Origin of the sequence: Pseudoalteromonas sp. CF6-2, from assembly GCF_021729425.1 — a bacterium.
GTDB classification, from domain to species: Bacteria; Pseudomonadota; Gammaproteobacteria; order Enterobacterales; family Alteromonadaceae; genus Pseudoalteromonas; species Pseudoalteromonas arabiensis.
The window spans coordinates 247843-305513 of record NZ_CP091442.1 but is presented as its reverse complement, the minus strand read 5'-3'; the positions used below and the strand labels follow the sequence as shown (position 1 = coordinate 305513).

Genomic DNA, 57671 nt, shown 5'->3' with positions numbered 1-57671 from the left:
CTGCGACTCTAACAAATTCGTTTGCTTCGCCACTTGTTCAAGTAACTGCTGATTTCCTTGTTGCGGATTACTCATAAATAGCCAAGCACATAATGCAATTGAGGCAGCCATCGCCCACATCCCTGAACCGAAAAACAGATGCGATTTCTGCACTTTTGGCATGCTGGATTCTCTGTCCCAGTGAGGAACTTTCATCGTTTCATATTCTCGGCTCTGCTGTTGCCACTTAATTGCATTGCTCATCATTAATGCATACTCAGCATTGGCTTGCAGCAATGTAATTTGCTCATCTGTCAGGCTTTCACCTTCTAGCCATGCGGTAAATAATGAATCTAAATTAGCCATCTACGGCCTCCAAATGCACTTTTAACTTGCCCAATGCACTGTATAGTCTTGATTTAACTGTATTAGTCGAAATACCTAATTGCTCAGCTATTTCTTCGAATGTACAGTGCTGAAAAAATTTTAACTCCACAACCAAACGTTGCTCCCAGGGTAAATTGTTCATCATCTCTTTGAGTTCATGATGCTGCTGGTATTGCAATTGATTAGTCTCTAATTCGCTATGCTCACAACTTTCTTCAGGCACACCGTCCAAGCTTTGATGCAGTTTACGGCGGCGATAATATTCAACACTACGGCGATGCACAATTTGATAAAGCCAAGTATTGAAGCTCGATTCACCACGAAAGCTCGGTAAGCTCTTATACACAGAAATAAACACTTCTTGCATCAAGTCCATTGCATCATCAGGATGACTTAACATCCGTAAGCAATAGTTATATACCTGTGTTTCGTGCTGTTTGACTAATTTCAACCACGCCCGTTTATTGCCCTGTTGCGCCTTGGCAATTAATGTTTCAAGTGATTGAAAAAACACACTAGCCTCGTCATCTGATCTGCCTTTAATGGTTTTGTTATTATGTTAGTCGAGGGAAGGGGAAAAATAGTTTGTTTAAATAATAAAAAAACCCCAAATTTTTTATTTGGGGTTCTTTATTTGGGGTTTTTTATTATTCGTTACATTGACCGTCTAAGCTACATTGCTTATTAAGAAATAACTCCAACTGTTGGCTAAAGAGTCTGAAATCCCTAATGCGACCTGTGGTTTTTCGCCACACAATGCCTATGTCTCGATAAGCATCAGCTTGTGAAGGTGTTGCGACCATCTCTTTTTTATCTAAAATGCCTGCGTTAATCGCCATTTGTGGTAAGAAGGTAACACCAAGTTGATGCTCTACCATACTCAGTAAAGTGTGTAAGCTTGCTGCCTCAAATGGGTTGATGCAACTTGAGCGATTTAAATGACACGCACTGAGTGCGTGCCCCGTCATACAGTGCTCACGTTCAAGTAAGAATACACTTGCATCGGGTAACAAGTTAAAATCTTCCACGCCTGCGGCGGGAGTATAATCTTTATGATGCACCAGACTAAAATGATCTTTGGCAAGCACTTGGGTATGAAATTTTTCAGTATCGTACGGCAAGGCGAGCAATGCCATATCAATTTGCCCGTGTTCTAACTTATCGAGTAATTTATCGCTGGTATCCTCAACCAAAATTAACTCTAACTCGGTAAAGGTTTGCTTGCAGAAATGATACAAAGGTGCAGCAATAAAACTGGCAATGGTAGGAATAACCCCTAATGTCAACGTGCCACTCAAGGGGGTTAAAAAGCTTTTAGTTAGCTCTTTTAAGCTCAGAGTATCATCAATGATTTTACGTGCTTTCTCGACGACCTCTTCACCGATTACTGTAAACATTAAACTGCGATTTTCTCGCTCAATTAACTGGCAACCTAGGGTTTCCTCTAAGTTTTGAATTGCACTACTTAATGTTGATTGGCCAATAAAACACGCGCTCGCAGCACGGCCAAAATGCTGATATTGATGGACTGCTAGTAAATACTGTAGTTGTTTAATACTTGGTAAGTTATTCATACTCTTTTTTACTACCTGCAAATAAAAAGACCCCAATACCTAGGGCATTGAGATCTTTTCAAGCTAAAAGTCTGTTAGTACTTTTTTATACCCCAAAGGCAGTTCTCAGTACGTAGAAAATAACAATAGCAAGGGCTGCGCCAACTGGCAATGTAATTACCCAAGAAACTACAATGTTTCTTACCACACCCATGTTAAGTGCCGCAATACCACGCGCCATACCAACACCTAATACCGCACCAACCAGTGTTTGCGTCGTCGAGATAGGCAAACCCGTACCTGAAGCGATAACAACTGTAGAAGCAGCAGCAAGCTCAGCAGCAAAACCACGGCTTGGTGTTAAGTGAGTAATACCTTCACCAATTGTTTTAATTACTTTCTTACCTAAAATAGCAAGACCAGCAACAATACCTAAGCCGCCTAGCGGTAGAATCCACCACGCAATCGATGCTTTCTTAGCAATTTCGCCATTGTGCTCAACAATGTTTACAACGGCAGCAAGTGGACCAATCGCGTTAGCTACGTCGTTTGAACCATGTGCGAATGCCATACAGCATGCTGTTAGTACCATCAGTACTGCGAACACTTTCTCAACATTGTTGAACTGCATTTTTTTATCCGCTTTAGGGTCGATTTTAAGACGCGAAATAGCAATCTTGCCGATAATACCAACCACGACCGCAATAGCGATTGAAAGGGCATAACCTTCAACTGAACCTAGGTTAATACCAATGTGCTTCAAGCCTTTCTTGATTGTCACAAGTGACATAATGAAGCCCGCAAGACCCATGTATACGGGCACATAACGTTTGGCATTTTTAAGTGGTGCATCGGTATCAAAGATGAGCTTTTGCGCACTCATGAAAATCAAGTATGCAATAAAGCCGGAAATTGCAGGCGTGACAATCCAGCTACCGACAATGCCCATCACCTTATTCCACTGAATTGCTTCGCTGCCTACCGCAACAAGCGCAAAGCCTATAATAGCACCGATAATTGAGTGAGTAGTCGACACCGGCCAGCCAAGGAAAGAGGCTATTAATAACCAACTACCAGCAGCAAATAATGCGGCTATCATACCAAGGATCATAAGCTCAGGTATGTCTGTAAATGGCGCAGCGTCGATGATACCTTTACGAATGGTAGATGTTACCTCACCACCGGCAAGATAAGCACCAGCGAATTCAAACACCATGGCAATGATGATTGCTTGTTTGATAGTAAGTGCTTTTGAACCTACTGATGTACCCATCGCATTAGCTACATCATTCGCGCCAATACCATAAGCCATGAAGAAACCGACTGCTGCGGCAATTAAAACTAAAAACGTGCCGTAATTTGCAATGATATCCATTGTGTGAAACCTTTAATTTTTCGTATTTGAACTGATTTTAAATTATCGAGCTAACATCAGCTCAAGACGAGAACCTACGCGCTCAGCAATATCAGCTAAGTCGCCAACCCATTCAATGATCTTGTATAAGAACATCGCATCAATAGGGTTAAGTTCATTTTCGATGGCGCGCAATTGACGGCGTATTTTAATTTGCATGTCATCCGTGTCTTGTTCAATTGCGTCCAACTCAACGAGCATTTTTTCAACTAAAGTAACTTCACGGCCTTTAAAGCCTGTTTCTAATAGCTCATCTAGCTCATTAATTGCTTTTGATGCCTGTTTAGTTGCATCAACACAGCGAACAACATAAGCAAGGAAATCTTCTTGAATTTCAGCAGGAATAGTCATTTCTCGACCAACGACACGCCCTGCAATATCTTTCGCTTTATTCGCTATTTTGTCTTGTTGAGTAACAAGTTCAAGTAAATCGGTACGCTCGACTGGCATAAATAAGCCACGCGGTAGTTGAAGGCGAATATCACGTTTCATGTCATCCGCTTCACGCTCTAAATTACGAATGTTTAGACGGATTTCTTCCGCTTCTTGCCACTCTTCTTTAAAAACGTGATTAAAGAAAGGTATCAAGGCCTTACTTGCTTGATGTACTTTCTTAATGTGATCTTCCATAGGCTTAATAGGAGATTTAGCAAATACCCCTAAAAATGCATTTGTAGGCATAACTGACCCTTTAATAAATTAGTATGCTTTGGCAGGTTCGAATTTTACAGCATTGTGTTCGATTGTGAACGCTTTTTCTGCCTTACATAACCAATAATAGACAAAGCGGCCACTGGGCCGCTCGGTTAAATATTGAAAAGTAGCGGATAATTTACAGCGACTTTTCTATATCCTCTTGAGATGTATGACGAATATCTTTGCCGTTAACAAAATAGATAATGTATTCAGCAATGTTTTGACAACGATCGCCAATACGCTCTAAAGAACGTACAGACCATACTAAATCCATAATTTTTGGGATTGAGCGTGGGTCTTCCATCATATATGTCATAATTTGACGTGTAATAGCTTCATATTCTCGGTCAACTTTGGCGTCTTCTTTGTGTACTTCAAACGCACATTGCACATCCATACGGGCAAATGCATCAAGTACATCATGAAGCATTTTTGAGACTAAACGACCCATATTTTCAATATTCACTAATAAGTCTTGCTGGTCTTTAGTGAATGAATCTAAAGCGACTTTTGCAATCCGTTCTGCTTCATCACCAATGCGTTCTAAATCAGCAATGGTTTTAGCAATGGCAATGACTAAGCGTAAATCACTGGCGGCTGGCTGACGACGAGCAATAATACGCGTGCACTCTTCATCAATGTTCACTTCCATCGCATTAACTTTATAGTCATTCTCACGCACTTTTTGCGCAAGTTCCGCATCACCATTGCTTACTGCATCCAATGCACTATTTAGTTGCTGCTCAACTAGACCACCCATGTTTAAAACATGGTTGCGCACATTCTCAAGCTCTTGATTAAAGCGACCTGAAATGTGTTTATTAATGTTATGTTCCATTGTCTACCTCTCTAAATTCGTTGACGTTCACTAAGCTAGGCAGTTGCTAGCCGTAACGGCCAGTGATGTAGTCTTCAGTTTTCTTCTTAGTTGGCGTCGTGAATAACGTGTTGGTATCTGAATACTCAATCAGCTCACCCATGTACATAAACGCTGTCTGATCAGATACACGTGCAGCTTGTTGCATGTTATGAGTAACAATAACAACGGTAAACTTGCTCTTTAAATCATTAATTAGCTCTTCGATCACTAACGTCGAAATTGGATCAAGTGCCGATGTTGGCTCGTCCAGCAGAAGTACTTCAGGTTCAATAGCGATTGAGCGAGCAATAACTAGACGTTGTTGCTGACCACCAGACAAACCAAATGCACTATCGTGTAAACGGTCTTTCACTTCGTCCCACAACGCTGCGCCGCGCAAAGATTGTTCAACCACTTCGTCCAATTTACGCTTTTCTTTGATACCTTGTAAGCGTAGGCCATAAACAACATTTTCGTAGATTGATTTTGGAAATGGATTCGGACGTTGGAAAACCATTCCGACATTTCTACGAAGCGCTGCAACATCTACGTTTTTGTCATAGATATTGTGGCCTTGAAGCAAAATTTCGCCTTCGATACGACAGCTATCAACCAAATCATTCATTCGGTTGATACAACGTAAAAGTGTTGATTTACCACAACCTGATGGTCCGATAAACGCGGTTACCTGACCTTTCGGAATGTTCATATTTACGCCACTTAGCGCTTGCTTATCACCGTAGTATAGATCTAAGTTTTTAATCTCTAATGCTTTTTGTTCAGCCGTTAGATTATCTAAATCTAGTTTTGCCGCGCTTTTTGCTTGGTTTACCTGTGGTGCAACTGTAATCATCTCTGTCTACCTATAAAAATTCTGTATTAATGCTCAAGAGCTCTAAACTTTTCGCGTAAATGGTTACGAATACCAATCGCAGTGATATTCAGGGCGATAATTACTGATACCAGTAAGAATGCCGTCGCATATACCAGCGGACGTGCCGCTTCTACGTTAGGGCTTTGGAAACCAACATCATAAATGTGGAAACCTAAGTGCATAAATTTTCTATCTAAATGTACATATGGGAAGTTACCGTCAAGTGGTAATGTTGGTGCCATCTTCACAACACCTACCAGCATGAGTGGTGCTACTTCGCCGGCCGCACGTGCAACCGCTAAGATTAAACCTGTCATAATCGCAGGGCTCGCCATTGGAATGATGATACGCCAAAGCGTCTCTGCTTTAGTTGCGCCAAGAGCCAATGAGCCATGTCGTACTGTACTAGGAATACGTGATAAACCTTCTTCTGTTGAAACAATAACAACAGGTAACGTTAAAATCGCTAAGGTTAATGCAGACCAAATTACACCCGGTGTACCAAATACAGGGCTTGGCGATGACTCTGGGTAAAATAGTTGGTCAATACTGCCACCTAACATGTATACGAAGAAGCCTAGACCAAACACACCGTAAACAATTGATGGTACACCCGCAAGGTTGATTACCGCGATACGGATCATCTTAGTTACTGCATTTTTCGCAGCGTATTCGTGTAAATAAATGGCAGCAACAACGCCAAATGGCGTCACAATAACAGCCATTAATAGTACCATAAAAACAGTACCGAAAATGGCAGGGAATACACCCCCTTCCGTGTTCGCTTCACGGGGGTCATCCGATACAAACTTACCTAGTTGCGCAAAGTAATGACCCAACTTAGCAAAGAAACCCATGTCATTCGGGAACCATACATCAAGCACCTGATAAAGAGGTAAAGTCACCACTTCACCACGCATGTCTTTAACTGTGACCTGATCACGCTTTGCTTCTTTACGTAGTGCAAATAATTGCTTTTCAAGTTCTGAATACTCAGCACGAAGTTCAGCACGTGCTTGTGCAAGCTCAGCGACACGCTCATCGGTAAGTTCATTATCAAGCTGGTATGCTTTTTCTTTTAAACGTAAACGCTCAAGTTCATAGTTAATGTGACCAATGTCGCCATTTTGTAGATCCAGTGCTTGGTCATTTAACTCAACTGCACGCTCCACAAGCTCATAAAGTACTTCAACTTTATTTTCAGTAATCACTTCACCATCTTTAAAAACCTGCTCTACATAACCGTAAAAATTACCATTTTTACTGCGTTCAAATACCGCTAATGCAGCAGGTGCAGTACGCGATTGAATATCCGTTTCCAATACCCAACGGAAATCCAGATCAACGTACTCACGGTTACCGGTTTTAATTAATAATCGCTCTAACTCGTCTTTTTCGTAATGAGATAAATCAACGCCCGTCGCTTCAATACGAGATTTTGGAACAAGTTCACGGTCATAAATTTCACCAATTACCGTTTGCTTGGCTACAGAACCCTGTAACTCAAGCTGCACAACTTCTGATGGCCAGAAAAAGCTTAAGCCTTTCCAAGCAATCATGGCTAATAAGCCAAGAACCGAGATTAAACTGATGCTTACCGCACCGCCGGTCATCCAAATCCAAGGAGAACCAGACTTAAACCACTGCTTTACCATGTCGTGTCTCTCCACCTACATTGAACTATATTTATCACGCAGCTGCTGACGTACAAACTCAGCCACTGTGTTGAAAATAAATGTGAATATGAATAATACAAACGCTGCTAAGAATAGGATTCGATAGTGCGAACTACCTACCTCAGATTCTGGCATTTCAACCGCTATGTTCGCTGCAAGGGTTCTCATCCCTTGGAAAATACTCCAATCCATAATTGGTGTATTACCTGTAGCCATCAGTACAATCATGGTCTCGCCTACCGCACGACCAAGTCCCATCATCACCGCCGAGAAAATACCAGGGCTTGCTGTTAATAACACAACACGAACAAGGGTTTGCCATTGCGTTGCACCTAATGCTAATGAACCGTTTGATAAGTGCTTAGGCACACTGAATACGGCATCTTCAGCGATAGAGAAAATAGTCGGAATGACAGCAAAGCCCATTGCGATCCCCACAACAAGTGAATTTCGTTGGTCGAATGTCATGCCTAATTCGTTAGTCAGAAATTGACGCACATTACCATCAAACATCCAAAGTTCGATTGTGCCGCTCATAGCAAATGATAACCAACCAATGAATAACACTACTGGAATCAATAAAATAGAGTGTGAACCTTCTGGAATGCGATGACGAATTGAGTTCGGTAACTTATTCCAACCAAAAGCAGTTAATAAAATCCCTAATGGTAAAAGAATTAATAAACCGATAATCGCTGGTAAGTGTTCTTCAATTAATGGTGCTAACCAAAGACCGGCTAAGAAACCAAGAATTACCGTTGGTAGTGCTTCCATGATTTCAACCGTCGGCTTAACCACTTTACGTAGTTCGCTCGACATAAAGTAGGCTGTGTAAATTGCCGCAGAAAGCGCAATTGGCACGGCAAACAGCATGGCGTATAACGCTGCCTTAATTGTACCAAATGAAATGGGTACCAATGAGAACTTAGACTCAAAGTCATCACTTGCAGAGGTCGACTGCCAAATATAACCAGGCTCAGGATAGCCTTCGTACCATACTTCTTGCCATAGTGCAGACCAAGTCACTTCAGGGTGTTCATTGTGGATTTCGACAACTTTTAATGCATCATCCGCTAAAATAAGCGCAGCATTTGAGCGTGGTGCAATTGCAAAGTTTTGAATTGGGCCATCACTGACTTTACCTTGCCACAGTTTTGCATCACTTGTGGTGTAATAAATACCTAACTCACCGTTAGCACCTGCGGTGAAGAAAGTACGACGATAAAATTCAGTGAAAATATTTAACTTAGATTGTTTACTGGTTTCAAAAGCACGAATCTTTTTAAATTCACGGCCATCTTCTGTATTTACTTCAAACCACTGTGAGACTTCGCCATTATCATTAGCAAGCATTAACGAGTTAGCACCAGCTAACAACTGAGTTGAAACAAGATTTGCGTTCTCTTCGTTTGCAGCAAGCAATTGGATTTGCTCAACCTCTGAAGGATAACGCGTATCGTAAACATAAATTTGATTTGCAGAACGAACGAATGTACGCGTTGTATCTGGCGAAATTAATAGCTCATCAACACGTCCTTCAATATCAAGCTCAGTGCGTTCAACAACCCACTCAACTTCGCCAGTGAACATATTTTCTTCACCCACAAAGCTGCTAAATAAAACGCGCTTGTCTGCAGTTAAAGCAACAACTGCGGTTTTATCTTCATAATGGCTAAATGCAAATTTAGTAATCGCTGCACCTTGGTCATCAACCTCAAGCGCCATATCACCCAACGGGTAATCTAAACGCGGTGTTAACTGGCGCTGATTATTTGGAAATGTGACTAGAAACTTTGGCGCAACAACAACCACAGAGCCATTTTCAAGACCGTAAGCGTATTGACCTTGAAACGGCGCTGAACTTGCAAAACTGCTCACATCGCTTGGTAATTCTGTATTAAGAGTGGTGATCTTCTTACCAAAGTGGTCTTTTTCAATATTATAAAAGTCCACATTACCTGTTTCACCTAATAAGAAAGCAACTTCGGTTTGCTCCTCCATGCCCACCCCTACAACTTGAGATGCATTCGTTAGCTTCACACTATTACGTGTTTCCACTTTTGCTGACTCAAAAATAGGCTGAACAACATAAAGAAGGTAAAAGAAAATAAGTAACAGCGCTATCAGCACCATTACACCGCCTGCGGAAATACCCCATTTGGCAAACCTGTCTTTAAATAGACGGCTTCTATCCGTATGAAAGGTCGGTTTACTCGGATTGGAAGTCATCAAAACACCCTTAAATCTTAACGTTGGGCGGATTATATTTCACCAAGATGACAGTATTGTTACAAACGTCATAATTGAGTGTAATAAACAACTTTATTTGGGGAGTTAACATCTTATTAAAGTTTGACTTAAATCGTGTCGTTAGAAAGTTCAATTTCTTTAACTAAGATTTTGTTATAACTAATCTTTTATAACTATATGAAAAAAATTGGACAAATACTCAAACAGCATCAATACTCAATATGACTTATTTTTCAATAATAAGAATCATTTTAACCAAAGCCTCCCTCCTTTTTCATTTTTTCAGAGGCATTTTATAGAGATTTAAGCATGAAGCAGTTAGTAATCACCATACTTGGTCCCGATAAACCGGGGCTCGTTGAAGATATTTCGGCCACAATTTTAAGCCATCACGGCAATTGGCTATCGAGTAATTTAAGTCATTTAGCAGGTCACTTTGCAGGCATTATCGAAGCTGCTGTACCAGAGGAACATTTACAAGAACTACAAGATGCTTTGCATGGCTTGCCGCACTTAGAAGTGCGAATAGAGCGTGGTTCAGATATTCTTCCAGAGGTCTCAACGGAGCAAATTAATTTCGTAATAACAGGCAACGATAGACCAGGAATCGTACAAGAACTCGCCAGTGTAATACGCCATAAAGGCGCAAATATTACACATCTGAACTCAAAACAGCAGAGCGCACCTAACTGGGGAGTCCCTATTTTTAGTGCTGTTGCAACGGTAGCATTGCCTGTAGGCATGAATAAAGATGAAGTAATAACAGCGCTTGAGTCAATTACCACTGACTTGATTGTTGATATTGAGGATGCTTAAACCAAGTACCACTTCTACAACTTAAGTTAGATTAAGCGTGTCACAAAACTGACACGCTTGTCATACTTGTGTCATCTGTATCCTCTATCTTTTATTTTAATAATAGATGTTTGAGAAATCAGATGAATGCCACCCCTTCCTCATCACCAGCAATGAGCTATTTCGCCAAAGAACTGAGCTGGCTATCTTTTAATGAGCGTGTGCTACAAGAAGCAAAAGATAAATCCAACCCAATTATTGAACGCATGCGCTTTTTAGGCATTTATTCAAATAACATGGATGAGTTTTTCAGAGTACGTGTTGCGGATGTGAAACGGCGAATTTTACTTAATAAAATTCCTGATGCGAACTTTGAAGAAGATGAGATTTTACTTCATCAGATCCAAAGCAAAGTGCTACAGCTTGGCAAAAAGTTTAATCAAATTCATAAAGATATTTTAAATGATTTAAATGAGCACAATATTCACGTTGAACTTCCTGAAACACTATCTGAATTTCACGTAACTTGGCTGAAAAAGTTTTTCCACGACAATGTGCTGCAGCATATATTGCCGATTTTGCTCTCTGAAAAGAAAGACTACTCAGACCAAATCAACGACACCATGACCTATTTGTTTGTCGAAATGACTAACCAAAAGAGTCATTACGCGATGCTAGAAGTTCCCACTGATCGTGTGTCTCGCTTTGTTATTTTGCCACCTGAGAAAACACGCCGCCATAAAACCATTGTGATGCTGGATGACATTATCGCTTATTTTATTCGCGACGTGTTTAGCAGCTTTTTTAGTTTTGATGATATTCAATGCTACGCCATAAAACTAACCCGCGATGCTGAATACAACTTAGATGATGAGCTTGAAGAAGGTTTACTCGACAAAATGTCGAAAGGCCTGAAACAACGAATTTCTGCCGAGCCTGTGCGCCTTGTTTATGACGAAAGTATGCCTGATGAAATGCTTAAAGTGATGAAAAAGCGCCTTAACATAAGCCAACATGATGCGCTGATCCCAGGTGGTCGATATCGTAACTTCCGTGATTTTATTGCCTTTCCTAATGTTGGCCGTCAGTATTTAGAAAACAAGCCCCTACCCGCATTACAAAGTACTGCTTTTAATAATCACTCGAGTGTGTTTGATGCCATCTCAGAGCAAGATATTTTACTGTATTACCCCTATCACACCTTTAATCATTTACTTGAGTTTGTGCGCCAAGCAGCCTTTGATCCAGATGTTACACAGATTAAGGTCAACATTTATCGTGTAGCCAGCCAGTCACGCCTTGTTTCTACACTAATAAATGCAGCAAAAAACGGTAAACACGTCACAGTAATGGTAGAGCTTAAGGCGCGCTTTGATGAGCAAAATAATATCGAATGGGCGAAAACCCTCAGTAATGCAGGTATTAAAGTTATCTTCGGTATTCCAGCTTTAAAAGTACACAGCAAATTGTGCGTCATTCATCGCAAAGAAAAACATAGCATCGTTAAATACGCGCACATTGGTACGGGTAACTTCCATGAAAAAACCGCAAAGATTTATACCGACTTTAGCTTGTTTACTAAGCATGAAGGTATAGCAGAAGAATCTGACAGCGTATTTAGATTTATTGAAAGTAGTTACAAACCATTCCAATTCGATCACTTGATGATTTCACCTGTCAATGCCAGAGAAACAATCACCTCATTGATCAATAAAGAAATAACTCATGCTGAGCAGGGTAAGACTGGCCGAATTACAGTAAAAATAAATAACCTTGTCGATAAAGAGCTCGTTGATCATCTTTATTTCGCGGCAAGGCGTGGGGTAAAGATACGCATTATTGTACGTGGCATGTGCTCTTTAGTTCCGTCATCACTTAGCGGCAATGATAATATTCGTATTATCAGTATTGTAGACCGCTTCTTAGAGCACCCTCGAGTAATGGTGTTTCACAATAATGGTAAGGAGAAAGTCTATATTTCCTCAGCCGATTGGATGACCCGTAACCTCGACCACCGTGTGGAAGTCGCCACACCTATTTATGATACAAAATTAAAGCAGCTCATTATTGATATTCTTGAACTACAGTTTAAAGATAGAACTAAAGCGCGCGTAATCGATAGCGAGCAAAAAAATAGTTATGTACGGCGTGGCAATCGTAAGAAAATTCGTTCACAAATAGCTATTTATGACCACCTTAAAAAATGGGAAAGTAACTATAATAATGAATGATTACCCCTCTATTGCTGCCGTTGACTTAGGCTCAAACAGCTTTCATTTAGTGGTGGCAAGAGAGGTCGACGGCTCTTTGCAAGTCTTACACAAAGAAAAGCAGCGCGTTTATTTAGCTGATGGCTTGGATGATAAAAACCATTTAAACCAAGCAGCTATTGAGCGTGCACTGGCAATTTTGAAACAATTCGCAGCCACTTTACAGGACTTTCCACTTGAGAATGTCAAAGTAGCCGCCACTTACACATTACGCCGCGCTAAAAATATTCATTCGTTCTTAACTCAAGCTAGTAAAGTGTTCCCTTACCCGATTGAAGTAATATCAGGGCAAGAAGAGGCACGCTTGATTTATCAAGGTGTCGCACATTACATCCATCACGATGAAAACCGCTTAGTTATTGACATAGGCGGCGGTAGTACCGAGCTTATCATTGGTAAACACTTCGAACACACTTTACTTGCTAGCCGCAACATGGGCTGTGTTAACTACACTAAGCAGTTTTTTTCAGACGGGCAAATTACCGCTAAACGCTTTGCCAAAGCTGAGGTTCGTGCCGAACAAGAACTTGAAGTGATCTTTGCTAACTACTTATCGGCTGGCTGGCAATCGGTGGTTGGCACATCGGGCACAATCAAATCAATCCTTGCTATGATCAATGCTAATGACGCAGCACAACAGCAAATTACCTTAGGAAGATTACTCGAATTGAAAACCCAGTTTATTGCTGCAAAACACATTCAAGCGCTGCAAATTGATGGTCTCACAGCTGAGCGACAAATCAGTATTTGTGGTGGTTTAGCGATATTAATCGCGGTATTCAGGCTATTTAAAATAAACACAATGCAATACAGCGAATTTTCTCTTCGTGAAGGCTTACTCCATGAAATGCAGCAAAAGCTCGCCCATAAAGATATTCGCACGAATACCATAGCGAACCTATCTGAGCGTAATGCCATAGATAAAGAACACGCTAATCGCGTATCGATAACCGCAAAATGGCTGTTTGAACAAGTCAAAGAAGCTTGGCAACTTACTGACTTTGACTATATAAACTTACTGGATTGGGCTGCACAACTACATGAAATTGGCTTGGGGGTTAATTCATCAGGGCTACATAAACACAGTGCCTACATCGTGGCGAACAGTCAGTTGCCGGGCTTTACGCAGCAGCAGCAAACTCTACTAAGTTGTATGATCCGTTTTTACCGTAAAAAAATTCGTTTAGAAGAGTTCCCAACACTACACACCATGCAACACTATGAAATATTACAGCTCATTGTGATTTTGCGCTTAGCAGTGCTACTGAATCAAAAGCGCATTACCGATCAAGGTTTTAAACTTGAAGTAGCAGCCAAGCAAAATAGCATGTTCTTAAAGTTCCACACCAACTGGCTTAAAGAACATACCTTGCTATTGGCTGACTTACAACAAGAGCAAAAATACCTTAAAAAGGTCGGCTTTTTACTCGATTTTCATTAAATATATACCCATATGACGGTTAGAACTTTACATATCCATATGACGGTTAGAACTTTGCATCATTTGTTTTAAACCTTGCTGTTCCAGCTCAAGTAAACGCTCAAGCTTCTCAATCGTTTCAGAGGTTTCAGCACGAGATACTAAATATTCATATAGATCAATAACCTTCTGGTGTTGTGAAGTTAAGTAGACTTGAATAGCTTTTTCATCTATTTGCTGATCAGTGCTAATATCTTTGAAAGTAATAAGTTCAGGATTTTCAGCAAAATACTCGTAGCAATACGTATCTAGGGTGTTTATTTCAGTAATCGCTTTAAAGCCAACCAAGTCTTCGGCAAGCTTTTTCTCATATTGCAGATAATAATCCACCAGCATTTGATTATGCTCGTCTAATAAATCTTTAACACTGTGAAAGTTCGCCGCCATCTGGGTGTGAAACATCACAGTCCAATCATAAACCTGTTGTATTGTTTTAACTTGCATGTGCATTCCTTACTAAAATCAATTTAATAAGACATTGCATAAATCACACCAGCAAAAAACTCAATTAATATCAGAACCTTAAACATAAAGGTATGTAACTTATAGTAAGAAGAACGTACAAGTTACACACCCACTGTAAAATTTATAGGTGTCGTTTACGCCATATAAAATAAAGCGCAGGCAAGACTAAAAGCGTTAACACAACAGCACTTAGCATACCACCGACCATAGGCGCGGCTATTCGGCTCATCACCTCGCTACCCGTTCCTGTACCATACAGCACTGGCAGTAAACCAATGATAATGGTTGCCACTGTCATCATCACAGGTCTAACCCGAAGGCCAGCACCATTGATAATTGCTTGGCGCAGCTCTGTCACCGTAAACTGTGCTGATTGCGCTTTGGCATCTTGATAAGCTTGATTGAGATAAACCAGCATGATTACGCCAATTTCAACGGCAACCCCCGCAAGCGCAATAAAGCCGACTCCAACAGCAACAGAGAAGTTAAAACCTTCCAGATACATCAGCCAAATACCGCCTATCATCGCAAGCGGTAAGGTCAGCATGATCATTGCCACCTCAGTAAAGCTTCTAAAATTGAGGTATAGCAGCACCACAATTATAGCTAAGGTTAATGGCAAGACGTAGCTAAGTTTGGCTTTTGCACGCTCCATATATTCGTATTGCCCTGCCCAAGTAATTGAATAACCGGCTGGCAGCTCGAGTTGCTGATGCAGTGCTTGTTGCGCACGCTCAACGTAACTGCCGATATCACTGCCTTCAATATCAATTAAGCTCCAGCCATTGATGCGCGCATTTTCACTTTTAATACCCGGCGGACCATCTTCAATAAAGACATGGGCTACGTCAGCCAATGCGATACGCTGTCCGTTTGGTGTCACTATCGGTAACAACTTAAGCTCTTCAGGCGAGTCGCGATAATCTTGCGGATAACGCAAGTTAACTGGGTAACGCTCTTGCCCTTCAACGGTTTCAGTCACATTCATACCACCGATAGCAGTGGCAACAACCTGTTGCACATCAGCAATGTTCAAACCATATCGCGCTGCTTTCTCACGGTTGATATCGACTTTGATGTAGCGACCACCGGCAACGCGCTCTGAGTAAACCGAAGCGGTACCCGGTAAATCTTTTAAGATGACTTCAATTTGCTCACCGATTTTTTGAATTTCGCTCAGCTTTGGCCCTGCCACTTTGATCCCCACAGGGGTTTTAATCCCAGTGGCAAGCATATCGATACGGGTTTTGATGGGCATAACCCACGCATTGGTGAGCCCTGGGAACTTAACCAGATTATCGAGCTCTTTTTTCAGTTTTTCGGTTGTCATACCCTCGCGCCACTGTGACTTTGGCTTTAACTGAATAAAGGTTTCGATCATGGTGAGCGGCGCGGGGTCTGTCGCAGTATCCGCACGACCTACCTTACCAAATACCGATTCGACCTCTGGCACACTGGCAATTAACTTATCGGTCTGCTGTAAGATTTCACGGGCCTTACCAATTGAAATACCTGGGTAGGTAGTTGGCATGTACATCAAGTCCCCCTCATCAAGAGGAGGAATAAACTCACTACCAATTTTATTAACTGGATAAAAACCGATAACAGCCAACACTAAGGCCAGTACCAGTGTTGTTTTCGGCGCTTTTAACACCGCATTTAACAAGGGTTTATACGCTGCCACCAATAAGCGGTTCACAGGGTTTTTCTGCTCAGAAATAACCTTACCGCGAATAAAGTAGCCCATTAATACCGGCACCAATGTAATCGCTAGACCAGCCGAGGCCGCCATGGCATAGGTTTTTGTGTAAGCCAGAGGCGAGAACATTCGCCCTTCTTGTGCTTCTAGAATAAACACGGGCATAAAGCTGACGGTGATAATTAATAAACTAAAGAATAATGCGGGCCCGACTTCTGCAACTGAGTCCATCACCACTTGCCAACGGTTTTCGTCGGTCAGCGGGGTTTTCTCCATATGCTTGTGCATATTTTCGATCATCACGATAGCACCGTCTGTCATTGCACCAATGGCAATTGCTATCCCGCCAAGCGACATGATATTGGCGTTTATACCTTGCCAATACATAACCACAAACGCCGTTAAAATGCCCATTGGCAGCGTGATAATGGCTACTATCGATGAGCGTATATGGAATAAAAACACCACACACACTAAGGCCACGACAATGAGTTCTTCAATTAACTTTGAGCTTAAGTTATCAAGTGCTTGGGTAATTAGGTTTGAACGGTCGTACACAGGGATGATTTCAACCCCCTCAGGCAGGCCTTTTTTTAGCGACTCTAGCTTTTCTTTCACTAGTTTGATGGTTGCTTCGGCGTTTTCGCCAAAGCGCATCACCACCACACCACCAGTTACTTCGCCTTCGCCGTTTAGTTCGGTAATACCACGGCGCATTTGCGGCCCAAGTTTTATATCGGCCACATCGCGTAATTGCAATGGCGTACCATTGGCATTAGTACCCAGCGGAATGGCCTCTAAATCGGCAACGCTTTTAACGTAACCGGTGCTAGAGACCATGTATTCGGCTTCAGCCATTTCGACGACAGATGCACCACGCTCTTGGTTACCTTGCTTAATCGCTGTTTGAATTAAACTCAGCGGAATACCATAAGCACGCAATTTATCTGGGTCGACATTAACCTGATACTGCTTAACCATACCGCCAACAGACGCCACTTCTGATACACCTGGTACCGTTTGCAGTTCAAACTTTAAAAACCAATCTTGCAGACTTCGTAGCTGGCTAATATCGTGCTTACCGGTTTTATCCACTAGCGCATACAGGTAAATCCAACCCACCCCTGTTGCATCAGGCCCAAGCTCGGGCCTTGCTGAATCAGGTAAGCGAGCACTTACTTGACTCAAATATTCTTGTACTCGGCTACGGGCCCAGTAAAGATCAGTGTCTTCATTAAAAATAACGTATACGTAAGAATCACCAAAAAACGAAAAACCCCTTACCGTTTCAGCCCCAGGCACCGACAACATCGCCGTGGTGATCGGAAACGTTACTTGGTCTTGCACCACTTGTGGCGCTTGTCCTGGGTAAGACGTTTTTACAATAACCTGTACATCAGATAAGTCAGGCAAGGCATCAACTGGGGTATTTTTTAAAGAAAAAATTCCAAAGCCCGCCAACATTAAAGACAGCAGTAATACAAAGAAGCGATTACCGACTGACCAACGGATCACGGCAGCTATCATTGCATTTCTCCTTGCATAGGGTGGCTTAGGGTCATGATGTCAAAAATCACAAACTCACCGTCCACTAACTTAAAGGTAAAATGCACTTCATCATCGCTTTGCAAACTAGACATATCGATACGCGGCGAAAAATGAAACTCCATGGTTGCGGCATCGCGGCCCCACTTAGGGATAGCCTCACGACTAATCACCGCAGTTCTGGCTTCGCGGTCAATGCTGTTGATAACCCCGTTCACCATTGCGCTATCACTATCAGGCTCTTGCATACGCATAAAGTCAGAGCTTTTGCTTGATTCTGAGTCTATTAAGAACTGTGCTGAAACCACTACGTTATCGTCTTTCAATAAGCCCGATAAAATTTCGACGTCATGATTATCACTGCGACCTAGTGTCACAGCGACTGACTTAAAGCGCCCTTCGCCTAAATCAATCACGACACGGTCCTGGCTACCCGTACGGATCACCGCTTCTTTTGCGATGACTAATTGCGGCTCAGTTGGCTTGGTGGTAATACTCACTTCAGCAAACATATTCGGTTTTAGTAAGCCATCTTGGTTGGCAAAACGTAAGCGCACACGCAGGGTACGGTTTTTCTCATCAAGGGTTGGGTAAATATAATCGACCTTACCCTGCCAGCGTTGCCCTGGTAAGTAATCGAGTGTCATAGTCACTGGCAAGCCTTTATGAATAAGCCCTGCTTGACGCTCAAAAACTTCAGCTTCAACCCATACTTCTTCTAAGTGAGCAATACTCATCATGGTTGTGCCTGGTTTCACATAAAAACCTTCGCGGATATTTAGCTCATCCAATACGCCACTTTGCTTGGCATAAAAGGTAATGTTTTGCCTAACCTTTTGGCTTTGCTCTAATCGTGCAATAAAATCGTCTGAAACATTCAGTGATGCCAAACGCGCTTTTGCAGCACGAATAAGCACCGTGTTGTTACGTTTAAGGGCAAGCAGTAGTTCTTCTTGTGCATTCACAAGTTGTGGAGAATACAAGGTATAAAGAGGCTCGCCTTGCTTAACTTGGTCACCCGCAGCTTTGACATATAAGGTTTCTATCCAGCCTTCAACACGAGGATGAATATGCACGAGTTGGTCTTGGTCGTATTGCACATAGCCAACCGTATCAACGGTAGTTTGTAATGATTTAAAACGCACAGGTGCTGTTCTTACTCCTAAGTTATTAACGACCGCGGGAGAAATTCTCACGGTACCTGGGCTGTCTTCAGCGCTGCTTTGTTCCTCATAAACGGGTACTAATTCCATACCCATCGGTGATAAACCTGGTTCATCACGGCGATAATTACTGTCCATAGGTGCCACCCAATATAGTGGTTTTTTCTCAGCGCTTGGCATTTGTGCATGATCTGGCTCAGCAAGCTTATTTACAGCCGTTGCCAATGCTGCACCGACCGCCAAAGCGACAACTAATTTCACTGTGTTATTCATTGCTAGCTCCTTGGCTTTGTGCTTTGTGCTGCATTTATGCGGTTATCTTTTGCTGCTGCGTAATAGTTAAGGCGAGCGAGGGTAATTTGTTTATCGACTTCAATATTTAACGCATCTATTTTCGCGTTTAGTTCGCTGATGCGAGCACGCATCACTTCTGAAAAGTCGCCATCATCATGGGTGTAAGCATTAAGTGTTGCCTCAGCTTGCTCAGCCATTTGCGGTAATAGCTGTTGTTGATACAATGCTTTGCGCTTCGCGAGTCGACTCAACTGACTGAGTTCTTTAAAGTACTGTCCTTGCAGCTTTTGTAAGGTAATAAGTTTGTTGGTTTTTACCGCCTCTGCGCTGGCAATTGCAGCATTGACGTGTTGATCTTGACGGTTGTCGGTAAATAGCGGTAAATCAACACTAACGCCAATTGAGAATAAGTCAGCGCGAGAGTCCCCCATCGGGGTATCATCACGATAGCCATAGCCTAAATTCATACCAAATTGAGGTTTATACGCTTCTTTCGCCACTTGCACTTGGGTGTTTTTAGCACGTAGTGCATGTTCAATAGCAATTATTGCTGGGTGCCCCATTAACACTTCAGTGACACCCGATGGGGCGAGCTCTTGATAAGGCATTAATGCGGTCACTTTGGTACTTTCATCACTCACCGCACCATTTAACATGTCAATAGGTAGCCATTGCGCCAGTCGCTTTTTGGCACTATCAAACTGCTGCTCAAGCATCACCAGCTTATCTTCAAGGCGTGTTAGCTCTAACTGAGCGCGAATAATATCTTGCTGGCGAGTCGCACCAAGTGTATTGGCATAGCTTGCTTCTGTTATATCAATGAGTTGATTGAATAATGCTTTATCTTGGTTGATTAATTGAATGCTTTTTTGTGCACGGTAGGCGTTTAGCCATGCTTCGCTAACAATGGCTTTAACCTGTGCTTGGCGGTCAGCTCTAAGCCAAGGGTATTGCTCAGCCGATTGCTGTAATGCTTGCTGCTGTAGGGCAAGACTATCACCACGACTAAATTGTTGTGATAAGCCCACTTTGAATTGCGTCATACCTTCTTGGTCAAAGGCAAAGCCATCGGTTGGTAAGTTCATTAGGCCAACAGTTAATACCGGATCTGGTAAGGTACCTGCAGCAATGCTTTGCGCTTCTATTGCCTGTTGCTGGTATTTATTTGCCTGCAACCAAGGCTCGTGAGTCAATGCATAATCAATCACCTGATTGAGTGTCAAAGGCTCTGCTTTCACTAAACTTGAGGTTATCAAAACTGCGCCTAGATAAAGCGCCTTAATCAATTTGCTGTGAATCATCACATGCTCCAAAAATCTTAAATAATGGTAAAAAAAACAATAGATTTAGGGTGCAGAATGAGGTGTTCTTGCAGCGTGATGCTGAATTTTAGACAGACCTATCCTGCTTAAGCAGTAATAGGTGGACGGTATAAGGAGCTTATATGAAAGCTAAGTTGGTTTACGCCTAACACGGTGACTTTTTCAGATTGCTTAATTGAACTAACAACTAGGCTATTTAGAGGGAGGAGTGAGTGAGCTGTACAAGCATTGAACGGACACGCACAATCGCTGTTGTCCATGATATCTTCATGGCAACAGTCCATCTCGCTCATGTCGCTGTCGGCATTCATATTTGCATGATGGTTCATTTGCATGCTGGCATGTGGCATATCACACACCATAGCAACAGACGCAACTGACTGACCCACAAAAGTGAGCAGCATCATAACTATCAATAAGTAGCTTGAAAGTCGCGCCATCATCATACCTTAAAAATTAACCGCCCAGATTGTAGCCCGAAATTTACGCGCTCGACAAGGGTTTAGCTATTTTTATGCTGCTAGTTGCTGCAATAGCAAACAGGCAATAGCCAGTAAAATACCAAAAACCATCACCTAATTCGGCGTGCATTTTTATAAGCTCACCCATTTGCCCATCGGCATTACCAGCTAAATAGACCACAATCAATGCAATCACAAACACATCAACCATACTCCATTTACTTAACCCCTGTATTAGTTGACCAAGTAAATACTTAAGTTTGTTCGCTGGTAAAAAGCAATAAACTAACTGCATCAGTAATTTTAATGTGGGGATAACAATTGAAAACACAGCAATCAGTGCTGCCACCAAATAATTTTTATTGTTAGCAAACTCATTCACTGTGCCCCAAATGCTGCGTGTTTTTTTGTAGGCATCTATTTCACCTTCAAGCTTATCAAGCCCTAACATGCTGGATGCCATCATTAATACACTACGGGTATTTCTGTCGCCTTCGTCGGCAATCATTTCAATACCTGTTTTAGCCAGCTCCGACTTGTTTATTTTACCTTCTAAAGTCAACACTGGCTGAGTTATTCCAGGAATGAGCAAAGCTAAAGCAATAATAATGGTAATAACAGGGAGTATAATACGCATCTTAACTAACCAAAAAATAAATAGGCTAGATATGATAACTAACTCAACCAGCCGAGTCAGTAACTAAGGACAGCGCAGAAAATACATCATCAGCATAGGCCCTTGATTCGTACATGGCATCATAGACAACATCCATTTTTGACGCGGGACGAATCATCACAAGTAATTCATCGGCTAGCTGCCAATGCTCTTCTTCTACAGCTTTAACAAGTTTTAGTGTTCCGCCGAGCATACCATTAAAGCTTAACAGCGCACTGGACAACTCTGAGCCTAATGAAAACTCTTTTGCAACAAGATCAATCTCCATATCCAAAATGGCGTCTAAAACAGATAGCATGCCGACCAAATAGCCCTGCTCCGCCAGCTCTTTTCCACCAGGCGCTAACATTAACGCTATGAATTTAGCACGCATTAGCCCTAATTTTGTCAGCTCTGAGGGTTTATCATTACCCAGTTCACTTAAAGCAAGTACGCGAACAAATTGTCTTATTGCGTCTTCTCCCAAGTAAATAACAGCTTGTGAAATAGATTTGATAGTCTGCTGGGCACTGCTTGAACGTGCATTAACTAACTTTAGTATACGCGCTGTCAGCCCTAAATCTTTTGCGACCCGCTCTTGTACTGCAGAAAAGTCTATATTCGGTTGAGCCGTACAATTTAATAGTTCTAACACTGCAACTTTTGAAGGCTCAACATTCCCATACGTTAATAATTCAGGGCGAGCAAAAAAGTAACCTTGAAATAAATCACAACCTGCCGCTTTCAATTGTTCAAACTCTTCATAACTTTCAATTCGCTCAACAATAATTTTAGCCTTAGGAAAACTACGTTTCAGTTTTTTGATCATCATATTTGTTTTGATGACCGGCTGTTCAACTTCAAGTTTAATAAAGTCCATTAACGGTAAAATGGGTTGCCATTTTTCGCCCCCGTCATAATCATCTAGAGCAAAAAAGTAACCTTCCTCTTTTAGTTGTTTTATGCGTTTAGCAACGTGAGGAATGCTTGTTGTTCGCTCAACTATTTCGATAACTGCACTTTGAGGCTGCAATAGCTTTGGAAAGTCGTCTAATATTGCATCGGTAGACAAGTTGATAAATGCAGGTTGGAAGCCCGTAAGTTTCTCTAATCCCATTAACATTAGCGCATTAAAAAACAACCGGCCCGTCGCTTTACCATCGCTTGTACCTTGAGGAAATACGTTGTCAGTTGACTCTCTGTACAATAACTCATAGGCATAGAGAGTTTTATCAGCATTAAATATCGGTTGCCTAGCTATATACTGAGTCACACTCTGACTCTTATTTCCTTCTATATTTAATTCTGACATTTTACATCCCGCTTAATTGTAAAAATCAACACTACAATTGTTCTTAGTATAGTGAAAGCTGTTTTCTTGCCAAACAAGAAAAATCCAACCACACTCAGTGTATGACAAACTTTTAATATAACCCATTGCGACTAACTTACTCATTATTTTTACTTTTACTCTCTTTAAGCCCTGAACAAACAGCACAGGCTAAGCAACTTCCTGTGTTAAAATATAATGTGACTGGCTCTGGAAATTTTTACCCTTATTACATAAACAATAGACGTAATCCTGGTATTCTTCCTGAAGTTATTGCACAAATACTTGCCCGCGCAAATATTAAAGCCAAGCACATAGAGTTACCGGCTAAGCGTACGGTTAAATACCTTCATTTAGGCAATATTGACTTTGATGTTATCAGCCGTGCGTGGCTAAGTGAGCAGGAGCAAAAAAGTGATCTATTTAGTTATTCTGAGAACTTATTCGCAATTGAAGAGTACCTCGTTAGCCTTGAGGAAAATATCCAAAACTGGCAACAATTAAGCCACCTCAATAAACAACCAGTCGGAACAGTCCTTGGTTATTACTATTATGATGATACACGTTTTAAGCGCGTGGACTTTCATTCTGAAAAAGAACTAATAAAAGCGTTAAAAATGAATAGAATAGAGGTCATTATTATCGATAAGCTCAGTGCGAAGTACTGGGCAAACAAATTGAACATCTCTATTGCATTTGGTGCACAGCACTCGAACGGTTACTTACAAATAAGGCTTAGATCAGAGCATCAAGCCATGCTACCTGCCATAAATGAAGCCATTCGTAGTTTAAAAAAAGAGGGCACTATTGAAGCCATTATTAGCAAGTACACAAAAACCATACCCTTACATTAAACAAGGTTATTCCGCTTTAACTGCGGTTTTGTTATACTAGGGCGCTGTTATTAGCGATTTGCTTTAAGATAGATCATTTAATAAAGCAATTGGCATTAATCTTCCAAACTGAAAAGAGCCTCCCATGAGCATTGAACAAGCCCTTATTGAACGTAGTAATAACCAATGTGAACTTTGCACAGCAACTGATAATTTATCTGTTTACGAAGTGCCACCCGTTACAGAGGCTCACTCTGATAAATGCATTTATGTTTGCCAAACCTGCAAAGATCAAATTGAAAACAATACCGACCTTACTGCAAATCATTGGCATTGCTTAAACGACAGTATGTGGAGTCAAACACCCGCAGTACAAGTTGTGGCCTATCGCATGCTAAAACGCTTAGCGGCAGATAACGGCTGGGCTCAAGATGCACTCGACATGATCTACCTTGAAGAAGACACACTAAAGTGGGCGCAAACGGCCCTTGCTGAAGATGACGATATTAAACATATCGATAGCAACGGCGTCGTACTTCAAGCGGGTGACACTGTCACACTTATCAAAGATCTTGATGTTAAAGGCAGTAGTTTAGTTGCTAAACGCGGCACGGCGGTTAGAAATATCGGCTTAACGAGTAACCCTGAACATATTGAAGGGCGCGTAGATGGCCAACGTATTGTCATATTAACTAAATACGTAAAAAAATAACGCTTGATAAAATGGGCTTTGCGCCCATTTTTTATATAATTAAGCTATGATTAAGTCTGCGAATTTTAAGCTATTTAATAGATAGTCCTCCAAACGCAAGGAAAACATCATGGCTTCGGATACCTTCTCCTCTTTTAAACGTGCCTCACTGTGTAGCTTAATGATATTAGGCAGCAGCTTAGTATTAAGCGGTTGTAGTGAAGATTCAGCTGAGCCGCAAGCTGAGCAATCAACAATGAAAACACTCAATACCCAGGTGACTTATTTAGATCGTAGCATGTTGCCACCAGGCTCAGTGCTAAAAGTACAGCTGGCCGATGTATCGAAGATGGATGCAAAAGCGGATGTGATCAGTGAGCAGGAAGTACAATTAAATGGGGCTCCACCTTATAACGTGGCACTGGAATATGACGAAAGTAAAATTGCCGATCGTCACCGTTACAGCGTCAGTGCCCGCATAGAAAACCAAGGTCAGTTGCTTTACATCAGCACAACCCATAATAATCCATTTTCAGAAAACGCAATGGACGATGTATACAAAGTCACTGTCTCTAAGGTATCCGCTAAAAAGCCAGATGTAACATTAACTAACACCTACTGGAAAGCAGTAACAATTGCTGGTGAGCCCGTTAACGTTGAAACAAAAGAACCCTTTGTTCAATTTAAAGATGATGGCTCAACTCACGGCTTCTTAGGGTGTAATAGCTTCTCAGGAAGCTATGAAGTAAATCAACAAACGCTCACTTTCAACCCACTCGCAAGCACTAAAAAAATGTGTGTAGAGCAAATGGATATTGAAGCTGCAATGTCAGCCTTATTGGCATCAACAGCACAGTTTTCAATTAATGGTGAGCAATTAGTTTTACTTGATGATAGCAACGAGCCATTGGCAACGTTTACTGCAACCTATATGAATTAGTCTATAAACAAAAACGCCCAGTAAAAACTGGGCGTTTTATTTAAAATAAAGTTATTCGTCAACCAGTTGTTCACTGCGATAAAAACCGCTGTTTTGTGCAAGTAATTCTACTAACTCAGGCAAGATAGCGTCCATGGTTTGCTTTAATTTCCAAGGCGGGTTAATGACTATCATACCAGAGGCCGTCATACCATGAACCTCAGTATCAGCCTCCGTTGCTAATTCAAATAACTGAATATTGCGCACACCAGAATCAATTAAACCAGCTTCCATTCTATCGATACGTTCACGGTCAACAACCGGATACCAAATCATATACGTACCCGTTGCAAAACGTTTATAAGCCTTAATAATAGTATTAACAACCGTGTCGTAGTCAGCTTTAATTTCGTACGGTGGATCAATTAATACACAAGCACGACGTGACGCAGGAGGCAATAAGCCCACAAGCCCTTGAAAACCGTTCTCGCCACGTACCCGAATAGAACGCTTACCTTGCATATTATTTTGCAATAGTTCTAAATCACGTGGATGTAACTCAAAGAACCAGCCTTTATCTTGGCGACGTAAGAAGTGTTCAGCTATTTTTGGTGAGCCTGGGTAGAAATCTAAATCCCCCTGTTGATTAAACGACTTAATTAGTTCGATATACTCATTAAGTGCGCTATGCTCACTGCGATGTTGCCAAAGTTTAGCGATGCCTTCTAAATACTCTTGTGTTTTTTGTGCATCACTTCCGGCAAGTTCAAAAAAGCCAGCCCCAGAATGCGTATCAATATAATCAAGTGGCTTGTCTTTGATTGTTTGATATTTAAGAACTTCCGCTAAAACTAGATGTTTAACTACATCAGCAGGGTTTCCTGCATGAAAAGAGTGTCGGTAACTAAGCATATTTATAAGTCGCCAAATACGAGTGTGCGCAAAAAATAGATGACCTCATTGTACACGATAAACCGATAATGATCCTAAATACTCAGCACTGAGTGAACCATAAATGAATAAAAATGCCCCGAGACTGAATTGAAGCTTAACTTTTAATAAAAATGCGCTAAAACAGGCGTAAATGCTGGCATATCGATACAGTTTCCTTTACATTTGCATGACAATAATCACAGTTTTATGAGCGCATTTATGAATAACGAAACTCTTTCCCAACTCGAACAACTGATCGACAAACTAATTAACCGAAATAGCGAACTTGAAAGCGAAGTTAAAAGCCTAAAAGAGCAAACCGCCAAGTTACTTGATGAAAACGAAACACTACAACTTGAAGTACTTGAAAGTGAAGAAAAGCAAAAGGATGCCAGCAGCACATTAACAGGCTTACTTGAAAAACTACAAAGCGCTAATCAGGCTAGCTAATGGCCACTCCACAAAGTCAGCGTGTCGCCGTCGAGCTGCTTGGCAAAGAGCATGAGTTTTCTTGTCCTGAAGGGCAGGAAAAAGCGCTCGTTGGTGCAGCTCAACATTTAAATGACTTAGTGGAACAAATGAAGCAACGCTCTGCTGTTCGAAACGAACAAAAAGCCTTATTAATGGCCGCGTTGCACTTGAGTCATGAGTTGCTCGAAGTCAAATCGCAACAAGCAAAACAAGAGCAACAGCATGACTCATTAATCGATAAGCTAAGCCAACATTTAGATCCTTAAAAAAGCGCATTTCGCGCTTTTTTTGTTTACACTCTCCATTCGAATAATAAACGAGCGAATTAACAATGCGTACGAGTGCTTTTCTAAAAGGAATTATAACGGCTTTATTTTCTGCCTGTTTTACCGTGAATGCCCATGTTACTTGGCATTCCATTACACCAGAAATTCAATTTTTAAAGCAACAAGCTAAGCTACGCTTTTACGATTCGAACCAAGTTCTTATCGAAGGAAAAGAGTGTGCATTAATGTTCGATGCCAGTGGCGACTTTGCAGCCGTGGAGCAACTAGCCAGCACTCTAAAGCAGCGTTTGAAAACACCTTTATGTTATCTGGTTGGCAGCCATTATCATGACGACCACCTCCTTGGCATGGCCGTACTACAAGCACAATTCCCCACAGCAAAGCTCATAGTTCATCAACAGGTTGCAGAAAACTTTGCACATGTACAACGTGCCTTTACTGATAAGCTTGATAGCTATGAAAAAAGTATTGAGCTTAGCTACCAACGCCTTGCTAATTTGCCCAAGGAACAACAGCACACATGGCGAGAAAAGTTAACGCTTGCGAAACAACGTTTGCTACGCTGGCGTGAGTTATCACTTAAAGAGCCCGCACTTATCATCTCAGAACAAACCAAGCTTGATCTAGGCAATTACCCAATTACCATTGAGCCCTATCACGCGCATACATATGGTGATTTAACCTTACTTGCTGATAATGGCCAAATCTTATTGGGTGGCGATATGGTTGATAGCCTGCCTTATCCAGGTCATGGACAACTAGCGCCATGGCTTAACGCACTCACACAGCTTGCGCAAAGTAAAACCATCACAACCATTTTACCTGGCCATGGCGAAAAGCTCACACCCGCGATGCTTGCAAAACCAATTGCATTTTTAAGTACGATTGAAGAGCAGGTAAAAGCTCAGCCGAATGCCCCCGTAGAAGAGTTAATAACAACATTCCCTATAACCATAAAACAAAGCTATCAGAGCGACGAAATTGGCGAACGTGCATTTAATATGTTTCTTGAGGCTGGACTAAAGCAGGCTAAAACTTCAAAATAGCGCTAGAATAATAAAGGGATTTTATTATATGGCTCTATTACATTTGAAATATTTTCTATTGCTATACATATTTATTAGTTTACAAGGATGCCAAACCACTAAGAAAGAATCGCAACAAAATCAAGATGATCAGCCAAAGATCTTTAACCACTTTGAGCCTAACTTAAGCTATCAAGAAAAAACCAGTGAGCAATTAGATGTATCACCCACCGCTGCGCTACCGTCATCCAAAGTAAGTATTCCAGCCTCTGAGCCAACTTCTGATGACTTATGGCAACATATAGCAAATAATCTCTCTTTGGTTTTTCAAACCAATAAACAGACTACTGCACGTGTAAAGTGGTATTTAAAACAGCCTGAGTATCTTGAAACAGTGAATCGTAGAGCCGCTCCTTATCTTTATCACATTGTTAAACGTGTCGAAAAGCAAAACCTCCCTATGGAGCTTGCACTGTTACCCTTTGTTGAAAGTGATTTTAGACCCACAGTTCGCTCCTCAGAACATGCGGTGGGAATATGGCAATTGGTAGGCGCAACGGCCTATCATTTCGGTGTGCAAAGCGACCAATGGTATGATGGTCGTCAAGATATTTTAGCTTCAACCGATGCTGCACTCGCTTACTTAAGCTACCTACACAAGCGCTTTAATGGTAATTGGCTTCATGCATTAGCAGCCTATAACAGTGGTGAGGGTCGAGTAAAGAAAGCCATTAAAGACAATAAAAAACGAGGAAAAAAAACCGATTACTGGTCGCTCTCATTACCAAAAGAAACCGCAGATTATATACCCAAATTATTAGCCCTCAGCTACTTAGTGAGGCATCCTGAAAAAGGCTTTAAGCGCCCAAAATTGGTCAATAAACCACTGACTACTGAATTTAATGTTGGCCAACAATTTGAGTTTTCTGTGATTGCAAACCTATCTGGAATCGGCCGCAGTCAATTGCACAAACTTAACCCTGGTTACTTAAAAAACCAAAGTTCGCCTAATGGCCCACATACTTTATTACTCCCAATGGAGCAACAAACCATACTACAGAGCAAACTATTCCGTAATAACTTTGCAGGCCAATACACAGTACAAAAAGACGATACTTTATACAGTATTGCACGGCGCTTTAGCATGTCAGTCGAGGCGCTGAAAAAATTAAATAATAAAGCCTCAAACCTCATAAAGGTTGGTGAACAGCTCCACTTAAATAAACCACAGACAATACAGAAGTCCTTGTTGGTCGATTATAAAATTAGCCCTTATCTAGAGCAAAACGAACCAACAATTCCCACTGTTGCAGTTGATTACCAAGTCAAACCCGGTGACTCTATTTGGCGCATTAGCCGGCTCTATGATGTCCCCCACAAGGATGTCGCGATGTGGAATAAGTTAAATGCAACAAGCGTATTAAAACCAGGTACGATTTTGACATTACATTTGCCACAAGCCGAGCCCACAAAACATAATGCACCAGCGAGCGAGACGATACTGTCGGGTATCGAAAGCTCTTTAAAAAAGCCTTGATTGCTCAGCTAAAGCGGTTAGCGTAAAATCGGCATTTATATTTAAATTCTAAAGAGTAAAAACATGCAAATCAGCAAAGACTCAGCGGTTGAGTTTCACTACACATTAAGTGAAGCAGGCGAGCAAATCGAATCAAGTAAAGATGGCGAGCCGCTTTCATATATCCATGGTACTGAGGGCATGCTTCCAGGTCTTGAAAAAGCCCTTGAAGGTAAAGTAGCTGGTGATAACTTTAGCGTAACACTTGAGCCCAGCGAATCTTACGGTGAACGCGTTGATAACCTAATCCAACGCATCCCACTTAAGCACTTACAAGGCAACACAAAAGTCTGGAAGCCGGGTATGACAGCAATAGTGCATTCAAACCAAGGTCGCCACCAAGTGACTATCGTGAAAGTAGGTCGCTTCAATGCAGATTGTGACTTAAACCACCCATTTGCTGGCAAAACACTGACATTTGATGTTGAAGTGATCAATGTTCGCCAAGCAACAGCCGACGAGTTATCACACGGCCATGTGCACGGCGAAGGCGGTTGTGGCCACAGCCACTAAGGATAAATGATGACAAACGTTGCAATTGTCACTGGTGGCAGTAAAGGCATAGGCAAAGCGGTTGTTGAGCGTTTAGAGCGCGAAGCATACACAGTTTACAACTTAGATATCACGCCATCTGAGGGCAACTATCGCCACTGTGATGTCAGTGATGCTGTGCAAGTTAAATCTGTGATTAACGAAATAATTGCAGAAACAGGCCGAGTTGATGCGTTAATATCAAACGCAGGTCGCCATTTAAGTGCCAACATTGAAAACACCGATGAAGCAACGTTTGACGCCCTGTTTGCGCTCAATGTGAAAGGTGCCTATGCTGCAATCCAAGCTGTGTTACCTAGCATGAAAAGCCAACAAGGGGGCTGCATCGTATTGGTTGCCTCTGATCAGGCGATTATCGGCAAACCAAACTCATTTGCTTATAATTTAACAAAACATGCGCTTGCATCAATGGCAAAAACCACTGCGCTGGATTATGCCACGTTTAATATTCGCGCGAATGCAGTGTGCCCAGGCACCATTGAAACCCCATTATTTCATAACGCGATTGATGCTTACTGCCAAAGAAGCGGTGCTAGTAAAGCTGATATTGTTGCCGAAGAAGCTGCATTGCAACCTTTAAACCGTTTAGGGCAGCCTGAAGAAATAGCTGCTTTGATAAACTTCTTGATAAGCCCAGAAGCCAGCTTTATCACCGGTAGCTTGCAAAGTATTGATGGTGGATACACCACGCAATGAGCGACAAAATTATTGACCCTCATATACACTTTTTTAACCTCAACGAGGGTCAATACACTTGGCTACAAGGCGAGCATCCCCCTGCCTGGCCTAACCTTACACAGATAAAAGCACCTGTTAGTGTAGAGCAACTGCAATCAGCCTGTTCATTTGAGCTAGAAGCGCTTGTACATATTGAAGCAGGCTTTGACAATCAAGCGCCAATAAAGGAGCTTAATTGGCTTGCAACACATTTAAAAGATTTTGCTTATAAAGCCATTAGCTATAGTCAGATTGATGCCCCTAATAGCCAGTTTATAAACGCAATGACTGAGCTTAGGCAACCAACGCTTGTTGGTATTCGTGATATTACCGAAGGTGATGATGCGACGCGATTATGTGCACCAAACAGCCTTGAAAATCTTGCCTATCTAGCCGCCGAAAACTTACTGTTTGAAGCCCAATTTGAAATTGAAAACCATGCAGTAACCGAACAGCTCATTACATACTGCCATGCTCTTCCTTCATTACGTGTAGTGATTAATCACTTAGGTTTTATCAAAAACCCAGAGCACTGGTTAAAGGCAATCACTAAATTAAGCCGCTGCAATAATATTGCTATTAAATTTTCAGGACTAGAATTTAGCTCATTGAGTAAAGACACGCATCGATGGCTTCTTAAGAATTTACTAAATCACTTTGGTGAGCAACGTATTATGTTTGCCAGTAATTTCCCTGTTTGCCAAATCGAGGTAGACTACAGCAGTTGTTGGCTGCACTATTTTTCATTGTGTGATACGCATCATATTTGGCAACAGCTGAGCAACAAAAATAGCCGTTATATCTATCAAATTAGTTAAAGACTAACTATACATAAAGGAAGTCTTGCTCGTTAGGAGCCCCTATGAAATTGCAACTTAGCTGTTTTGTTTTATCCTTTGCCCTCTATAGCTGTAGTCATCAAACACAGCAGCCCACTCCAAAACTCCAACATGCACAGCTTACAGAACCACAAAGTGAGCTCATAGCACAGGGAATCTCCCGACTTATGCACAGTAAGCCAATCATCCTCGATAAAGATGCTTTTTTAAACAACAGTGTGCTGGTAATAGGTAATATGAAAGGGCATGAATCACAAGATAAAGGGTTTAATAACACACCTGACAGCTTTGAGCTGCTGATTAAAGATAAGCAATGTTTTATCCGGCATTTAGATAGTAAAGCTACCGAGCTACTACCACAGGTAAAATGTAAAGAAACCGATTGATATTTAATAAAAAACCAACCATGTAATAATCTGTAATAACAACCTAAAACAGATCTATCTATTCTTTTCCTTGCACAAACAGGCAAAAAGCAAATTAACTTTTCAGAGGTTTCTTTGCTCATTGCCACCTTTAAAATTAAGCAAGGAGAATTTTACCATGTGTAACGGTGATAAAAACAATAGCCTAGTGCCGGACCTAACCCAAGATCATTCAGTTAGTCTAGCAACAAGCGAAGCGGCATCTAATCAACCTCTTGAGTTTCATCCATCGACTTTAGCCGCACAGATTTCAGCATGTGTTGGTGCAAGCTATGAAAATGGCAAAATTTGCGTAAACTTTCCAATAGTCGGCAATATTTGCTTTTCAGTCAGTTTGCCCATTCCAAGCGGTACATCGGTTAAAGTATGTATGCAAACGTGTGGTTTCCGCATAGGTGTTCCACCTTTTAATGGTATTAAAGCTACGGTATACGCAAACAACAGTCCGTTATGGACTGGCACGATTTGGGGTTCTTGCTAGATAGCCTATAGTAATAGCTGCTTATCAAATAAATAAGCAGCTCTTCAATTTCAAAACAGGACTTTATATCATGAATGATCTCAGCTTTTTTGTTATTCCCAATGACCATGGCCAATGGGAGCTCACTTCTCAGTCTGGAGCAAGTGCAGAAGAAATTAAAGTAAATTACAAAGATCTTATTGCAGGTGGTAGTCTGAATCTCTATTTCGAACTTGCAAACAAATCAGAATGGGCTTTTGCCGAAAACGGTAGCTATTTTTCAGATGCTAAAGACAACTTCAATTATCAACTCAATAGTATTGTTGCCAACGATGGAAAATCACTAATTGTCACAATATCCAGTATTTTACCGCATCACGCTTTATCAACCGAATTGAGTAAACAATTAGCTGATAATCCAAAAAAAGCGGTATCAGGCAAGTTAGATCAAGGTGCAAATTATGAAATTAATTTTCGATTAATTGCGAAAAAGAGCACTGACGCTAACTCTCTTATGCGTTATTTTTCACAAGATCCACGGGTTATAATTGAAGATATGGAGCCAACCCTTTAAAACACCAACGCAGAGCTTACTCTGCGTTATTTTTTACAGAACATAAAAAGTAATAATGCTCTTTGCCGATTAAGCTCATTAACTTACTTTCAGAACATAACCCCTTAAACCAAGGTAGACGGTAAAAAACTGGACTCCATCCCAAATTTATACTTTGTTCTACCGACGCGAGTGCTGAGTATTTTTCATTCAATAAGCTTTGCAGCATTGCTTTGATAAAATATGCCTCGGCCAAATTTGGCTGAGCAGCTAACAACTGCTCAACCTGATTCATCGCTTGTTGATTCCTATTTAGGTGAATCAACACTTGCGCTTTTTCAAGCTGGTCTGCAACGTTTTTCGACGAGGAGCCAAGCTGATCGCTAATTTTTAAGTATAAGCTTTCAGCCTCTGTAAAGCGGCCTTGCAAATAAAGTAAATCAGCATAATTAAGTTGTAAGGTGGTTGTTTTGGTATCTAACATCATGGCTTTTTCAGCAAGGTTTAATGCATTTACAAGCTCACCTTGTAAAGAAAGAACAATTGAATAATTACTATAAATAGAGGCACTTTGCTGTCCCGAATCGATCAGTTTTTGATAATTATCCTCTGCCGCCGTCAAGTCGCCTGATAACAAAGATACATCCGCGACTGTTTTAAGCGTTACAACATCATCAGGGTTATAACTTAATACTTCCTTTAAATATTTTAATGCGTCAGCACGTTTCCCCAAGGTAAGGTACGCGATTGCAAGGTTTCTGGTGGCCAATAAAGTGGGTCTAATTTTATATGCCATCTTCGCGTGCTTTAAAGACTCTTCTAGGCGACCTGTACGCTTAAAATAAATAGCCAAAATAATTTCTCTCTGGTATTCCTCTAAAGATGAGCTTTGAATTCTGCTAATAATTTTTTCAGCTTTAAGGTGCTCTCCCGTATACTGGTATATTTCAAGTAGATCAACTAAATAAGCAGGGCTTTCACGGTATGAAGTTGGCGATCGTTCAAGTTGAAATTGTAACTTTGTTATGAGCTCTACATTTTTTGACGATTTATAAAGGCGTAAAACTATTTTTCGATATAAAGGATACAAAGGCTTAAAATCAGGCTCTTGCAACAACAAAGACTCAGCCATGGCGCGTTGCTTTTGACTGCTACCTAAATCATTCGCAGTCAGAGCAACTAACGACACATACTGCCTAATAAACTCATCTGACAATAACAGCTCTCTGTTCGAAAGAATACTTGGAGTAAGCAAGCTTTGTATCGAGGATAAAGTTGAGTTATAAATATTTAGATAGTTTTCTTTATCTGTTGCACTTCGTGTTGTGCCTATCATTGTGGCGTTTTTATCTAGTTCGTTTAGTGTGAAATCACACGATAAACGGTTGCAGTCTAATAAAGGTATTAATAGTTTGGTAGCTCCCAGAGCGGCAGCTAAATCATTTAGGCCTGCTTCTTTACCAAGTATTAATTGTGCTTGTTTAACTTCCCTGCTCGCAATTAAAGCAAGCTTGCGATCAGCAAGTACATATTCGGTTATTGCATCCTTGACGCCAAGACTGAGCAAGCGTTTTTGTGCATCCGTAACTTGGCTATTTGCTATAAATTCTACGGGTAATAAAGCTATTCTCTCTATCGGTTTAGATGCATACCAGAACCAACTCCCCCCGCTTAATAGCAAAAAAAGAATCACAACAAGAAGTAATCTTCTATTGAAAAAAGTTTTGCTTAGGTTGTTATTATTTTTGTAACTTGTAACATCTACGGTCACGCTTTCGAAACTAAGCGAGGCTAAAACGTCTCTAAACTGAGATGCTGCGGCACGAGCACTTTCAGGGCGTTTATCCACTTTAAATGCTAATAACTGTTTTAGTAAAGGCACTAAATCAGCAGATAACTCTTTGATAGGTTTATAATTTGCGCAACAAGGAAATGATTTGATTTGTTTTGCTAAATCTTGCGCTGTACTGCTTGAGGCTTGTTTTGAATAAGCATGATAGCCCGTTAATAACTGATAAGCGATTAACCCCAATGAAAATAAGTCACTTCGAAAGTCAACAGCTTGATTATTCAATTGCTCAGGCGACATGGCGTTTAAACTGCCATAATCATTGACTATATCAGTTGCTTCTACCCCTTTGATTTTTGAGATACCGAAATCAGTTATTTTAACTGTACCTTCATCACTTACTAGCACATTAGCCGGTTTCAAATCGAGATGTAATATGCCTTTATCATGAATTGCAGCTAAACCATCACTAATATGAATGAGTATTTCTAGCTTTTCAGTCAGTGTAAGCCTCTGCTCTTTCATTACATCAGCTAACGTATTCCCTTTAACATACTCCATTTCTAATAAAACTTGTTGATCGCGATGAATGATTTTATAAAGCTGCACTATATTTGGATGATTAAAGCTCGCTATTAATTTTGCTTCGCTAATGGCACGCTCAGTAGTGTCTCCAGCTAATTTCATGACTTTGAGTACGACTTGCCTATTCAGCTCTCGATCAGTTGCAAGGTATATCGTACTCATCCCTCCTTGCGCCAAGACCTGTATATTTTTATAGTAATCCTCTATCACAAACTACTCGATCCATCACATATAAATAATTAGTTTAGTATTCAATGTTAATTAAATGCAAAATTAATGTACACACTATGATAGAGTTATATTTTTATTCAAGGACTAAAAGAGAGCTATATGGCTATACTGGCTAGTTTAAACTCAGATGTGAGCTTTTATCTGCGCGACTTTCATCGTTTTGGTCGATTAGCCCACTCTGTTGACACACTATTAAACTACCCAGAAGTGACACGTATTCATGCTGTAATAGAATGGGTCGAACCACACTGGTATATTCGTGATCTAAGCAAAAATGGTATTTGGCTAAACGGGAAACGGCTTGATAAACAAATCAACTCCCCATTAGCCCTAAATGATCGCCTAAGCTTTTCAGAAATAAATAACTTAGATTACCAATTAACTTCTATCGATCCACCCAGAGATCTTTTACTACCTATCAATGGCACAAATACACATTGTATTTTGCTTGAACGTTATCATTTTTTACCCGATAGCCAACATCCAACAGCCGTTATTTTTTACGATCCTGATAGGCTCTCTTGGTGCTATGAAAACACAGAAACTCACCAATTAGTTACTTTAGAAGATGGTCATCAAATAACAATAGGAGAGCAGCTGTGGCAGTTTTTTCAAGCTGAAATGACATCACAAGAAAATACACTGAATTTAAGCCCCACACCTATTAATGACCTTCAATTTATATTCAATTTGAGCCTAGATGAAGAGCAAACCGAACTCAAAATAAGACAACACAACACATTAATTGACCTAGATGTTCGCTCTCATCACTACCTCACCGTGCTGCTGGCTCGCAATAAACTGGCCGATATTAAAAATAAATTTGAGAAAGATGTACAGGGCTGGGTACAAGTTAAGAAATTAGCACGCGATCTTGGTATTAATGAATGCCATGTCAATATTCAGATCCACCGTGCGCGAAAACAGTTTATGGAATCTTTCAATAATACACTCTCTGCTGATGTTTTGATTGAACGTAAACGAGGTAAGGTTCGTTTTGGAGGGAAGTGTTTTACAATTGTAAAGGGGCCGAATTGCGAATCAACAGAGCCTACAAATTAAGAAATGGCTGTGGCAACGAGCAGAGCTACAGCCATTCATTGGTCGATTACTGCGCTATTATTTGTAGCGAACAGTTGTAGCTTACAGCTTTATTTATCAATGACTTAAATTCAAGGCTAAATGCCACAAGCGACTCTTCCGTAGGGTAACAAGCAATACACTTATCAAGCTCTTCTGTAAGCTGGTTAAGCATACTTACTCGTATCGGATTTTCAGCCTCTACGCCATATTGATGCTTCCAAAACCGCTGTAGTACAGGAGCATCATCTAACGTCATTATATACTCATAACCATCATGCCAAAGTTCATCTGTCAAAGAACATTGAAATTCAGGCTCATCGAGACTTAATTTTGTAGATGATAGAACGACCTTTCTCATAAGTATCTATTCCCAAATTGACATTAAGAACAGTTTCCTGGTGCACCGTTTAATTCAGGGAACTGAGTAACAACCTCTCCATTTGGCTTAATTATCAAGCGGGCGCACTTCTCTTGTTGAGTACCAACAACTATCCCTAAGTTAGCATCATACCTAATACGAGCATCAGGCTGTACTGTTCGTGATTTATTAGTTGCATTTTGCACTTGTTCGCAAAATTTTTGCGCATCTTGTATTGTTGCACAGTACTGAGGCAAAAATTGACTGGCTTGTACACCAAAAGTGCAATGCCTTTGTTGAATATGAGCAAAAGATTGTGCTGTTACATCACATTTTGGGTCTGCAGCCGCCTGAGTCGCAGAAATAAATAGGCAACTGATAAAGCTGCAATAGATAACCGAATTAATTAATTTCATTACTGTCTCCTTTGTAATCTAAATTGATTGGAAGTCACTCTTCCTTTCTCAATCTAGATACTAGGGAGAAATAATCCATAACAGATTATTACACAGCACAGGTAATACCCCGATTAACGGGGCATTACCTAAACGCTTTTACTTTATCTCAACACGCTGTGAGCGCATAACAACTTCATCATTTAGCTCAATACCGATCCCTGGCTCTTCTGATACTTGGAAGAAACCATTTTTAGGTTGAGGATCTTGAATACATAGCTCACGGTTCCACTTTTTAATCGCATAGGTGTGATGTTCGTGAATTAAAAAGTTAGGAATAGCGGTTTCTAGGTGTAACGAAGCAGCTGTTGCTACTGGGCCGCCACACACGTGAGCTTGAATACGCACATCGAAGATATCTGCATAATCACACACTTTTTTAGTTTCAGTAAAACCACCACACAGGCCTAAGTCTGGCTGTAATACATCAATACTTTGATCTTCTAAGTAAGGGCGCACACCCCAGCGGTTATACAAACGTTCACCACCTGCAATTGGCACCGCTACTTTATCAGCAACTTTTGCATGTAATGAATGATTTAAGTAGTTCACTGGCTCTTCGTAATACATACAATCGAACTCTTCAGCAATTTCACCAATTTGAATTGCTGATGTTGCGCCAGGTAAGCTGTGACACTCAAAAATAATGTCAACTTCATCACCTACCGCTTCACGAATAGCTTGCATACGCGCGCGATATAGCTTCATTTCTGCGCGAGAAATAATGTTAGTGCGATCGTAATAAGTATTGCCGTTTTTATCGTACTGGATTGGGTCAACTTTTACCGCATCATACCCTTCAGCCATGGCTTTTAGTGCTGCTTCTGCGTATTCCTGTGGGTGAACAAGTGCTTTGAATTCACTATCCCAGTCAAATTGTAGTTGCGATGCATAAGTACGAAGCTTATCGTTAACTTTACCACCTAGTAACTGGTAAACAGGTAAACCAAGCGCTTTACCCTTAATATCCCAAAGTGCGGTATCAATGGCACTCATTGCTGCATACACAACAGGCCCACCACCTAAACCCCAAAAGCTTTCGCGTAACATTCGTGACCATAGTTTTTCTGTTTGAAATGGGTCATGACCAATTAAAAAGGCATCGGCCATTTCTTTGATCATTGCCGCAGCGGCACTATGACCTAAATCATAAGCCAGACCCGCTTCACCCACACCGCTAATACCTTCATCGGTATGAATACGCACAAAAACAGGTGTCCAAGCAGGTCTGTCTGGACAATGAATATCGAACACTTCGACGCGATTAACTTTCATGGTTACTCCTTACTGAGCAAAACGAGGATCAAGACGATAAGCTTTTCGCAGCATTGCCGGCCAGGCTAGCTGCCCACCGGTGCTGCCGCTGTGCACGACATTCGCTTGATTATAAATATTATCGATAATAGGTTGTGGTACTGGAATTGCCGCTTGACCACTGGCTTGAATCGCCAATTGAATTTCGCAGGCACGCTGTAAATCATAAAAACGCATAAACGCATCACCTACTGTTGGGCCAACAGTTAAGCCGCCGTGGTTCACCAATAGCATGTGATTGGTGGTGCCTAAATCATCTTGCAAGCGCTTTTTCTCGTCACTGTTTACCGCTAAGCCTTCGTAGCCATGATAAGACAATGATGGTAATGAAAACATTGAATACTGACTTAGTGGCAACAGGCCTTTTTCTTGGGTTGCCACAGCAATGGTCTCTTTTGTGTGTAGATGAATAACGCAGTGAGCATCATCACGTACTTCGTGAATAGCACTATGAATGGTAAAACCTGCTGGGTTAATCTTAAACGGCGTATCATCAAGAATATTACCGGCTAAATCAACCTTAACAAGATTGGATGCTGTCACTTCATCAAAACTTAAACCAAAAGCATTGACTAAGTAATGATCTGTACCTGGTAAACGTGCCGAAAGGTGAGTGTAAATGAGATCACCCCAACGAAAGTGTTCCACCAAGCGGTAACATGCCGCTAAATCGACACGTAGCTGCCATTCCTGCTCTGATACTTTATTTTTTAAATCGAGTTTTGGTAAATCAAACATGGAAAACCTTGTTAATGTGACACGCACAAATAGATGTATAGAAGTCTAAATAACTATTTGGTGATAATCAATAGCTGATACAAAAAGGCCACATCAGTTGATGTGGCCTTTAATAACTTAAAAACGAAGATTATTTAACTTGCGATAAGTAGTCTGCGATTGCTGACATTTCTTCTTCAGATACATTTGCAACCATTGCTTTCATCGCTGCAGCCATACCATTACTACGCGCACCAGACTTGATGTCTTTCATTTGCGCAAGTAAATACTCTTTATTTTGGCCATTTAGTTTAGGGTATTGCGGCATAATTGGTGCTTTACCTTCTGCACCATGGCAAGTTTGGCAAAGTTTTGCTGTGTAAAGCGTAGCACCGTCAGCGGCCATTGAGTTAAACGATAAGCTAGCTGCCATTGCTAAGCTTGCCCCACATAGTATTTTAGTTATCTTGCTCATTGTATCTTCTCTTAGTGATGGGTTAGAAAACATTTTCTTTAGTGTAGACCATGATTTAGGAATATTGCACCCGAAAAAACACATAATTGTTACCGCAACTTAAACACCCTATACAGTAACTGTATTTACCAGATTAAATCATCAGGTACTTCGAAATCAGCATAAGGATCATCTTCATCCTTTTGCTTATCTTCTGGTTCAACATGGAACACTATATATTCTTCGCTGACTTCAGCGACTTTTCGTGCTGGTTCATCTTCCAGTACAAAAAACTGACCTTCTAAAACACAAATCGCGAGGCGACCACCAGCAAGGGCTTTTTGTGTTTTTTCATTTACGTCCAACTCTTTCACTTTGTTTTGGTACGTAAAGTTGAAAGTACGATCACCACGGATTTCATCTTGGTTGTGGTGCTCTAAAATTTGTTTAACACGTGCAACTTGCTCACGCTGCTTCTGCTCTTCTAAACGCGCTTTATTTAACTCATCTGCTTTTTTCTGCTGTTCAAGCTTGGTTTGCTCAATGTGCTTTTGTAAATCGCTGGGGTTACTCGTTGCGCCTTTCTTTTTTTTCTTTTGCTGTTTGCGCTTTTCAGTTTTAGCTACCTTAGCTTTGTGCGACGTAGTAAGCCCTGCCTTAAGTAATTGATCTTGTAATGAACCCATAACGAAATTCCAATAATAAAATGCCTAATTAAGGCTATTTTAATCAGCTATGCAAACAAATAACAGTATTGACTCAACTTGATTCCATGATATCTATTTTAACGCCCTGAGATTAACACGCGATGAAATCATGACATATTGATTTAACGCAATATTTATTATTTTAATCGCCTTTTAACTTGTAAAAAAAGTGATACCCGATAAGCTTGTGCTTTATCTTTAGGGAGCTAAAAATGCAGCTGCGACATTTGTTACTTTGCTCTGTATTTATTTTCTTTGTTTTATACGCCCCACAACCCTTACTCGGATTATTTGCCAGCCATTTTTCTGTATCACCTGCCGCTGCTGGCAGTTTAATGACTGCGACTATGCTGCCGTTAGCCATTGCACCTTTAGTGTATGGCTTGTTTTTAGCTAAACGAAACCCTTTAACAATCTTAAAGTTTGCCATGTTTATTCTGGCCATAAGCTGCATTGCATTTACCTACGTGCCAAGCTTTAAGCTACTACTATTAGTACGTTTTATTCAAGGCATTACTCTACCTGCAGCACTCACCGCCATGACAAGCTACATTGGTGTAACTTATCAAGCCGATGAGCTACAGCGTAATATGACGCTCTACATTGGCAGCACGATTGTCGGTGGTTACTTTGGTCGTATGCTTGCCGCTTTATTTACTGACTTTTTAAGCTGGCAAAGTTTTTACTATGTGATTGCGTTAGGATTAATCATATTTGCAATCGCCATTCCTAAAGCAAGCAAAGGTGCGAACATTCATGCAGCTAAATCGCCGCTATTGTATCTAAAACAATTAAAAGATCCGTTGGTATTAAAGCTCTACGGGGCGGTTTTTTGTATGTTTTTTTGCTTTGCGGCACTACTAAACTACCTACCCTTTATACTGCAAGACAGTTTTGCTATTACGAATACTCGAGATATTGGCCTTGTTTATAGCGGTTATTTGCTTGGTGCACTAGCATCTATAGCGACACCTTGGCTATTACGTAAATCATTAACACCTTGGCGTTTACTAACTTGGGTATTTGTATTCTATAGCCTGACGATGGTGCTATTAATGAGCCAACAATTGTTATTATTCTTTATTGCCTTTACTGGCTTTTGTGGTGCGATGTTTGTTATTCACTCAAGTGCAGCACCCTTGGTTAATAAAATTAGCAGTGCCCCTGCCAGTGTAACAAATGGTGGATATGTGTCTTTTTATTATAGTGGAGGCGCTTTAGGCTCTTTGCTGCCGGGTCTGGTATATCAGCAACACGGCCAAGTTGCCTTTATGACCGTGCTACTTTTAGTTTGCTTGGTAGGTTTAAGCTTAGTTTATTTAGCAGGTAAGAAAACAATTCGGGGTTGATGCCCAGTGCTTTCGAAAAATAATTCTAAATCATCTTTTTTCATTAGCCATGTCGCGGTATTTTCAAACGGATGGCAATGAAATAGTTCGTTAAACCACACTTCTTGATCAAGCCACAGTGTGACATTATTTTGTTTATCGTTTAAAAGTGCCAACATAGACACACAACCAGGCGGCACTTTTAAATAACGCGCTAATCGCTCATCAGATGCAAAGCCCAAACGAGAAAGCCCCTGCATCTGTGCTATTGCTTTTAAATCTAATTGTTTGTCATGCGCTGTGATCACTAAAAAATGGCGTTTACCTTCATTATCACGCAAAAATAGATTCTTTAATCGCGTGCCAGGTCTATTAACCATGAATTTGTCGGCATCTAAACTGCCATGTAATGGTGGGTGCTCAATCACATCATAGTTTATATCTAACTGAGCTAATGCAGCGGCAAGCTTGGTTTTTTCTGCATACATTTACAAACAACGTCCTCGTAGTTGTACACTTAAGTCACGCCAAAGCACATCATCAATAATATGCTGATCGTTGCAATACTGTCGTGCCTTAAGTTCTTGGTTTAATAATTCAACGGCTTGATCTTCAAGCATCAGTTTTAAGCTGCTCGATTCTTCAAAGTACTCTTGCTCGGCAAAATCTTTAAACTGTCTACGCGTTAATGGCTTATCAAGGTTTAGTGGCTTCCTGCCTTGTGCTTTCACCGACACGACGTATGCAAAAATTTTGCTGCCTTGTTCATCATTTTTGCCGTAAAACTGTTTGTTATTAATTTCGAAAGGAGGCGCGTCGTCTTGACTGGCGCAAGCCGTTAGTAGAATAACCAAAAGCCATGCTATTTTTTTCATTATTGGATAAGCCTTGAACAGTATATGCTCATTAGTCTATCAAAAATAAAAGACTTAGGTAAAAATTCGATGATTTTTTAAAAAACACTTGACCAAATAAACAAAAATAATTAAAGTTCACCCCGCTTGAGACGCAAGACTTAAGCATCTTGTATTTTAGGAATGTGGGGCTATAGCTCAGCTGGGAGAGCGCCTGCCTTGCACGCAGGAGGTCAGCAGTTCGATCCTGCTTAGCTCCACCACTTTCCTACTCTTCTTTAGGCAATCTGCCGAATTATCAACTAACAGTATCATACTCTAAATTTAAGCTATTTAATTAGTCTTACTATCCTCTTCGTTTTATATCAGACACAAAAAAACCGAGCAAAGCCCGGCTTTTAAACGTAGTTACTTCTTAGCGATTATTCACGAATTTGGCCTTCGCCATTCACTAAGTATTTTTCAGTTGTAAGCGATTCTAGACCCATAGGTCCGTAAGCATGTAGCTTAGTGGTCGCAATACCAATTTCAGCACCTAAGCCTAACTGTGAACCATCAGAAAAACGTGATGACGCGTTAACCATCACAACAGACGCATCAACACTGCGCTGGAATAACTCTGCTGCTGCTTGATCCTTAGTACAAATGACTTCTGTGTGGTTTGAGCCAAATTGAGCAATATGATCGATCGCTCCAGCAAAATCTGGCACAACCTTAATGGCGATTTCTAAGTCTAGGTACTCTTCGCCAAACTCATCATCAGCAAGCACAGTCGCGTTGTCAAAATATTCAGCCGCTTTTGCATCTGCATTTACTTTCACGCCTTCTTGACGAAGCACAACTGCACACAGGTTTAAAAATTCATCGGCAATATCTTGATGTACTACTAGGCCTTCTAATGCGTTACACACACCAGTGCGCTGAGTTTTACCATTTAACAGCAAGTTAATGGCGACATTCAGATCAGCCTCTTTATCAACATAAAGGTGACACACACCTTTAAAGTGTTGAATAACAGGGATGGTACTGTTTTCAGTTACAAAATTAATTAGACCTTCGCCACCTCGTGGGATGATTAAATCAATTGTGTCACGTTGCTGCATTAACTCCATTAATAAGCCACGATCAGGATCAGGGATCACTGAGATTAAGGCAGCTGGTAAACCATGCTTCTCAAGTACTTTATGCATTACGCTGGCAATGGCTTGCGAACTACGCAGTGCTTCTTTACCACCACGTAAAATTACCCCATTACCCGATTTAAAGCACAAAGCACCTGCATCAGCCGTCACATTTGGACGTGCTTCATAAATCATACATACAACACCAAGTGGCACGCGCATCTTGCTAATCTTAATACCATTCGGACGCTCTGAAATGTCGCGTAATTGACCAACCGGATCATCAAGGCTGACAATCACTTCGATGCCTTCAGCCATTGCTTCAATGCGCTCATCATTTAGGGTCAAACGATCAATCATCGCCGCAGCAAGGTTATTATCACGTGCTGCCGCTAAATCGCTTTCGTTTTCTTTGATAATGAAGGCCTTACTTTCACGTAATGCCTGCGCCATCTCAGATAAAACTTGATTCTTAGTGGCAGTATCAAGCAGAGCTAGCTGGGTTGCAGCTTTTGCAGCTTGACTAGAAATATCCGTAATTAAACTCATGACTTCTCCAATAATGCGATATCTTTTTCTGAAACAACTGGGCCGATTGAATCTTGCATTTTTTCGCTAAATTCACTTTGCTCGTTGTCAGCAATAAAATTCAATAAACAGCTACTGTAATTCGCTGTTGCTTTTGCTAGACGTGTACCATCGTCACTGCGGACTAAAATAGTATCGCCTACGCCAAATTCTCCGTGTACCGCAACAATTTCATCGCTACGAATACACCCATCTTCATGATGAGCAGACTCATCAAACGAGCCTTCTACGACAACCTCACCTTGCTCATTCGCGGTGTGTGTCATCCAATGCACCGCTTCTTGCATTGGTTTTTCATAAGGCATAAAAATAGTGCCTGGGTTGTCACCTTCAAGTAGGCGATTGAAGGTTTCTTCTTTGAAACCATTTAGAATAAAGGTTGTAATACCATGCGATGTCGCCTTTTCTGCCGCTTCAATCTTAGTTTTCATACCACCGGTACCAACCGCGCTGGTTGCACACCCTGCCATTGCGTAGATTGACTCATCGATGCTCTCTATTTCAGGTAACAATACGGCATCATCATGCAAGTTCGGGTTTTTATCATAAAGACCATCAACATCCGAAAAAATCATCAGCGCATCTGCGTCTGCTGCTGCAGCAACCATCGCTGATAGGTTATCATTATCACCTACTTTCAAGTCATCCGTGGTGACCGTATCATTTTCATTGATGATAGGTAGTACACCGTGCTCTAGTAAAGTGAACACCGTTTCACGAATGCTGGTATAGCGCTCACGGTCTCGTAAATCACCGTGTGTTAATAATATTTGTGCGGAAGGGAAATCAAAAAAACGATCCCACATAGCCATCATTTCTGTTTGGCCGGCAGCTGCCATTGCCTTTTTCATCGTTACCGAGCGAGTTTCTTGCTCAGGAAATAAATGCGAACCCGCTGCCACCGAACCAGATGATACTAAAATCACTTCGATACCTCGTGCTCGACAGCGAACGATGAACTGCGCAATGGTCAATAAATAACGTGAACGACACCCATCTTGTTCCGGTGCGATCAATGCGCTACCAACTTTAAGTACAATACGTCGCCATTTAAACTTTTGCATAACTGTTCAACTTTTCCATTTTACTATCTGTTCAGCGTCATTAAAGCCGCTGATTAAAAGACTCACGTTTAGAACAACTAAACGTGCTGAGTATTCTCACTTTGTCACAGACACTTATCTGCACACGCAACTAGTCCGCGCATGGACTGCGTTTAGGTATAGCACAACTTTTATTCAGTCAGTAGACCAAACGGTTATAAACCATAAGCTGATAAAAAAAGATAAGTGTTGTTTATGTATCGCTGTAAAAAGCTGTGTGCGGCTTTTATTAATAACAACATACATAGAGCCTATACAATCTGGTACACCGACAGATAGGGCGTAGATTGTATGACCGAGATTTAGCCGCCACGATGGGAGCTAAACATTGATAAGATAATGAACTTTTATTGTATTCAACTCGTAATAAATACGCACTGAACAATCATTAGCTCATTTCTATTTAATTAGAAAACAAAGTGTATAAAACACAATATATAAAGCAAACAACTGATTTATTAGGGCTTATCCTCTAATTACTAAAGAAAAACAAAGTTAATCATTTAGATATCAAATTGTTTGAACACGAATTATAATACGATATAAAGAGGTGAAAGATCAAGAGTAGATATTAATCACTAATTTTATACTTACCATAAACCTAGAAAATAGTTCATACTTAACAAATAGTTAAATGAATACATTTCGATATTAATAATTTTTCATCAGCTTATGGCCGTTTTGTTTTCAATAACAACCCAAAAAGTATTAATAACGACTAAAATCGTATTTAGAGCAATAAGTTTTCTTGTGTCTATGACGGTGAGTAAGCTTTAATAAGTAGGCAGTTTTATTTGTAAGTCAGCGACAATTTATCGTCATCAATAGCAATTATCTATGATGTTGGTGCTAAAGCTAAAAGGATAATTCATTTTATGTCAGCAATTTATATAGCAGGGATCGCCTTGTGTTCTGTAATAGCACAGTGGGTAGCATGGGCGTTTCGTGTACCGGCTATTTTATTTTTACTTCTAACGGGTTTATTACTTGGCCCTTTCAGTGGCGTGCTTGAACCCGATGCCCTTTTAGGCGACTTACTATTCCCCGTGGTTTCGTTAAGTGTTGCAGTTATACTCTTTGAAGGCTCGCTGACATTACACTTTAAAGAACTTAAAGGGATAGGAAAAGTTGTCCGAAATCTCTGCTCCATCGGCATGATAACCACCTGCATTATTATCAGTTTAAGTGCCTATTGGATCTTAGAACTTAATTGGCGAGTTGCCGCAGTACTAGGGGCTGTGCTTGTGGTTACAGGACCAACAGTTATCGCACCTTTACTTAATTCAATGCGCCCTAACCAAGATATAGACCGCATCCTCAGGTGGGAAGGTATTGTTATTGACCCCATCGGAGCCTTATTTGCAGTGCTCGTCTTTGAAGCCGTTATGCTTGTTGGGCAAGGAGAAGTATTAAGCCATACAATTATTGCCTTGTTTAAAACCTTAGGGGTTGGCTTAACAATTGGTGTCGCCGCGGGCTGGCTAACCACCTTACTCATTCGTCGCGAGTGGTTGCCTTTTGAGTTACACAAATTTGGTATTTTAGCATTGGTATTGATTAGCTTTACAGTATCAAATCATCTGAGCCATGAATCTGGATTACTGGCTGTGACTGTATTCGGTATTTGGCTAGCCAATCAAGATGACTTGGAAATAGACTCAGTACTTGAGTTTAAAGAAGACTTGTCGATGATCTTGATATCATCCTTGTTTATCTTACTTGCCGCACGCTTACAGCTTTCAGACTTAATGATGTTACACAGTGATGTGTTTATTTTCTTAGCCATCGTGCTCTTTATCGCGCGCCCTGCATGCATCGCTATTTCAACTATCGGCTCAGATCTGCCAATAAAGTCCCGTTTGGTACTCTCTTGGATCGCACCAAGAGGTATCGTCGCAGCCGCTGTGGGCTCAGTGTTTGCACTGAGCATGGTTGAAGCAGGTATCGCGGACGCAGAGAAAATCGTGCCGCTGATTTTCACGGTAATCATCGTCACGGTTGTACTACAAAGTCTGACAGCTACACCACTGGCTAAACTATTAAAAGTGCGCCAGCCTGCACCAAATACTATTTTAATCATTGGTGCAAACCATGTTGCACGTGCAATAGCCTGTGGACTAAAAGAGCAGAATATTCCTGTACATCTTTCTGATCCAGCATGGGAGAACTGCAAAATGGCACGTATGGATGGCCTGCCTTGTTATTATGGTAATCCACAGTCTGAACATGCCGAGCGTTATTTACCTTTAACAACAATTCGTAGTGTTTTAGCACTTTCACCTAATCGTCACCATAATGCATTGGGTGTGCAGTATTTCTCGCATTTGCTAAATGAAAAGGATGTGTATTCTCTTCGTTCTTCAACTAACCACGCTAAAGCAAACAAAGATAGCGCAACATTTTTGTCTCGTCAGATTCTATTTGGTGACAATGGCGCATATGCACGTTTAAGCAGTCTAATAGCCAAAGGTGGTAAAGTGAGTGCTACACGCATTTCGGATGAGTTTAGCTGGGAGCAATATAAAGAAGTTAATAGTGAAGCTATTCCGTTATTTATTTTAAACGGTGAAAAAGATGATGATGACGACTCTCCTGTTCGTATTAGACCATTTACGACAAATATGGAGAAAACACCGCAAGTAGGTGAGCGCATCGTTGCTTTACAACCACCCAAGTTATCGGTTCTTAAAGACCCTAACCAGAACAAAAATAAAGATAAAAAAGAAGATAAATGATCACAGGCCAGCACATGCTGGCCTTATTTTTAACGGTTTAAATTACATAGGTAGACGTGCGCGCCGAACCACACTATCAGGCATTTTTTGCGCTAGTTTTGCTAATAATTGCTCAACTTTTTTATGCTGCGCTTTATCTGCTACCATAGAGTGAAACAACCAGCGATAAGCATCCTCATAGTCTCTTGGGCTACCATACCCTTGGTTGAATAGCCTAACTAAGCGCATTTGCGCTTTTAAGTTACCTTGTGCAGATGCTTCGCGCAAATAGGTCACGGCCATCGCTTTATCTTGCTGAACCAACCGCCCGACATCATAATAGCGGCCAAGTTGTTCTAGTGCTGCTGCTAACCCTTGCTCAGCAGCTTGACGCATATAATACACCCCCAACTCTACGTTACGATCAACACAGACTGCATATGCCAGCATATCGCCATACAGGAACTGATACGATGGTAGCGCCATTTTATTGGCTCGCGCTTCGATATCTTGTACTAACTGGCAATCATCTGCCTTTACACGTGCTAGGTGTGCATTTTTATTGATCAAGCCAATTAACTCGCTTTCTGTGTACAGAGGTACTGCTGCAATGGGCTCTTCAGCCATGCTCAGGCTGGAAAAGAGTAATGTTAAAGGCAATAAAACACGCATCAAAATCACTTAAAAAAGTCAGTCTTAGCAAATAATATACAATTATCATTCCAGAGTGAATTTTAGGCACAAAAAAAGCTGCCGAAGCAGCTTTTTTAGTCACTATGGCAATTATGCAAACGGGTTGCGTAATACCATGGTCTCTACACGATCAGGACCTGTTGAGATGATATCAACTGGAACACCCGTGATTTCTTCGATACGTTTGATGTAATCAAGTGCCGCTTTAGGCAACTGATCAACTGAGGTTACACCTACTGTGTTTTCTGACCAGCCTGGCATCTCTTCGTATACTGGCGTTACTTTCTCGTAACCTTCAGCAGCTAATGGCGTCACGTTCGTTACTGTGCCATCTTCTAACTGATAACCAGTACAGATTTTTAATGTTTCTAAACCGTCTAAAACGTCTAATTTAGTTAAACAGAAACCTGAGATGCTGTTGATTTGAACTGCACGGCGCATCGCCACTGCATCTAACCAACCAGTACGGCGTAAACGACCTGTCGTTGCACCGAATTCATGACCTTTCTCACCTAAATGCTTACCTACAGGGTCTTGCTTATCAAGACCATCGTAAAGCTCTGTTGGGAAAGGACCTGAACCTACACGTGTTGTGTAAGCTTTGATAATACCTAGTACGTAATCAAGGTGTAATGGACCAAAACCAGCACCTGTTGCTACACCACCTGCTGTTGTGTTTGATGATGTTACGTACGGATAAGTACCATGGTCGATATCAAGCAATGTACCTTGCGCACCTTCAAATAAGATGTTGTCGCCCGCTAAACGCGTTTGATCAAGTAGCTCAGTCACATCAACAACCATCGCTTTTAAGATATCAGCAATAGCCATTGCATCATCAAATGTCTTCTGGAAATCAACCGGCTCTACTTTGTAGTAATGCTCTAGTGTGAAGTTATGGTATTCCAATACTTCTTTTAATTTGCTCGCGAATAATTCAGGATTGAATAAGTCGCCAACACGTAAACCACGACGTGCTACTTTATCTTCATAAGCTGGACCAATACCACGACCTGTAGTACCGATTGGCTTATCGCCACGTGCTTTTTCACGGGCTAAATCTAATGCAATGTGGAAAGGTAAAATAAGCGGACACGCTTCACTAATTAATAAACGCTCACGCACAGGCACGCCACGCTCTTCTAGCATGCCAATTTCTTTCATCAACGCTTCTGGTGATAAAACAACACCATTACCAATCACACACTTAACATTGTCACGTAATACACCCGATGGAATAAGGTGTAAAACCGTCTTTTCACCGTTAATTACCAAAGTGTGGCCTGCGTTATGACCACCTTGATAACGAACTACTAAAGATGCTTTGTCTGTAAGGAGGTCAACTACCTTACCCTTACCTTCGTCACCCCATTGGGTGCCTAGTACAACAACGTTTTTACCCATTGCAAATTCACTTAGAAAAAATTAGGACGAGATTTTACCAGAAAACGAGGTGAAAGATCACCCCGTTTAGCTTATTTTTTCTGCGGCCGACTTTTTATCACCATAGCCAATAAAACAACCGCAGCCAGAACAGGGAGTTATAAATTTATAATACAAAGAAATTAGTTCACGACTGAAATAAAAAAGCCCTGCAAAGTGCAGGGCTTTCATTATTAAGTGTTTAATTACTGGGCATTAGCGCCTTTCATGTAATTAAAGAAATCACTATCTGGAGAGATAATCATGACGTCTTGCTTATCTTTAAAGGTTTTTTTGTAAGCTTCAAGACTGCGCACAAAGCTAAAAAACTCAGCATCTTTATTATAAGCATTAGCATAAATCCCCGCCGCTTCTGCATCGCCCTGACCGCGAACAGTTCGCGCATTTCGCTCAGCATCTGCCAGCATAACTGTTACGCGACGATCAACCTCAGCACGAATTGTTTCTGCCTTTTCTTGACCTTCAGAGCGATGCTCTTTCGCCACCGCAGTTCGCTCAGCGCGCATACGTTGGAAGATTGAGCTACTGACTTCTTGTGGTAAGTTAATTTGCTTAACACGTACATCAAGTACTTCAATACCTAACTCTTGCGCACTTTCTGAAGCTTGTACTAATGCTTCTTCCATAAGCTCACTACGCTCACCTGAAACAATTTCTTTAATAGTACGAGAACCAAAATTAGTACGTAGACCATTATTTACCTTTTGCTTAAGCAGTGTTTCAGCGTATTGCTTATCACCGCGTGCGCGTAGGTAAAATGCACTAAAGTCGTTGATACGCCATTTCACGTATGAATCAACAATTAAGTCTTTTTTCTCGCTTGTTACAAAACGATCAGGTGCACCATCTAATGTTTGGATACGTGCATCTAAACGGCGTACTTGACTGAAAAATGGCACTTTAAAGTTCAAGCCTGGGCCGTAAACTACTGCTGTGTCATTACTGTCTTTCTGCACTTTACTGAACAACAATACAATCGCCTTTTCACCTTCTTGTACGACAAAAATAGATGAAAAAGACATAACAACCGCAAGGGCAAGTATTACTAAACTAAAATTTTTCATTTTGCTTATCTCCCCTCATTAAAGCGATCAGTTGCAAAACGGTCATTACTCGAGTTAACCGTACTGTTGCGTGATGTATTCAACTTGTTGCGCAAATCTTTGATATCACTTGAACTTGGCAGTGCAACACGGGTCGCGGTGCCTTGCTTTTCCATAATTTTATCAAGCGGTAAATACATCATGTTATTACCGTTTTTCACATCAACAAGCACTTTAGAGCTATTACCCAGTACTTCTTCCATTGCATCAATGTACAAACGTTTACGCGTTACTTCCTTCGCTGCTTGGTATTCTGGTAATAGCTTTTCAAAGCGTGCTACCTCACCTTGCGCTTCTAGTGTAATGCGCTCGCGATATGCTTCAGCTTCTTGTGTCATACGTGTCACTTGACCACGGGCACGCGGCTCTATTTCACGGGCATAAGCTTCTGCTTCACGGATGAAACGTTCTTCATCTTCTTGTGCTGCAATGGCATCATCAAAGGCATCTTTTACTTCACCTGGTGGGCGTGAGTCTTTAAAGTTCACGTCGCTGACAATAATACCGAGGTTATACGGCTCGATAATTTTGTTTAGCTCATCCCACGTTTGTTGACGAACGACCTCACGACCTGTTGTTAATACTTGGTCCATTTTCACATGACCAATAACATAGCGAAGTGCGCTATCGAGCGCTTGTTGTAGGCTGTGATCAGCATCCGTTACACTGAACTTATATAGGTGAGGATCGATAACACGATACTGCACTTCAAACTCTACATTTACGACGTTTTCATCTTCAGTCAGCATAAAGCCTTTCGCAGATAAAGAGCGTACCGCTTCAATATCAACCGGAATGACACGTTCGATGAACGTCATTTTCCAACGTAAGCCTGGCTCTGCAATGCGACTAAACTGACCAAATTGTAAAACAATACCGCGCTCAGCTTCTTTAACTGTATAAATACCGCTTAATGCCCAAACGATGATGGCAATAATTAATATGAAAGAAATGCCTGCGCCACCAAGTCCGCCGCCGTTTTTACCTGGCTTGTTACCACCAAATAAACCGCCAAACTTGTTGCCGAATTTACGCAGTACCTCGTCTAAATCAGGTGGGCCTTGATCTTTTCCGCCTTTGTTATTCCACGGATCTTTATCATTGCCATTATTACCCGGTTCATTCCAGGCCATAGCTATACTCCATTGTTATCTAAATGAATTGGGTTAAATCTATCAAATCTACAGCATTTCTCATACTAAAATTAACAAATGCTGACGATTTTTAGTTCGCAACTATAAAAGAATCGAGATCCTGTCCCATTTCTTTTTTCAAACGATTCCACTCAGCCATCGGTAAACGCACTGAAAGCAACCAATTACCATGTTCATCAAAGCACTCTTCATGAACAGCATTTAAGTTAAATAATGCAGCGCGAATACGACCATGCTGTGGAGGTAATTTAAGCGACTCTGCCAGCATTTTCTTTGCTAGCAACTCATTAATTGCCTCTGACAATAACTCACAACCCACACCCGTTCGAGCAGATAACCACACTCTAATTGGCTGGCCTTCATCGTTTCTATCTATACGCGGCGCAACGTCATCTAGCGCATCAATTTTGTTATACACTAATAATTGCGGCACTTCATCTGCATCAATTTCTTTTAGAACTGACTGCACCTGCTCAATATTCTCTTTACGACGCGGGTCTGCTACGTCAATAACATGTAGCTGTAAATCGGCTTCCCGGGTTTCAGTTAATGTAGCTTTAAAAGCAGCCACTAAATCATGTGGTAAGTGACGAATAAAGCCAACAGTATCCGCGAGGATCACTGGACCAACATCGCCAATGTCTAACTTACGTAATGTCGGGTCAAGTGTTGCAAATAATTGGTCGGCCGCATACACATCTGAGTCTGTTATTCGATTAAACAGGGTCGATTTACCTGCGTTAGTGTAACCAACTAATGACACTGTGGGTATTTCATTACGGGTACGTGCTCGTCGCCCCTGTTCACGTTGCACAGCAACTTTATCTAATCGTGCACGAATATTCTTAATTCTTGCACGCAGAAGTCGTCTATCGGTTTCAAGCTGCGTCTCACCTGGACCACGTAAACCTATCCCACCTTTTTGGCGCTCAAGGTGAGTCCAACCACGGATCAAGCGTGTTGAAATGTGACGTAGCTGCGCCAACTCAACTTGAAGTTTACCTTCATGAGTACGCGCTCGCTGGGCAAAAATATCAAGGATCAAACTCGTACGATCAAGTACACGACACTGACAAACGCTCTCTAAGTTACGTTCCTGTGACGGGCTTAGTTGATGGTTGAAAATAATGACATCTGCATTGTGGATTTTGACAGTTTCAGCGATTTCTTCTGCTTTTCCGGTACCGACGAAAAGTTTCGGATGTGGTGCTTGACGACTGCCTTGCACAATCGCCAAACTACTAACACCAGCAGAAGATACCAACAACTCTAATTCATGAAGATCTTCACGATCCCCTTCTTTAGGTAAGTCGATATGAACTAAAACTGCCTGTTCGCCGGCTTCATAACGGTCAAACAAGCATTACGCTCCTAAATTTAAAAATTTCCAGGCTCTTGCTCTTCTGAATCATCGCTTCCTTGTGCACCTTGGAAGTTAACAGTACGCGCTGGAACTACGGTAGAAATAGCGTGTTTATACACCATTTGATTCACGGTGTTTTCAAGTAAAATAACAAATTGGTCAAATGACTGGATTTTACCCTGTAACTTAATGCCATTAACCAAAAAGATTGATACTGGAATGCGCTCACGACGTAACGCATTCAAAAATGGGTCTTGTAACGACTGGCCTTTTGCCATGTTATTTTCCTTCGTTCTAGGTGTTATTATAATTAAGTAGCTGAACTAATTTAACAAAGCTAAAAATTTTTCAACTACTACTAGCTTAGCGAACTTACTACACGTTGCAAGTTTTCTTCATCACCCGTGGCCAACCATGTAACATCAGGCCAACCTCTTAGCCAAGTTAACTGCCGCTTGGCAAGCTGGCGCGTGGCAGCAACACCACGAAAGACCATTTCATCATAGTCAATTTCGCCTGCAATGTAATCCCACATTTGTCTATAACCTACGCAACGAATCGAAGGTAGATCTGGGTGTAAATCCTTACGTTTATATAGGGATGAAACTTCATTTTCAAACCCCTGTTCAAGCATTATTTTAAACCTTTTCTCAATTCGCTGATGTAAAACGCTGCGATCGGCAGGCGCGATAGCAAATTGATGAAAAGTATAAGGAAGCGCTGGCTGCTTTTGTTTTTGTAACTCTGTCATTGTTTTGCCAGTTATACGATAAACTTCGAGCGCACGATTAATACGTTGTGAATCATTTTCACTTATTTTACTCGCAGCCTCAGGATCGATTTTAACGAGCTCTGCGTGCAAATGCGGCCAACCAAACTGCTTTGCTTCCTTTTCGAGTTCAGCCCGCACTTCGGGTGATGCCTCTGGTAGTGGCGACAAACCATCAATCAATGACTTAAAGTACATCATTGTACCGCCAACTAATACAGGTACTTTACCTTGCTTATGAAATAGATCAATCTTTTCAATCGCATCGCGACGAAAATCAGCAACTGAATAACTTTCTGCAGGATCAATAATATCGATTAGATGATGAGGCGCTCGCACTAATTCATCAGCATCTGGTTTAGCTGTACCAATATTCATATCTTTGTACACCAGCGCTGAATCTACACTGATTATTTCTGTGTTTAAATGCTCACACAGCGAAATTGCTAAGTCTGTTTTCCCTGCTGCGGTTGGTCCCATTAAAAAAATGACGGGTAAGTTATTCAAGCCTAAATACCTTGCTTAGTTTAAAAACTGAGATAGTTCTATTTTAACTGCTTTTTGACGTAAACGTTGCATAGTTTGTGGATTATTTTCTAACCGAGTCACTTGTTCCATAAAGGCTTGGCTTGTGTAATAACGTGTCGGAATTTGCTGTGTTAACCATTCTAGCCATTCATCCAGTGAACTTGGCGATGTTTTGCAAGCAATGATAAGTCGCTCAATGGCATTACTAACATCAAGTAAATACATACAAGGCGGAAGCTTTTTAACCATCACAAATTGCTTTTCAATCACTAAATCAAAACCTAGCAGGGTAAACCACGACTGCTGAGCATTTAAAGCACTAATATCATCAGCATGTGTGTTTACTCGTACAGGTAACAACAAAGCTTTGCCATCAAGACTGCCAGCTTGCTCTACTTGCGCTTGCCAGTCGAGCGCTAAAGCATGCTTAAAATGCGCAGCAAATAGTTGCTTGTCTTCACTAAATACGCATTCACCTTCGCGTACGTGAATAAGTTTGGCAAGTTTTGTTTGCTCCACTACCGGTGCAGCAATGCTTGGCTCAGGCCGTACTTGATCAAAATGCGCAGCATGTTGCTCACTGATCCCTTGATAAAAAGCATTCACATCTTGATGTGATGCTTTACTGCGTCCTTGGCTATCGCGACTAAACCCCCCTCCCGAACGCCCTGCTGTGCCAGAGTAACTCGCTGAGCGTGTTGGCTGTAACTCTGATTTAGGATAATCATACTGCTCTGTAGGCGCTGATGCAGTATAGCTTAACTGCGAGCTACTCTGACTCAACTCTTCAAACGGGGCCTGCTGAAAAGCAGTGTCATTGTGCTCAGTAAAACCAGCTTCATGCTGCAGCGGCACCACAACTTGTTTTATTGCCTGCAAAATAAAGTCATGCACTAAACGCCCTTGATGAAAACGTACTTCATGCTTGGCTGGATGCACATTTACATCGACCTGACGTGGGTCAATATCAATGTAGATAACAAAGCCTGGTAGTTCTTCTGAGCCTGCAACTTCTTCAAATGCTTGGCGAATCGCGTGTAAAATGAGCTTGTCGCGCATCATGCGGTTATTCACATAGGTATACTGAGTCGTATTGCTTGACCCAACAGGCAATACCCAGCCTCTTAGCATTAACCCTGCTTCACCAGATTGAATATGCAAACCTTGTTCACTAAAGATTTTACCGGCAACTTGTGCAACACGGCTAATTGCTTGCTCTGGGTTAGGCTTTGCACGGTATTGACGCACCACTTTGCCGTTATGCGTTAACGTAATTGAGACATCAAACCGGCTCAATGCAATCCGCTTTATAAGCTCATCAATATGTGAAAACTCTGTTTTTTCTGTACGCAGAAATTTACGTCGTGCGGGGGTGTTAAAAAATAAATCTTTAACTTCAATAGTGGTGCCATCTGGGTGGGCTGTTGGTTTTATTTGCACAGCCATATCACGCCCTTCTGCAAAGGCTTGCCATGCAGCTTCTTGCTGTTTTGGCTTTGAGCTCAAAGTTAAGCGCGATACTGAACTAATAGATGCCAAGGCTTCACCACGAAAACCCAGTGAACAAATGTTCTCTAAGTCATCAAGTGATTTTAGTTTACTCGTGGCATGGCGTGACAAGGCTAATGTCAGCTCGTCTTTATTAATGCCTGAGCCATTATCACGAATGCGAATAAGCTTGTGGCCACCACGTTCAATGTCTATTTGAATGCGCGTTGCGCCGGCATCTAAACTGTTTTCGACTAGCTCTTTAACAACCGAGGCTGGTC

55 protein-coding genes and 1 tRNA gene (2 of these 56 only partly in view) are annotated in these 57671 nt (G+C 41.2%); 20 read left to right on the top strand and 36 right to left on the bottom strand.

Features of this window, described 5'->3' with window-relative positions; all coding sequences use genetic code 11:
* The 9 genes from L3Q70_RS01495 to L3Q70_RS01455 form a co-directional block, all read right to left on the bottom strand.
* Positions 1 to 345 carry the 5' portion of a hypothetical protein gene (locus L3Q70_RS01495; protein ID WP_062567224.1) on the bottom strand. It extends 255 nt beyond the left edge of the window, so 345 of the gene's 600 nt are visible here — the first part of the coding sequence; the start codon lies at positions 343 to 345; the stop codon falls past the left edge of the window.
* Positions 338 to 880 (bottom strand): RNA polymerase sigma factor, encoded by a 543-nt coding sequence (locus tag L3Q70_RS01490; RefSeq protein ID WP_237114732.1) that lies wholly within the window; start codon positions 878 to 880, stop codon positions 338 to 340. Before L3Q70_RS01490 ends, L3Q70_RS01495 begins: the two co-directional genes overlap by 8 nt.
* 133 nt (positions 881 to 1013) lie before the next feature.
* Positions 1014 to 1940: a hydrogen peroxide-inducible genes activator gene (locus L3Q70_RS01485; protein ID WP_062567222.1), complete on the bottom strand. Its 927-nt coding sequence runs from the start codon at positions 1938 to 1940 to the stop codon at positions 1014 to 1016.
* Between the two features lie 85 nt (positions 1941 to 2025).
* Entirely contained in the window at positions 2026 to 3294 is a 1269-nt protein-coding gene (locus L3Q70_RS01480) for an inorganic phosphate transporter (RefSeq protein ID WP_062567221.1), read from the bottom strand.
* A gap of 42 nt (positions 3295 to 3336) precedes the next feature.
* On the bottom strand, positions 3337 to 4014 hold the full coding sequence (locus tag L3Q70_RS01475) for a TIGR00153 family protein (RefSeq protein ID WP_062567220.1): 678 nt from the start codon (positions 4012 to 4014) through the stop codon (positions 3337 to 3339).
* A 151-nt stretch (positions 4015 to 4165) separates the two neighbouring features.
* Positions 4166 to 4867: a phosphate signaling complex protein PhoU gene (phoU, locus tag L3Q70_RS01470; protein ID WP_062567219.1), complete on the bottom strand. Its 702-nt coding sequence runs from the start codon at positions 4865 to 4867 to the stop codon at positions 4166 to 4168.
* 46 nt (positions 4868 to 4913) lie between these two features.
* Entirely contained in the window at positions 4914 to 5741 is an 828-nt protein-coding gene (gene pstB / locus L3Q70_RS01465; protein WP_062567218.1) for a phosphate ABC transporter ATP-binding protein PstB, read from the bottom strand.
* Between the two features lie 26 nt (positions 5742 to 5767).
* Entirely contained in the window at positions 5768 to 7417 is a 1650-nt protein-coding gene (gene pstA / locus L3Q70_RS01460; RefSeq protein ID WP_130151575.1) for a phosphate ABC transporter permease PstA, read from the bottom strand.
* Between the two features lie 15 nt (positions 7418 to 7432).
* Positions 7433 to 9667: an ABC transporter permease subunit gene (locus L3Q70_RS01455; RefSeq protein WP_193988189.1), complete on the bottom strand. Its 2235-nt coding sequence runs from the start codon at positions 9665 to 9667 to the stop codon at positions 7433 to 7435.
* A gap of 330 nt (positions 9668 to 9997) precedes the next feature.
* Between L3Q70_RS01455 and L3Q70_RS01450 the strand changes: the two genes are divergently transcribed.
* The 3 genes from L3Q70_RS01450 (at position 9998) to ppx (ending at position 14194) form a co-directional block, all read left to right on the top strand.
* Positions 9998 to 10504: an ACT domain-containing protein gene (locus L3Q70_RS01450; protein WP_062567215.1), complete on the top strand. Its 507-nt coding sequence runs from the start codon at positions 9998 to 10000 to the stop codon at positions 10502 to 10504.
* Positions 10505 to 10626: 122 nt separating this feature from the next.
* Complete coding sequence (gene ppk1 / locus L3Q70_RS01445) at positions 10627 to 12714, top strand: polyphosphate kinase 1 (RefSeq protein ID WP_062567214.1); 2088 nt, start codon at positions 10627 to 10629, stop codon at positions 12712 to 12714.
* Positions 12707 to 14194, top strand: coding sequence for an exopolyphosphatase (gene ppx, locus L3Q70_RS01440; RefSeq protein ID WP_062567213.1), 1488 nt, complete (start codon positions 12707 to 12709; stop codon positions 14192 to 14194). The genes ppk1 and ppx overlap by 8 nt, the downstream gene beginning before the upstream one ends.
* Positions 14195 to 14221: 27 nt before the next feature.
* On the opposite strand, the gene L3Q70_RS01435 is transcribed toward ppx, so the two are convergent.
* The 7 genes from L3Q70_RS01435 to L3Q70_RS01405 form a co-directional block, all read right to left on the bottom strand.
* On the bottom strand, positions 14222 to 14677 hold the full coding sequence (locus L3Q70_RS01435; protein WP_062567212.1) for a hypothetical protein: 456 nt from the start codon (positions 14675 to 14677) through the stop codon (positions 14222 to 14224).
* Positions 14678 to 14819: 142 nt separating this feature from the next.
* Positions 14820 to 17924 carry an efflux RND transporter permease subunit gene (locus L3Q70_RS01430; protein WP_237114731.1) on the bottom strand — a complete coding sequence of 1035 codons (3105 nt, stop codon included), beginning with the start codon at positions 17922 to 17924 and terminating at the stop codon, positions 14820 to 14822.
* Positions 17921 to 19378 carry an efflux RND transporter periplasmic adaptor subunit gene (locus L3Q70_RS01425; protein ID WP_062567210.1) on the bottom strand — a complete coding sequence of 486 codons (1458 nt, stop codon included), beginning with the start codon at positions 19376 to 19378 and terminating at the stop codon, positions 17921 to 17923. The genes L3Q70_RS01430 and L3Q70_RS01425 overlap by 4 nt, the downstream gene beginning before the upstream one ends.
* Positions 19379 to 19380: 2 nt before the next feature.
* Positions 19381 to 20700, bottom strand: coding sequence for a TolC family protein (locus L3Q70_RS01420; RefSeq protein ID WP_237114730.1), 1320 nt, complete (start codon positions 20698 to 20700; stop codon positions 19381 to 19383).
* Between the two features lie 107 nt (positions 20701 to 20807).
* On the bottom strand, positions 20808 to 21161 hold the full coding sequence (locus L3Q70_RS01415; protein WP_062567208.1) for a hypothetical protein: 354 nt from the start codon (positions 21159 to 21161) through the stop codon (positions 20808 to 20810).
* A 43-nt stretch (positions 21162 to 21204) separates the two neighbouring features.
* Positions 21205 to 21819 (bottom strand): paraquat-inducible protein A, encoded by a 615-nt coding sequence (locus L3Q70_RS01410; protein ID WP_237114729.1) that lies wholly within the window; start codon positions 21817 to 21819, stop codon positions 21205 to 21207.
* Between the two features lie 43 nt (positions 21820 to 21862).
* A complete protein-coding gene (locus L3Q70_RS01405; RefSeq protein ID WP_062567206.1) occupies positions 21863 to 23149 on the bottom strand; it encodes an HDOD domain-containing protein in 1287 nt (428 codons plus the stop codon).
* Between the two features lie 203 nt (positions 23150 to 23352).
* Here L3Q70_RS01405 and L3Q70_RS01400 point away from each other — a divergent pair, with 203 nt between their 5' ends.
* The 3 genes from L3Q70_RS01400 (at position 23353) to L3Q70_RS01390 (ending at position 25631) form a co-directional block, all read left to right on the top strand.
* The gene (locus tag L3Q70_RS01400) at positions 23353 to 24021 is read left to right on the top strand and encodes a transporter substrate-binding domain-containing protein (RefSeq protein ID WP_167346327.1); all 669 of its coding nucleotides are present in this window, start codon (positions 23353 to 23355) and stop codon (positions 24019 to 24021) included.
* Between the two features lie 124 nt (positions 24022 to 24145).
* Complete coding sequence (locus L3Q70_RS01395) at positions 24146 to 24712, top strand: alkylphosphonate utilization protein (protein WP_062567204.1); 567 nt, start codon at positions 24146 to 24148, stop codon at positions 24710 to 24712.
* 109 nt (positions 24713 to 24821) lie between these two features.
* A complete protein-coding gene (locus L3Q70_RS01390) occupies positions 24822 to 25631 on the top strand; it encodes an META domain-containing protein (protein WP_062567203.1) in 810 nt (269 codons plus the stop codon).
* Positions 25632 to 25682: 51 nt separating this feature from the next.
* Here L3Q70_RS01390 and rlmJ read toward each other — a convergent pair whose 3' ends face one another.
* The gene (rlmJ, locus tag L3Q70_RS01385; RefSeq protein ID WP_062567202.1) at positions 25683 to 26522 is read right to left on the bottom strand and encodes a 23S rRNA (adenine(2030)-N(6))-methyltransferase RlmJ; all 840 of its coding nucleotides are present in this window, start codon (positions 26520 to 26522) and stop codon (positions 25683 to 25685) included.
* Between the two features lie 240 nt (positions 26523 to 26762).
* Between rlmJ and zapB the strand changes: the two genes are divergently transcribed.
* The 10 genes from zapB (at position 26763) to L3Q70_RS01335 (ending at position 33469) form a co-directional block, all read left to right on the top strand.
* A complete protein-coding gene (gene zapB / locus L3Q70_RS01380) occupies positions 26763 to 26993 on the top strand; it encodes a cell division protein ZapB (protein ID WP_062567201.1) in 231 nt (76 codons plus the stop codon).
* On the top strand, positions 26993 to 27280 hold the full coding sequence (locus tag L3Q70_RS01375) for a cell division protein ZapA (protein ID WP_062567200.1): 288 nt from the start codon (positions 26993 to 26995) through the stop codon (positions 27278 to 27280). The genes zapB and L3Q70_RS01375 overlap by 1 nt, the downstream gene beginning before the upstream one ends.
* Positions 27281 to 27345: 65 nt before the next feature.
* A complete protein-coding gene (locus L3Q70_RS01370; RefSeq protein ID WP_237114728.1) occupies positions 27346 to 28347 on the top strand; it encodes an MBL fold metallo-hydrolase in 1002 nt (333 codons plus the stop codon).
* Between the two features lie 28 nt (positions 28348 to 28375).
* On the top strand, positions 28376 to 29863 hold the full coding sequence (locus L3Q70_RS01365) for a transglycosylase SLT domain-containing protein (RefSeq protein ID WP_237114727.1): 1488 nt from the start codon (positions 28376 to 28378) through the stop codon (positions 29861 to 29863).
* A 63-nt stretch (positions 29864 to 29926) separates the two neighbouring features.
* On the top strand, positions 29927 to 30415 hold the full coding sequence (locus tag L3Q70_RS01360) for a peptidylprolyl isomerase (protein WP_193988179.1): 489 nt from the start codon (positions 29927 to 29929) through the stop codon (positions 30413 to 30415).
* Between the two features lie 9 nt (positions 30416 to 30424).
* Positions 30425 to 31150 (top strand): SDR family oxidoreductase, encoded by a 726-nt coding sequence (locus L3Q70_RS01355; protein WP_237115232.1) that lies wholly within the window; start codon positions 30425 to 30427, stop codon positions 31148 to 31150.
* Positions 31147 to 31989, top strand: coding sequence for an amidohydrolase family protein (locus L3Q70_RS01350; protein WP_237114726.1), 843 nt, complete (start codon positions 31147 to 31149; stop codon positions 31987 to 31989). The genes L3Q70_RS01355 and L3Q70_RS01350 overlap by 4 nt, the downstream gene beginning before the upstream one ends.
* 44 nt (positions 31990 to 32033) lie before the next feature.
* Positions 32034 to 32396: a hypothetical protein gene (locus L3Q70_RS01345; RefSeq protein WP_193988177.1), complete on the top strand. Its 363-nt coding sequence runs from the start codon at positions 32034 to 32036 to the stop codon at positions 32394 to 32396.
* A 157-nt stretch (positions 32397 to 32553) separates the two neighbouring features.
* Complete coding sequence (locus tag L3Q70_RS01340; RefSeq protein ID WP_062567195.1) at positions 32554 to 32916, top strand: hypothetical protein; 363 nt, start codon at positions 32554 to 32556, stop codon at positions 32914 to 32916.
* A 70-nt stretch (positions 32917 to 32986) separates the two neighbouring features.
* Complete coding sequence (locus L3Q70_RS01335; RefSeq protein WP_062567194.1) at positions 32987 to 33469, top strand: hypothetical protein; 483 nt, start codon at positions 32987 to 32989, stop codon at positions 33467 to 33469.
* A gap of 16 nt (positions 33470 to 33485) precedes the next feature.
* Here the strand turns inward: L3Q70_RS01335 and L3Q70_RS01330 are convergent, their stop codons facing one another.
* Positions 33486 to 36032 (bottom strand): serine/threonine-protein kinase, encoded by a 2547-nt coding sequence (locus L3Q70_RS01330; protein WP_228074389.1) that lies wholly within the window; start codon positions 36030 to 36032, stop codon positions 33486 to 33488.
* A 120-nt stretch (positions 36033 to 36152) separates the two neighbouring features.
* Here L3Q70_RS01330 and L3Q70_RS01325 point away from each other — a divergent pair, with 120 nt between their 5' ends.
* On the top strand, positions 36153 to 37115 hold the full coding sequence (locus L3Q70_RS01325; RefSeq protein WP_062567192.1) for an FHA domain-containing protein: 963 nt from the start codon (positions 36153 to 36155) through the stop codon (positions 37113 to 37115).
* A gap of 46 nt (positions 37116 to 37161) precedes the next feature.
* On the opposite strand, the gene L3Q70_RS01320 is transcribed toward L3Q70_RS01325, so the two are convergent.
* The 6 genes from L3Q70_RS01320 to L3Q70_RS01295 form a co-directional block, all read right to left on the bottom strand.
* Positions 37162 to 37494, bottom strand: coding sequence for a hypothetical protein (locus L3Q70_RS01320; protein WP_062567191.1), 333 nt, complete (start codon positions 37492 to 37494; stop codon positions 37162 to 37164).
* A gap of 23 nt (positions 37495 to 37517) precedes the next feature.
* Positions 37518 to 37910: a hypothetical protein gene (locus L3Q70_RS01315; RefSeq protein WP_062567190.1), complete on the bottom strand. Its 393-nt coding sequence runs from the start codon at positions 37908 to 37910 to the stop codon at positions 37518 to 37520.
* Positions 37911 to 38048: 138 nt separating this feature from the next.
* A complete protein-coding gene (locus tag L3Q70_RS01310; protein WP_062567189.1) occupies positions 38049 to 39224 on the bottom strand; it encodes a mandelate racemase/muconate lactonizing enzyme family protein in 1176 nt (391 codons plus the stop codon).
* Positions 39225 to 39233: 9 nt separating this feature from the next.
* Positions 39234 to 40001, bottom strand: a complete 768-nt coding sequence (locus L3Q70_RS01305; protein WP_062567188.1) for a class II aldolase/adducin family protein — start codon at positions 39999 to 40001, stop codon at positions 39234 to 39236.
* Between the two features lie 130 nt (positions 40002 to 40131).
* A complete protein-coding gene (locus tag L3Q70_RS01300) occupies positions 40132 to 40455 on the bottom strand; it encodes a c-type cytochrome (protein WP_062567187.1) in 324 nt (107 codons plus the stop codon).
* Positions 40456 to 40580: 125 nt separating this feature from the next.
* A complete protein-coding gene (locus tag L3Q70_RS01295; RefSeq protein ID WP_062567186.1) occupies positions 40581 to 41120 on the bottom strand; it encodes a DUF2058 domain-containing protein in 540 nt (179 codons plus the stop codon).
* Positions 41121 to 41353: 233 nt separating this feature from the next.
* Between L3Q70_RS01295 and L3Q70_RS01290 the strand changes: the two genes are divergently transcribed.
* Complete coding sequence (locus tag L3Q70_RS01290) at positions 41354 to 42490, top strand: MFS transporter (RefSeq protein WP_062567185.1); 1137 nt, start codon at positions 41354 to 41356, stop codon at positions 42488 to 42490.
* On the opposite strand, the gene L3Q70_RS01285 is transcribed toward L3Q70_RS01290, so the two are convergent.
* The gene (locus L3Q70_RS01285; RefSeq protein WP_193988173.1) at positions 42457 to 42957 is read right to left on the bottom strand and encodes a prolyl-tRNA synthetase associated domain-containing protein; all 501 of its coding nucleotides are present in this window, start codon (positions 42955 to 42957) and stop codon (positions 42457 to 42459) included. The two genes, L3Q70_RS01290 and L3Q70_RS01285, sit on opposite strands and share 34 nt — an antisense overlap.
* Entirely contained in the window at positions 42958 to 43344 is a 387-nt protein-coding gene (locus tag L3Q70_RS01280) for a hypothetical protein (protein ID WP_237114725.1), read from the bottom strand.
* 166 nt (positions 43345 to 43510) lie between these two features.
* Between L3Q70_RS01280 and L3Q70_RS01275 the strand changes: the two genes are divergently transcribed.
* Positions 43511 to 43586: transfer RNA gene (locus L3Q70_RS01275), tRNA-Ala, on the top strand.
* Between the two features lie 159 nt (positions 43587 to 43745).
* Here L3Q70_RS01275 and L3Q70_RS01270 read toward each other — a convergent pair.
* Together L3Q70_RS01270 and proB are read right to left on the bottom strand one after the other, a co-directional pair.
* Positions 43746 to 44993 (bottom strand): glutamate-5-semialdehyde dehydrogenase, encoded by a 1248-nt coding sequence (locus tag L3Q70_RS01270; RefSeq protein ID WP_062567182.1) that lies wholly within the window; start codon positions 44991 to 44993, stop codon positions 43746 to 43748.
* On the bottom strand, positions 44990 to 46096 hold the full coding sequence (gene proB / locus L3Q70_RS01265) for a glutamate 5-kinase (protein WP_062567181.1): 1107 nt from the start codon (positions 46094 to 46096) through the stop codon (positions 44990 to 44992). Before proB ends, L3Q70_RS01270 begins: the two co-directional genes overlap by 4 nt.
* 914 nt (positions 46097 to 47010) lie before the next feature.
* Here proB and L3Q70_RS01260 point away from each other — a divergent pair.
* Complete coding sequence (locus L3Q70_RS01260) at positions 47011 to 48870, top strand: sodium:proton antiporter (RefSeq protein ID WP_062567180.1); 1860 nt, start codon at positions 47011 to 47013, stop codon at positions 48868 to 48870.
* A gap of 42 nt (positions 48871 to 48912) precedes the next feature.
* On the opposite strand, the gene L3Q70_RS01255 is transcribed toward L3Q70_RS01260, so the two are convergent.
* The 8 genes from L3Q70_RS01255 to mutL form a co-directional block, all read right to left on the bottom strand.
* Positions 48913 to 49521, bottom strand: coding sequence for a tetratricopeptide repeat protein (locus L3Q70_RS01255; RefSeq protein ID WP_193988171.1), 609 nt, complete (start codon positions 49519 to 49521; stop codon positions 48913 to 48915).
* A 111-nt stretch (positions 49522 to 49632) separates the two neighbouring features.
* A complete protein-coding gene (locus tag L3Q70_RS01250; RefSeq protein ID WP_062567178.1) occupies positions 49633 to 50946 on the bottom strand; it encodes an adenylosuccinate synthase in 1314 nt (437 codons plus the stop codon).
* Positions 50947 to 51170: 224 nt separating this feature from the next.
* Positions 51171 to 52049 (bottom strand): protease modulator HflC, encoded by an 879-nt coding sequence (gene hflC / locus L3Q70_RS01245; RefSeq protein WP_062567177.1) that lies wholly within the window; start codon positions 52047 to 52049, stop codon positions 51171 to 51173.
* Positions 52050 to 52054: 5 nt separating this feature from the next.
* The gene (gene hflK / locus L3Q70_RS01240) at positions 52055 to 53221 is read right to left on the bottom strand and encodes an FtsH protease activity modulator HflK (RefSeq protein WP_062567176.1); all 1167 of its coding nucleotides are present in this window, start codon (positions 53219 to 53221) and stop codon (positions 52055 to 52057) included.
* A gap of 91 nt (positions 53222 to 53312) precedes the next feature.
* Positions 53313 to 54602, bottom strand: coding sequence for a ribosome rescue GTPase HflX (gene hflX, locus L3Q70_RS01235; protein ID WP_237114724.1), 1290 nt, complete (start codon positions 54600 to 54602; stop codon positions 53313 to 53315).
* A 17-nt stretch (positions 54603 to 54619) separates the two neighbouring features.
* On the bottom strand, positions 54620 to 54883 hold the full coding sequence (gene hfq / locus L3Q70_RS01230; protein WP_062567174.1) for an RNA chaperone Hfq: 264 nt from the start codon (positions 54881 to 54883) through the stop codon (positions 54620 to 54622).
* 80 nt (positions 54884 to 54963) lie between these two features.
* Entirely contained in the window at positions 54964 to 55881 is a 918-nt protein-coding gene (gene miaA / locus L3Q70_RS01225) for a tRNA (adenosine(37)-N6)-dimethylallyltransferase MiaA (RefSeq protein ID WP_083515228.1), read from the bottom strand.
* A gap of 15 nt (positions 55882 to 55896) precedes the next feature.
* On the bottom strand, positions 55897 to 57671 hold the 3' portion of the coding sequence (gene mutL / locus L3Q70_RS01220) for a DNA mismatch repair endonuclease MutL (protein WP_237114723.1). 64 nt of this gene lie beyond the right edge of the window; 1775 of the gene's 1839 nt are visible here — the last part of the coding sequence; its start codon lies beyond the right edge, outside the window; it ends in the stop codon at positions 55897 to 55899.

Excerpts from the sequence above, each read along its gene's own strand:
- L3Q70_RS01270 (WP_062567182.1), bottom strand. The coding sequence starts at position 44,993 with ATGAGTTTAATTACGGATATTTCTAGTCAAGCTGCAAAAGCTGCAACC.
- hflK (WP_062567176.1), bottom strand. The coding sequence starts at position 53,221 with ATGGCCTGGAATGAACCGGGTAATAATGGCAATGATAAAGATCCGTGG.
- L3Q70_RS01345 (WP_193988177.1), top strand. The coding sequence starts at position 32,034 with ATGAAATTGCAACTTAGCTGTTTTGTTTTATCCTTTGCCCTCTATAGC.
- hflC (WP_062567177.1), bottom strand. The coding sequence starts at position 52,049 with ATGAAAAATTTTAGTTTAGTAATACTTGCCCTTGCGGTTGTTATGTCT.
- L3Q70_RS01485 (WP_062567222.1), bottom strand. The coding sequence starts at position 1,940 with ATGAATAACTTACCAAGTATTAAACAACTACAGTATTTACTAGCAGTC.
- rlmJ (WP_062567202.1), bottom strand. The coding sequence starts at position 26,522 with ATGCTTAGTTACCGACACTCTTTTCATGCAGGAAACCCTGCTGATGTA.
- L3Q70_RS01335 (WP_062567194.1), top strand. The coding sequence starts at position 32,987 with ATGAATGATCTCAGCTTTTTTGTTATTCCCAATGACCATGGCCAATGG.
- L3Q70_RS01355 (WP_237115232.1), top strand. The coding sequence starts at position 30,425 with ATGACAAACGTTGCAATTGTCACTGGTGGCAGTAAAGGCATAGGCAAA.
- L3Q70_RS01320 (WP_062567191.1), bottom strand. The coding sequence starts at position 37,494 with ATGAGAAAGGTCGTTCTATCATCTACAAAATTAAGTCTCGATGAGCCT.
- ppx (WP_062567213.1), top strand. The coding sequence starts at position 12,707 with ATGAATGATTACCCCTCTATTGCTGCCGTTGACTTAGGCTCAAACAGC.
- L3Q70_RS01430 (WP_237114731.1), bottom strand. The coding sequence starts at position 17,924 with ATGATAGCTGCCGTGATCCGTTGGTCAGTCGGTAATCGCTTCTTTGTA.
- hfq (WP_062567174.1), bottom strand. The coding sequence starts at position 54,883 with ATGGCAAAAGGCCAGTCGTTACAAGACCCATTTTTGAATGCGTTACGT.
- L3Q70_RS01260 (WP_062567180.1), top strand. The coding sequence starts at position 47,011 with ATGTCAGCAATTTATATAGCAGGGATCGCCTTGTGTTCTGTAATAGCA.
- L3Q70_RS01285 (WP_193988173.1), bottom strand. The coding sequence starts at position 42,957 with ATGTATGCAGAAAAAACCAAGCTTGCCGCTGCATTAGCTCAGTTAGAT.
- L3Q70_RS01455 (WP_193988189.1), bottom strand. The coding sequence starts at position 9,667 with ATGACTTCCAATCCGAGTAAACCGACCTTTCATACGGATAGAAGCCGT.
- L3Q70_RS01315 (WP_062567190.1), bottom strand. The coding sequence starts at position 37,910 with ATGAAATTAATTAATTCGGTTATCTATTGCAGCTTTATCAGTTGCCTA.
- L3Q70_RS01435 (WP_062567212.1), bottom strand. The coding sequence starts at position 14,677 with ATGCAAGTTAAAACAATACAACAGGTTTATGATTGGACTGTGATGTTT.
- proB (WP_062567181.1), bottom strand. The coding sequence starts at position 46,096 with ATGCAAAAGTTTAAATGGCGACGTATTGTACTTAAAGTTGGTAGCGCA.
- L3Q70_RS01475 (WP_062567220.1), bottom strand. The coding sequence starts at position 4,014 with ATGCCTACAAATGCATTTTTAGGGGTATTTGCTAAATCTCCTATTAAG.
- ppk1 (WP_062567214.1), top strand. The coding sequence starts at position 10,627 with ATGAATGCCACCCCTTCCTCATCACCAGCAATGAGCTATTTCGCCAAA.
- L3Q70_RS01300 (WP_062567187.1), bottom strand. The coding sequence starts at position 40,455 with ATGAGCAAGATAACTAAAATACTATGTGGGGCAAGCTTAGCAATGGCA.
- zapB (WP_062567201.1), top strand. The coding sequence starts at position 26,763 with ATGAATAACGAAACTCTTTCCCAACTCGAACAACTGATCGACAAACTA.
- L3Q70_RS01480 (WP_062567221.1), bottom strand. The coding sequence starts at position 3,294 with ATGGATATCATTGCAAATTACGGCACGTTTTTAGTTTTAATTGCCGCA.
- L3Q70_RS01370 (WP_237114728.1), top strand. The coding sequence starts at position 27,346 with ATGCGTACGAGTGCTTTTCTAAAAGGAATTATAACGGCTTTATTTTCT.
- L3Q70_RS01390 (WP_062567203.1), top strand. The coding sequence starts at position 24,822 with ATGGCTTCGGATACCTTCTCCTCTTTTAAACGTGCCTCACTGTGTAGC.
- L3Q70_RS01340 (WP_062567195.1), top strand. The coding sequence starts at position 32,554 with ATGTGTAACGGTGATAAAAACAATAGCCTAGTGCCGGACCTAACCCAA.
- L3Q70_RS01250 (WP_062567178.1), bottom strand. The coding sequence starts at position 50,946 with ATGGGTAAAAACGTTGTTGTACTAGGCACCCAATGGGGTGACGAAGGT.
- L3Q70_RS01325 (WP_062567192.1), top strand. The coding sequence starts at position 36,153 with ATGGCTATACTGGCTAGTTTAAACTCAGATGTGAGCTTTTATCTGCGC.
- L3Q70_RS01255 (WP_193988171.1), bottom strand. The coding sequence starts at position 49,521 with ATGCGTGTTTTATTGCCTTTAACATTACTCTTTTCCAGCCTGAGCATG.
- L3Q70_RS01405 (WP_062567206.1), bottom strand. The coding sequence starts at position 23,149 with ATGTCAGAATTAAATATAGAAGGAAATAAGAGTCAGAGTGTGACTCAG.
- pstA (WP_130151575.1), bottom strand. The coding sequence starts at position 7,417 with ATGGTAAAGCAGTGGTTTAAGTCTGGTTCTCCTTGGATTTGGATGACC.
- phoU (WP_062567219.1), bottom strand. The coding sequence starts at position 4,867 with ATGGAACATAACATTAATAAACACATTTCAGGTCGCTTTAATCAAGAG.
- L3Q70_RS01305 (WP_062567188.1), bottom strand. The coding sequence starts at position 40,001 with ATGTTTGATTTACCAAAACTCGATTTAAAAAATAAAGTATCAGAGCAG.
- L3Q70_RS01280 (WP_237114725.1), bottom strand. The coding sequence starts at position 43,344 with ATGAAAAAAATAGCATGGCTTTTGGTTATTCTACTAACGGCTTGCGCC.
- pstB (WP_062567218.1), bottom strand. The coding sequence starts at position 5,741 with ATGATTACAGTTGCACCACAGGTAAACCAAGCAAAAAGCGCGGCAAAA.
- L3Q70_RS01395 (WP_062567204.1), top strand. The coding sequence starts at position 24,146 with ATGAGCATTGAACAAGCCCTTATTGAACGTAGTAATAACCAATGTGAA.
- L3Q70_RS01360 (WP_193988179.1), top strand. The coding sequence starts at position 29,927 with ATGCAAATCAGCAAAGACTCAGCGGTTGAGTTTCACTACACATTAAGT.
- L3Q70_RS01365 (WP_237114727.1), top strand. The coding sequence starts at position 28,376 with ATGGCTCTATTACATTTGAAATATTTTCTATTGCTATACATATTTATT.
- L3Q70_RS01375 (WP_062567200.1), top strand. The coding sequence starts at position 26,993 with ATGGCCACTCCACAAAGTCAGCGTGTCGCCGTCGAGCTGCTTGGCAAA.
- L3Q70_RS01290 (WP_062567185.1), top strand. The coding sequence starts at position 41,354 with ATGCAGCTGCGACATTTGTTACTTTGCTCTGTATTTATTTTCTTTGTT.
- L3Q70_RS01310 (WP_062567189.1), bottom strand. The coding sequence starts at position 39,224 with ATGAAAGTTAATCGCGTCGAAGTGTTCGATATTCATTGTCCAGACAGA.
- L3Q70_RS01295 (WP_062567186.1), bottom strand. The coding sequence starts at position 41,120 with ATGGGTTCATTACAAGATCAATTACTTAAGGCAGGGCTTACTACGTCG.
- L3Q70_RS01420 (WP_237114730.1), bottom strand. The coding sequence starts at position 20,700 with ATGATTCACAGCAAATTGATTAAGGCGCTTTATCTAGGCGCAGTTTTG.
- L3Q70_RS01450 (WP_062567215.1), top strand. The coding sequence starts at position 9,998 with ATGAAGCAGTTAGTAATCACCATACTTGGTCCCGATAAACCGGGGCTC.
- L3Q70_RS01350 (WP_237114726.1), top strand. The coding sequence starts at position 31,147 with ATGAGCGACAAAATTATTGACCCTCATATACACTTTTTTAACCTCAAC.
- L3Q70_RS01425 (WP_062567210.1), bottom strand. The coding sequence starts at position 19,378 with ATGAATAACACAGTGAAATTAGTTGTCGCTTTGGCGGTCGGTGCAGCA.
- L3Q70_RS01410 (WP_237114729.1), bottom strand. The coding sequence starts at position 21,819 with ATGCGTATTATACTCCCTGTTATTACCATTATTATTGCTTTAGCTTTG.
- L3Q70_RS01415 (WP_062567208.1), bottom strand. The coding sequence starts at position 21,161 with ATGGCGCGACTTTCAAGCTACTTATTGATAGTTATGATGCTGCTCACT.